At 57.0% G+C, this 57,000-nt stretch carries 53 protein-coding genes, 1 tRNA gene and 1 pseudogene; 32 read left to right on the forward strand and 23 right to left on the reverse strand.

Features of this window, described 5'->3' with window-relative positions:
* Positions 1-106 precede the first annotated feature (106 nt).
* The 4 genes from F0155_RS16850 to F0155_RS16865 form a co-directional block, all read right to left on the reverse strand.
* Entirely contained in the window at positions 107-610 is a 504-nt protein-coding gene (locus F0155_RS16850; protein ID WP_192913831.1) for a hypothetical protein, read from the reverse strand.
* 262 nt (positions 611-872) lie between these two features.
* Positions 873-947: transfer RNA gene (locus tag F0155_RS16855), tRNA-Val, on the reverse strand.
* Between the two features lie 92 nt (positions 948-1,039).
* Complete coding sequence (gene gph, locus F0155_RS16860) at positions 1,040-1,708, reverse strand: phosphoglycolate phosphatase (protein WP_150525720.1); 669 nt, start codon at positions 1,706-1,708, stop codon at positions 1,040-1,042.
* Positions 1,709-1,789: 81 nt separating this feature from the next.
* On the reverse strand, positions 1,790-3,469 hold the full coding sequence (locus F0155_RS16865; RefSeq protein WP_244303534.1) for a methyl-accepting chemotaxis protein: 1,680 nt from the start codon (positions 3,467-3,469) through the stop codon (positions 1,790-1,792).
* A gap of 316 nt (positions 3,470-3,785) precedes the next feature.
* Here F0155_RS16865 and rpiA point away from each other — a divergent pair, with 316 nt between their 5' ends.
* The 3 genes from rpiA to gor all read left to right on the forward strand — a co-directional run bounded on the left by rpiA (position 3,786) and on the right by gor (position 6,586).
* Complete coding sequence (gene rpiA, locus F0155_RS16870) at positions 3,786-4,475, forward strand: ribose-5-phosphate isomerase RpiA (RefSeq protein WP_150525722.1); 690 nt, start codon at positions 3,786-3,788, stop codon at positions 4,473-4,475.
* A gap of 60 nt (positions 4,476-4,535) precedes the next feature.
* A complete protein-coding gene (locus F0155_RS16875; RefSeq protein ID WP_150525723.1) occupies positions 4,536-5,048 on the forward strand; it encodes a DUF2059 domain-containing protein in 513 nt (170 codons plus the stop codon).
* A gap of 161 nt (positions 5,049-5,209) precedes the next feature.
* Positions 5,210-6,586 carry a glutathione-disulfide reductase gene (gene gor, locus F0155_RS16880; protein WP_150525724.1) on the forward strand — a complete coding sequence of 459 codons (1,377 nt, stop codon included), beginning with the start codon at positions 5,210-5,212 and terminating at the stop codon, positions 6,584-6,586.
* 19 nt (positions 6,587-6,605) lie between these two features.
* Here the strand turns inward: gor and F0155_RS16885 are convergent, their stop codons facing one another.
* Together F0155_RS16885 and F0155_RS16890 are read right to left on the reverse strand one after the other, a co-directional pair.
* The gene (locus F0155_RS16885; protein ID WP_150525725.1) at positions 6,606-8,189 is read right to left on the reverse strand and encodes a diguanylate cyclase domain-containing protein; all 1,584 of its coding nucleotides are present in this window, start codon (positions 8,187-8,189) and stop codon (positions 6,606-6,608) included.
* 218 nt (positions 8,190-8,407) lie between these two features.
* Entirely contained in the window at positions 8,408-9,601 is a 1,194-nt protein-coding gene (locus F0155_RS16890; protein WP_150525726.1) for an aminotransferase class V-fold PLP-dependent enzyme, read from the reverse strand.
* A gap of 76 nt (positions 9,602-9,677) precedes the next feature.
* Here F0155_RS16890 and F0155_RS16895 point away from each other — a divergent pair, with 76 nt between their 5' ends.
* Positions 9,678-10,268 (forward strand): gamma-glutamylcyclotransferase, encoded by a 591-nt coding sequence (locus tag F0155_RS16895; protein ID WP_150525727.1) that lies wholly within the window; start codon positions 9,678-9,680, stop codon positions 10,266-10,268.
* A 112-nt stretch (positions 10,269-10,380) separates the two neighbouring features.
* Here F0155_RS16895 and F0155_RS16900 read toward each other — a convergent pair whose 3' ends face one another.
* Positions 10,381-11,115 (reverse strand): VIT1/CCC1 transporter family protein, encoded by a 735-nt coding sequence (locus tag F0155_RS16900; RefSeq protein WP_150525728.1) that lies wholly within the window; start codon positions 11,113-11,115, stop codon positions 10,381-10,383.
* A 325-nt stretch (positions 11,116-11,440) separates the two neighbouring features.
* On the opposite strand from F0155_RS16900, the gene F0155_RS16905 reads away from it, so the two are divergent.
* The 5 genes from F0155_RS16905 (at position 11,441) to gltX (ending at position 17,986) form a co-directional block, all read left to right on the forward strand.
* Positions 11,441-12,823 carry a class II 3-deoxy-7-phosphoheptulonate synthase gene (locus F0155_RS16905; protein WP_150525729.1) on the forward strand — a complete coding sequence of 461 codons (1,383 nt, stop codon included), beginning with the start codon at positions 11,441-11,443 and terminating at the stop codon, positions 12,821-12,823.
* A gap of 139 nt (positions 12,824-12,962) precedes the next feature.
* Complete coding sequence (locus F0155_RS16910) at positions 12,963-13,511, forward strand: response regulator (protein ID WP_150525730.1); 549 nt, start codon at positions 12,963-12,965, stop codon at positions 13,509-13,511.
* Positions 13,512-13,600: 89 nt separating this feature from the next.
* Complete coding sequence (locus tag F0155_RS16915) at positions 13,601-15,268, forward strand: NAD+ synthase (protein WP_150525805.1); 1,668 nt, start codon at positions 13,601-13,603, stop codon at positions 15,266-15,268.
* 84 nt (positions 15,269-15,352) lie between these two features.
* Complete coding sequence (locus F0155_RS16920; protein ID WP_150525731.1) at positions 15,353-16,573, forward strand: MFS transporter; 1,221 nt, start codon at positions 15,353-15,355, stop codon at positions 16,571-16,573.
* A 48-nt stretch (positions 16,574-16,621) separates the two neighbouring features.
* Positions 16,622-17,986 carry a glutamate--tRNA ligase gene (gene gltX / locus F0155_RS16925; RefSeq protein ID WP_150525732.1) on the forward strand — a complete coding sequence of 455 codons (1,365 nt, stop codon included), beginning with the start codon at positions 16,622-16,624 and terminating at the stop codon, positions 17,984-17,986.
* Here gltX and F0155_RS16930 read toward each other — a convergent pair.
* Positions 17,946-19,415, reverse strand: coding sequence for a DUF2865 domain-containing protein (locus tag F0155_RS16930; protein ID WP_150525733.1), 1,470 nt, complete (start codon positions 19,413-19,415; stop codon positions 17,946-17,948). The genes gltX and F0155_RS16930 overlap by 41 nt on opposite strands.
* A gap of 97 nt (positions 19,416-19,512) precedes the next feature.
* Positions 19,513-20,019, reverse strand: coding sequence for a MarR family winged helix-turn-helix transcriptional regulator (locus tag F0155_RS16935; RefSeq protein WP_150525734.1), 507 nt, complete (start codon positions 20,017-20,019; stop codon positions 19,513-19,515).
* A 369-nt stretch (positions 20,020-20,388) separates the two neighbouring features.
* Between F0155_RS16935 and F0155_RS16940 the strand changes: the two are divergent.
* Together F0155_RS16940 and F0155_RS16945 are read left to right on the forward strand one after the other, a co-directional pair.
* A pseudogene (locus F0155_RS16940) lies at positions 20,389-21,333 on the forward strand (MBL fold metallo-hydrolase); the annotation flags it as partial.
* A gap of 415 nt (positions 21,334-21,748) precedes the next feature.
* On the forward strand, positions 21,749-22,255 hold the full coding sequence (locus tag F0155_RS16945; protein ID WP_150525736.1) for a CreA family protein: 507 nt from the start codon (positions 21,749-21,751) through the stop codon (positions 22,253-22,255).
* Between the two features lie 14 nt (positions 22,256-22,269).
* Here the strand turns inward: F0155_RS16945 and F0155_RS16950 are convergent, their stop codons facing one another.
* The 3 genes from F0155_RS16950 to F0155_RS16960 form a co-directional block, all read right to left on the reverse strand.
* Entirely contained in the window at positions 22,270-22,617 is a 348-nt protein-coding gene (locus F0155_RS16950; RefSeq protein WP_150525737.1) for an ArsR/SmtB family transcription factor, read from the reverse strand.
* Positions 22,618-22,670: 53 nt separating this feature from the next.
* Positions 22,671-22,859 carry a sugar transporter gene (locus tag F0155_RS16955; RefSeq protein WP_150525738.1) on the reverse strand — a complete coding sequence of 63 codons (189 nt, stop codon included), beginning with the start codon at positions 22,857-22,859 and terminating at the stop codon, positions 22,671-22,673.
* A 127-nt stretch (positions 22,860-22,986) separates the two neighbouring features.
* Entirely contained in the window at positions 22,987-24,633 is a 1,647-nt protein-coding gene (locus F0155_RS16960) for a L,D-transpeptidase family protein (RefSeq protein WP_150525739.1), read from the reverse strand.
* A 266-nt stretch (positions 24,634-24,899) separates the two neighbouring features.
* On the opposite strand from F0155_RS16960, the gene cysS reads away from it, so the two are divergent.
* The 6 genes from cysS to rarD all read left to right on the forward strand — a co-directional run bounded on the left by cysS (position 24,900) and on the right by rarD (position 30,466).
* Complete coding sequence (gene cysS, locus F0155_RS16965; RefSeq protein ID WP_150525740.1) at positions 24,900-26,327, forward strand: cysteine--tRNA ligase; 1,428 nt, start codon at positions 24,900-24,902, stop codon at positions 26,325-26,327.
* Between the two features lie 220 nt (positions 26,328-26,547).
* Positions 26,548-26,913 carry an endonuclease domain-containing protein gene (locus tag F0155_RS16970; protein ID WP_150525741.1) on the forward strand — a complete coding sequence of 122 codons (366 nt, stop codon included), beginning with the start codon at positions 26,548-26,550 and terminating at the stop codon, positions 26,911-26,913.
* Positions 26,914-26,956: 43 nt separating this feature from the next.
* The gene (locus F0155_RS16975; protein WP_150525742.1) at positions 26,957-27,436 is read left to right on the forward strand and encodes a GFA family protein; all 480 of its coding nucleotides are present in this window, start codon (positions 26,957-26,959) and stop codon (positions 27,434-27,436) included.
* Complete coding sequence (locus F0155_RS16980) at positions 27,433-27,909, forward strand: GFA family protein (RefSeq protein ID WP_150525743.1); 477 nt, start codon at positions 27,433-27,435, stop codon at positions 27,907-27,909. The genes F0155_RS16975 and F0155_RS16980 overlap by 4 nt, the downstream gene beginning before the upstream one ends.
* On the forward strand, positions 27,906-29,501 hold the full coding sequence (gene cimA / locus F0155_RS16985; RefSeq protein ID WP_150525744.1) for a citramalate synthase: 1,596 nt from the start codon (positions 27,906-27,908) through the stop codon (positions 29,499-29,501). The genes F0155_RS16980 and cimA overlap by 4 nt, the downstream gene beginning before the upstream one ends.
* A gap of 26 nt (positions 29,502-29,527) precedes the next feature.
* Entirely contained in the window at positions 29,528-30,466 is a 939-nt protein-coding gene (gene rarD / locus F0155_RS16990; protein WP_150525745.1) for an EamA family transporter RarD, read from the forward strand.
* 24 nt (positions 30,467-30,490) lie between these two features.
* Here the strand turns inward: rarD and F0155_RS16995 are convergent, their stop codons facing one another.
* The gene (locus tag F0155_RS16995) at positions 30,491-31,738 is read right to left on the reverse strand and encodes a GGDEF domain-containing response regulator (RefSeq protein WP_150525746.1); all 1,248 of its coding nucleotides are present in this window, start codon (positions 31,736-31,738) and stop codon (positions 30,491-30,493) included.
* A gap of 126 nt (positions 31,739-31,864) precedes the next feature.
* A complete protein-coding gene (locus tag F0155_RS17000) occupies positions 31,865-32,479 on the reverse strand; it encodes an LOG family protein (RefSeq protein ID WP_150525747.1) in 615 nt (204 codons plus the stop codon).
* 219 nt (positions 32,480-32,698) lie between these two features.
* On the opposite strand from F0155_RS17000, the gene F0155_RS17005 reads away from it, so the two are divergent.
* From F0155_RS17005 to F0155_RS17020, 4 genes are all read left to right on the forward strand, one after another.
* Positions 32,699-34,282 (forward strand): LysM peptidoglycan-binding domain-containing protein, encoded by a 1,584-nt coding sequence (locus F0155_RS17005; RefSeq protein ID WP_150525748.1) that lies wholly within the window; start codon positions 32,699-32,701, stop codon positions 34,280-34,282.
* Between the two features lie 169 nt (positions 34,283-34,451).
* Entirely contained in the window at positions 34,452-34,868 is a 417-nt protein-coding gene (locus F0155_RS17010) for an ArsR/SmtB family transcription factor (RefSeq protein WP_150525749.1), read from the forward strand.
* A complete protein-coding gene (locus F0155_RS17015; protein WP_150525750.1) occupies positions 34,861-36,792 on the forward strand; it encodes an ABCB family ABC transporter ATP-binding protein/permease in 1,932 nt (643 codons plus the stop codon). Before F0155_RS17010 ends, F0155_RS17015 begins: the two co-directional genes overlap by 8 nt.
* A 28-nt stretch (positions 36,793-36,820) precedes the next feature.
* Positions 36,821-37,600, forward strand: a complete 780-nt coding sequence (locus F0155_RS17020; protein ID WP_150525751.1) for an ATP-grasp domain-containing protein — start codon at positions 36,821-36,823, stop codon at positions 37,598-37,600.
* Between the two features lie 101 nt (positions 37,601-37,701).
* Here the strand turns inward: F0155_RS17020 and F0155_RS17025 are convergent, their stop codons facing one another.
* Entirely contained in the window at positions 37,702-37,890 is a 189-nt protein-coding gene (locus F0155_RS17025; protein ID WP_150525752.1) for a hypothetical protein, read from the reverse strand.
* A 95-nt stretch (positions 37,891-37,985) separates the two neighbouring features.
* Between F0155_RS17025 and F0155_RS17030 the strand changes: the two genes are divergently transcribed.
* From F0155_RS17030 to F0155_RS17045, 4 genes are all read left to right on the forward strand, one after another.
* A complete protein-coding gene (locus F0155_RS17030) occupies positions 37,986-38,936 on the forward strand; it encodes a LysR family transcriptional regulator (RefSeq protein WP_150525753.1) in 951 nt (316 codons plus the stop codon).
* A gap of 149 nt (positions 38,937-39,085) precedes the next feature.
* Positions 39,086-39,790, forward strand: coding sequence for a phosphatidylserine decarboxylase (locus tag F0155_RS17035; protein ID WP_150525754.1), 705 nt, complete (start codon positions 39,086-39,088; stop codon positions 39,788-39,790).
* A gap of 10 nt (positions 39,791-39,800) precedes the next feature.
* The gene (locus tag F0155_RS17040; RefSeq protein ID WP_244303535.1) at positions 39,801-40,670 is read left to right on the forward strand and encodes a CDP-alcohol phosphatidyltransferase family protein; all 870 of its coding nucleotides are present in this window, start codon (positions 39,801-39,803) and stop codon (positions 40,668-40,670) included.
* Positions 40,671-40,706: 36 nt separating this feature from the next.
* Positions 40,707-41,231, forward strand: a complete 525-nt coding sequence (locus tag F0155_RS17045) for a GNAT family N-acetyltransferase (protein ID WP_150525755.1) — start codon at positions 40,707-40,709, stop codon at positions 41,229-41,231.
* A gap of 73 nt (positions 41,232-41,304) precedes the next feature.
* Here the strand turns inward: F0155_RS17045 and F0155_RS17050 are convergent, their stop codons facing one another.
* From F0155_RS17050 to F0155_RS17060, 3 genes are read right to left on the reverse strand one after another with little or no spacing between them, the layout of a single operon-like run.
* Positions 41,305-44,895 (reverse strand): efflux RND transporter permease subunit, encoded by a 3,591-nt coding sequence (locus F0155_RS17050; RefSeq protein ID WP_150525756.1) that lies wholly within the window; start codon positions 44,893-44,895, stop codon positions 41,305-41,307.
* On the reverse strand, positions 44,892-45,995 hold the full coding sequence (locus F0155_RS17055; protein ID WP_150525757.1) for an efflux RND transporter periplasmic adaptor subunit: 1,104 nt from the start codon (positions 45,993-45,995) through the stop codon (positions 44,892-44,894). The genes F0155_RS17050 and F0155_RS17055 overlap by 4 nt, the downstream gene beginning before the upstream one ends.
* Before the next feature lie 22 nt (positions 45,996-46,017).
* Positions 46,018-46,572, reverse strand: a complete 555-nt coding sequence (locus F0155_RS17060) for a PadR family transcriptional regulator (RefSeq protein WP_150525758.1) — start codon at positions 46,570-46,572, stop codon at positions 46,018-46,020.
* Between the two features lie 416 nt (positions 46,573-46,988).
* Between F0155_RS17060 and F0155_RS17065 the strand changes: the two genes are divergently transcribed.
* The gene (locus F0155_RS17065; protein ID WP_208999333.1) at positions 46,989-47,327 is read left to right on the forward strand and encodes a hypothetical protein; all 339 of its coding nucleotides are present in this window, start codon (positions 46,989-46,991) and stop codon (positions 47,325-47,327) included.
* On the opposite strand, the gene F0155_RS23445 is transcribed toward F0155_RS17065, so the two are convergent.
* The 3 genes from F0155_RS23445 to F0155_RS17075 form a co-directional block, all read right to left on the reverse strand.
* On the reverse strand, positions 47,321-47,473 hold the full coding sequence (locus F0155_RS23445) for a hypothetical protein (RefSeq protein WP_161599827.1): 153 nt from the start codon (positions 47,471-47,473) through the stop codon (positions 47,321-47,323). The genes F0155_RS17065 and F0155_RS23445 overlap by 7 nt on opposite strands.
* 317 nt (positions 47,474-47,790) lie before the next feature.
* Positions 47,791-48,996: a 3-oxoadipyl-CoA thiolase gene (gene pcaF / locus F0155_RS17070; protein WP_150525760.1), complete on the reverse strand. Its 1,206-nt coding sequence runs from the start codon at positions 48,994-48,996 to the stop codon at positions 47,791-47,793.
* A gap of 161 nt (positions 48,997-49,157) precedes the next feature.
* Positions 49,158-50,549, reverse strand: a complete 1,392-nt coding sequence (locus F0155_RS17075) for a mannose-1-phosphate guanylyltransferase/mannose-6-phosphate isomerase (RefSeq protein WP_150525761.1) — start codon at positions 50,547-50,549, stop codon at positions 49,158-49,160.
* 299 nt (positions 50,550-50,848) lie between these two features.
* Here F0155_RS17075 and F0155_RS17080 point away from each other — a divergent pair, with 299 nt between their 5' ends.
* Genes F0155_RS17080 through F0155_RS17090 form a run of 3 tightly spaced genes read left to right on the forward strand, consistent with a single transcriptional unit; the run spans position 50,849 to position 52,969 of the window.
* Positions 50,849-51,742, forward strand: a complete 894-nt coding sequence (locus tag F0155_RS17080; RefSeq protein ID WP_150525762.1) for an ATP-binding cassette domain-containing protein — start codon at positions 50,849-50,851, stop codon at positions 51,740-51,742.
* The gene (locus F0155_RS17085) at positions 51,732-52,535 is read left to right on the forward strand and encodes a metal ABC transporter permease (protein WP_150525763.1); all 804 of its coding nucleotides are present in this window, start codon (positions 51,732-51,734) and stop codon (positions 52,533-52,535) included. Before F0155_RS17080 ends, F0155_RS17085 begins: the two co-directional genes overlap by 11 nt.
* 20 nt (positions 52,536-52,555) lie before the next feature.
* Entirely contained in the window at positions 52,556-52,969 is a 414-nt protein-coding gene (locus F0155_RS17090; RefSeq protein WP_244303536.1) for a Fur family transcriptional regulator, read from the forward strand.
* 16 nt (positions 52,970-52,985) lie between these two features.
* Here F0155_RS17090 and F0155_RS17095 read toward each other — a convergent pair whose 3' ends face one another.
* Both F0155_RS17095 and F0155_RS17100 read right to left on the reverse strand, forming a co-directional pair.
* Positions 52,986-53,483, reverse strand: a complete 498-nt coding sequence (locus F0155_RS17095) for a DUF3429 domain-containing protein (RefSeq protein WP_150525765.1) — start codon at positions 53,481-53,483, stop codon at positions 52,986-52,988.
* Positions 53,484-53,522: 39 nt separating this feature from the next.
* Complete coding sequence (locus F0155_RS17100) at positions 53,523-54,146, reverse strand: glutathione peroxidase (protein WP_208999334.1); 624 nt, start codon at positions 54,144-54,146, stop codon at positions 53,523-53,525.
* A 161-nt stretch (positions 54,147-54,307) separates the two neighbouring features.
* Between F0155_RS17100 and F0155_RS17105 the strand changes: the two genes are divergently transcribed.
* The 3 genes from F0155_RS17105 to F0155_RS17115 all read left to right on the forward strand — a co-directional run bounded on the left by F0155_RS17105 (position 54,308) and on the right by F0155_RS17115 (position 56,928).
* Positions 54,308-55,060, forward strand: a complete 753-nt coding sequence (locus tag F0155_RS17105) for a sugar phosphate isomerase/epimerase family protein (protein WP_150525766.1) — start codon at positions 54,308-54,310, stop codon at positions 55,058-55,060.
* 11 nt (positions 55,061-55,071) lie between these two features.
* Complete coding sequence (locus tag F0155_RS17110; protein ID WP_150525767.1) at positions 55,072-56,208, forward strand: Gfo/Idh/MocA family protein; 1,137 nt, start codon at positions 55,072-55,074, stop codon at positions 56,206-56,208.
* Between the two features lie 138 nt (positions 56,209-56,346).
* Entirely contained in the window at positions 56,347-56,928 is a 582-nt protein-coding gene (locus F0155_RS17115; protein WP_150525768.1) for an NnrU family protein, read from the forward strand.
* Positions 56,929-57,000 lie beyond the last annotated feature (72 nt).

Here is a 57,000-nt window from a genome sequence, read left to right on the forward strand (position 1 = left end):
TCTGATCCTCCGTTTCCTAACTATAGGGGCGGACCAATTCAAAGGGGGAGGATCAATAGTCGGGAAGCAGGGTGAAGAGCGAACAGAAGAGAACTTCCAACATGACTTATTGTTCCCCTTGCTTGGCTGGCGCGCTGACTGGTGCTTCGGGAGCGGCTTGCGCTTCGGCAACATCAGTGTGGGAACCGGTATTGTGGGCATCTGCTGTCGGTTCAGGTTCAGGTTCCGGCAGTCCTGCAAGCTTGCGAAGGGACATAGCAATCGAAGCGAGCGGCGAAGCGACATCGGGAATGCGAATGAAAGCCAGCAAAAGCGCAGCGACCCAAAAGAAATTGTTATGGGTGAAAAGAGCGAGAAGGCAGAGAACGGCCACCAGCTCCAGATGAGGGGCTTCCTTGCCATGAGCCAGTCGTTCTGGAAGCGAGTGAAGATGCAGGTAGAAGGTGCCTGCCAGCACAACAAGCACAAGCAGCCCGATCAGGACCGAGGTCATCAGCGTGTCGCTACCATCTGCACCGGGCAGAAAGCCTGGCAGATGATGAGGCGCAAGTGGATGTATCGTTCCGGACACCAAGGCATCCGTTGCAGCTGAAGCAGCTGTGTCTGTCATTAGCGTCCCCCAAAACGGAAAGGATTCGGTTCAGGTCAAACCGGATTGCAGTATTTACAGAGGCTCTACCGCGGGTAAAGACGTCATTTCAACGGAGGGCGGAAAGTCTGTGGCGGCGGCGGACAAGCCATCCGCGCTATAGCACGAACAGGCAGATTTTCCGGTTTCTAGATGTATCTTGTTCTGTGCAGACGGTGCCGGTTCCCAGCTTCAAATTCGACGGCGAAGGCGTCTGGAAATTTCCAATAAGCTATTGAGAAAATGGTGGGCGATACTGGGATTGAACCAGTGACCCCTCCCGTGTGAAGGGAGTGCTCTCCCGCTGAGCTAATCGCCCCAACCAGCTGGTGAAGCGGTGTCTAACGGACTGGTCATGTTAGGACAATAGGCTTTTTTTCGGCCCGCTCGATTTTCCAGAGGATGATTGTTTCAGTTGGCCGGAACAAGCTCTTCGATCGCGCTGCGAAGGTCATTGAAATGGGAAATGATGCGATCAGGTCCAAAGCCCGCCACGGGCTCTGGAGAATAGCCGAAGTCCACGACGACGACCGGTACGCCTGCTGCTCTTGCCGCATCAATGTCGGTTGCCGTGTCGCCAACCATCACGCTGCCAGCTGTGGTGCCGCCTGCGCGCTCAATTGCGCCAAGAAGAGGTTCGGCATGTGGTTTGGCTTTTGAGAACGTGTCGCCTGCGACGACAGACGAGAACAGGGACGAGATCCCCAGTTGCTCGAGAAGAGGCAGTGTCAGGCGGGTTGACTTGTTGGTGCAGACCGAGAGGGACCAGCCGTCAGCCTTAAGACTTTCCATCGCCTCCAGCGCGCCGTCGAAAAGGCGCGTGTGAACCGCCATGTTGGCTTCGTAATGGTCGAGAAAGCGGGGCAGGAGGGCATCGAGTTGGTCTGCTGTCTTGGTTATTCCATGTGACTGGAATCCCTTGTCCATCAACCGTTTGGCACCAAAGCCAACCCATTTCCTGAACGGGGAAATGTCAACTGGCGCAAGGCCTTCGCTCTTCAGGATGGCATTCAGGGTCGCGATAAGATCCTCGGCGGACGAAACGAGTGTTCCGTCAAGGTCGAAAACGGCAACCGGCATGTTTGAACTCCATCCTGCAGTGGCTCGTACTGAGCCTTTGCCGAGGATGTAGCGTTATTTGGCGCACCCGCCAAGGTCCGCCTACATCTTGTACGCTGTCCTGAAGCCTCCCCAGTGGCGACCGTTCACGAGGATAGGGGCGTCGACTTCAGTCATCCAGACAACAGTTCCGTTGCCCATGTCGCGGGCATAGGTCTGGATGAGGAAGGGGCGGGTGTTGCGCCCGGCGCTCAAACCGGCGCGATCATCAAATATGCGCTTGTTCCTGCAATTGGCTGCGTTCCAGACAGGATCTTCCGGGTTCTGGGGCTTGGAGTAGATCTTGTTGTGAACCGGCAGATAACCGTTGCGATCGACGGCGGCGCAGAAGGTCATGTTTGCAGCGGATGCTAGGATTTCCTCCTGAATGGTTGGCAGGACGCCTTCAAGTTCGCGGACATATCGTGTGTCCAGTTGCTGCGGGTTGGTGCCGGATATCGGGTTGTAGTTCGTGTCAAACAGGGCTTCGGTGGTCAGCCGCTTGGTTTCGATCAGTCTTTCCATCGATGCGGAAATACGTTCGGCTCCGGTTTGGGCTCGCTGAACCAACTCGTCATAGCTCGCCCTGATGTCTTTAAGCTTCTGATCCAAGCGGCTTGCAAATGTGTCACCCGGAGCCAGGAAGGCGCAGTGCAGACCGGCATCGGATTGCCCCACCACCTTTGCCTCAACGGATCCAAGGTGGTCCAGAATGAGGGATATTGTCTGGTTTGGCCGGATGTTCAGCGGGTCGCGACTGGTGATGAGCGCGCCGCCTGCAGAAAGGTCTCTGGTTTCGATGCTGGACGAGCCGGAAGCCGTCTTGATATTGCCGCGCAGCTTGACCGGAAAACGGTCGCTCTTGCGGCGGTCACCCTGCGCGCTTTGGCGCAGGAGCATGGTAAACCGGTTCCCGAGCGCCGCTACATCGTTGTCCAGTTTGTCGGCAGATTGCCGGGCCCGTTGACCGCCTTCAGCAGCTTGCCTTGCTGCGGTGTCGATCGTGTTGACCCGTGATGTGACTTCGCCCACAAAGGCGGCTGTTTCACCTGCCATCTTGCTGAGCTCGGTCGTGGTCGATGTTTGCCTGTGAACGGCTTCCTCAACAGCGGCGAAACTTGGCTTGATGTTGCCGATGACCTCGATGATCCGGTTGACCGATGTAATGCTGGTTTCGGACGAGGCTTGAAGTCTTTCAATATTGGCCGAGATCCGGTCTGTCGCGTTCTGGGTCTCCACAGCCAGAGACTTGACCTCACTCGCGACGATCGCGAACCCGCGCCCGGCATCGCCGGCACGTGCAGCTTCGATGGTGGCATTCAGCGCCAGAAGGTTTGTCTGACTGGCGATGTCGGAGATCAGTCGCACGACTTCCGCAATGTCTGATATTGCGGATTTCAGCTCGCCCACGCCTTGGTTCACATCGTCCGCGACGCCCATCGCTTCTTCAGCGAGAATGGTGGAATGATTGACCTGAGTGCCGATCTCGGTGCTAGAGGAAGTCAGGTTCTCGATCGAATTTGCCAACTCGGCAGCATTTCGGCTTGCCTGTGCCGCCTGATCTTTCAGTTGGGCACTATCGGTACCAATTTGCTCCAGAAGGGCAAACTGCTCGTTGATAGCCGTTGTCACCTCGGAAGATGAGGTTTTCAGGGCTCTCGCTGAGACCTGTAGATCATCCTCAATGGCGTCAAGCGAAAATGCCGTTACGTCATCTGCTTCGGTATTGCCCAAAGAATTCATGGAGATAGTTTCCATGTCTTCATTTGCAGGTTTATCTTCCGGCGCGGAGTTGAAGTTATCGCTCTCGCTGTTTTTTCGACTAAATATTCGACTCAGCATGGATTTCTTCTTCAGATGACTATGTTGGATACACGTTTTCACTTGAAAATGAAGACTGGGTTAAATTTTCACAATGATAAAATGAGCGGTCCGGTGCGATAGTCGCGCAGGCCTCTTCAACCGCGCTCTTTTGCTGGACCGGGCCTCGTTTCACGTGCTAAGCACCCCACGAAATGTGGATTCCTGATGGCTTTATCGCCCGGGGACGGAGGTTGGCATGAGCGCCACACAAAAACAAAAAGCGGCTGAACGTGCCGCCGAGGACGTTGTGTCCGGCATGAAGCTTGGGATCGGAACCGGTTCGACCGCCGAGTTCTTCGTAAAGGCACTTGGTCAAAGGGTTCGTGCCGGGCTTGACGTTGTTGGAGTCCCGACATCAGAGCGGACTCGCGAGCTGGCCGAGGAAGAGGGCATTCCGCTTTCAACGCTGGATGAGTTGGGAACACTGGACCTGACCGTTGACGGTGCCGATGAAATCGGACCCGAGCTTGCCCTCATCAAGGGTGGCGGCGGAGCGTTGTTGCGCGAAAAGATCGTCGCAGCTGCATCCAAACGGATGATCGTTATTGCCGACGAGAGCAAGACGGTTGAAACCCTTGGGGCTTTTCCGCTTCCCATCGAAGTCAATCCGTTTGGTCTTGGTGCAACACGTATTGCCGTTGAAGGCGTTTTGAGGGACCTTGGTTTGCCCACTGATATTCGTCTGAGGGGCGGGGATGAACATCCTTTCGTCACAGATGGGGGGCATTACATCCTCGACGCCCATCTTAAAGCAATTCCGGATCCTTCCGGCCTGGCTGAAAAGCTGGTGGCGATTCCGGGAGTTGTTGAACACGGCCTGTTCATCGGTCTTGCGCAAAAGGCTTATGTTGCGACCAGTGACAGTGTAAAGACACTCGACAAATAAGAAGAGTATTTAGTCTAGGCTCCGGAATAGGGTATCTGGAGCCGGGAATGGAGTTTGGATATGAACCTTAAGTCCCTCATCCCGCTCGGCAGCGCGTTTGCCGCAGTCATGATGGCAACCAGCCACATGCCCGCGTTTGCCCAGGAAGAGTTTACCGAGAGCCATCTGAACGCAGCGCGTGACGTTGTGACGGAAACCAAGGCTCTGGCAACGTTTGACGACATCCTGCCGCTTCTTGCGGAGCAGACCCGGACGCTGTTCATTCAGGCAGATCCGTCGCGCACTCAGGAAGTCATCGACGTGAGCACCGAAGTGGCCTTGAGCCTTGCTGCAAAGCGCAAGGAGCTGAACAAGACGATCTATGAAGTCTGGGCGCGCCGCTTCACCGAGGAAGAGCTGGTCCAACTGGCCGACTTCTACAAGACGCCGCTTGGCAAGAAACTGACCGAAAACGGCCCGACCCTGACTGCACTGTCCATTGGTGCTGCGCGTCAGTGGCAGGATGCCATTTCCACTGAAATGGTGTCACTTGTCCGTGAAGAGTTGGACAAGCGTGCTGCTTCTGCAAACTAAGTCCGGCCTGAAATACAGCCGCTTAGCTTGATATGAGTGAAATCAGGACCGCAACTTGCGGTCTTGTTTTTTTGTGGCGGATTACGATATGGCCACAATGGGTTGCCGACGACCGTTCAACGGAGAGAGGTCGCGACCAAGGGAATGAAAGGCGAGGTTTCATGAGCCAGTTCGATTACGATCTTTTTGTCATTGGCGGTGGATCTGGCGGCGTACGTGCCGGCCGGATTGCAGCGACTCATGGAGCCAAGGTGGGGCTGGCCGAAGAGTATCGGTATGGCGGAACCTGTGTCATTCGCGGCTGCGTGCCCAAGAAGCTGTTTGTCTATGCGTCCAAATTCTCTGAAGAGTTTGAGGATGCGGAAGGCTTTGGCTGGAGCGTTGGCGAGCGAAACTTCTCGTGGCAGAAGCTGATCGAGGCGAAGGATCAGGAAATCACCCGCCTGGAAGGCCTGTACCGCCGCAATCTCGAGCGCAGCGGCGTGGAAATGCATGACAGCAGGGCGGTGATCGAAGGCCCGAACACGGTTCGCCTTCTGTCCACTGGCCAGACGATTACGGCGAAGTACATTCTGGTGGCCGTTGGCGCGACGCCGAACGTGGATGCCGGTCTTGTTGGGGGCGAACATGTGATTACCTCCAACGAGGCGTTCCATCTCTCTGAATTGCCTTCCAAGATTGTTGTGGTTGGCGGTGGATATATCGCAGTCGAGTTTGCCGGCATTTTCAACGGTCTCGGTGTCGAGACAACGCTTCTCTATCGCGGGGAAGAAATTCTTCGCGGCTTCGACACGGATTTCCGTAAGGCAGTCCATGAGGAAATGGAGAAGAAGGGCATTCGCGTCATTTGCGAGGATACGTTCACATCCATCGAAAAGCTGGCAGACGGTACCCTTGTCGGTCACACCAAGAAGGGCGAACGCCTTGAGGCCGGTCAGATCATGTCTGCCATTGGTCGCAAGCCGAATACGCGTGACCTTGGCCTGGAGACTGCAGGCGTTGAAACGGAAGTGGACGGCACCATCAAGGTGGATGCCCAGTCCCGCACCTCCGTTCCGTCCATCTATGCCGTTGGTGACGTGACAAACCGGGCGAATCTCACGCCGGTCGCGATCCGCGAAGGACATGCCTTTGCCGACACGATCTTTGGCAACAAGCCGTGGACCGTCGACCACAGCCTCATTGCCACGGCAGTATTCTCCCAGCCGGAGCTCGGCACAGTCGGCCTTTCGCAGGAAGACGCGCTGAAGAAGACCAAGAACCTCGATATCTTCAAGTCCTCCTTCCGTCCGATGAAGCACACGCTTTCAGGGCGCGACGAAAAGATGCTGATGAAGATCATCGTCGATGCGGATACGGACAAGGTTCTGGGTGTGCATATTCTGGGCCCTGATGCGGGCGAACTTGCACAGGTTCTGGGTATCACGCTGGAAATGGGTGCAACAAAAGCGGACTTCGACCGTACCATCGCTGTTCACCCGACAGCCGCCGAAGAACTGGTCACCATGCGCGAGCCGACAGAGCGTCTACGCGGCTAACCGCAGTGAATTGAAACAATCAGGCCGCGTCGCTTGCCTTCGATCCGGAGGATTGCGCTGCGGCCTTTTTCTTTGCTTCCGGCGGTTCGTGGACGTAGTCGTCCTCAAAGAAGGCGGCGCGGCCTCGACCGGCGCCCTTGGAGCGGTAAAGGGCAGCGTCAGACGCGGCGATGATCTGTTCGGTGCGTTTGCCGTCCGTTGGAGCAATCGCGATACCAACGCTGAGTCCGACGGAAGCGACATGCGTTTCGTCCAGATCAACAGGTTTGCTGACGGCCGTTATCATATCCAGGGCCAGGTTCAACAGCGTGGTCCGGTTGATCGTGCGGGTATAAAGCACGACGAATTCGTCGCCGCCGATCCGGCCGACTAGTCCGTGCTCCCCGACTACGTCCCGTAGCCGCTCTGCCACAGCCTTGATGACCGTGTCTCCGGCCGCGTGGCCATAGGTGTCGTTGACGGCCTTGAACCTGTCGAGGTCGCAATGCATGAGCACGAATGGACGTTCTGAAAGGTTTGCGACAGCCGCTTCCAATGCGCTGGAAAACTGCAGGCGGTTCGCCAGTCCGGTCAGGGTGTCATGATGGGCCAGATAGCGGCTACGGGTTTCGCTTTCCTGAAGCGAGTTCGTCAGATTGCCGATCCGCCAGGCGATACCGAAGGCGAGGAAGGAGAGGGCGAGGCTAAGTAGCAGGATAACCGGAATGACGGTCGGCCAAATGGAAGCCCCCTGCGATTTACTGGTCCATTCAAATGCGCCGATTTCCTCGCCGGACAGGCTCTTGACTGCCCATGTTGGCAAGTCGTCCGCAACTGCGCCATTTGCCTTGAAGGTGAGCCCATCAAGGGCAAGCGAACCACCGAGGCCCGTGAGAACCTTCTGTCCTTGACCTGACAGCTCGCCGTTGAGGTCTTTCAAAAGCCCCCCGTCAACGAAGATTGCCGAGATCAGAATTGTCGGTTCCGGATCGGGGAGTGCGACCCTGTGATCTCCCGGCATCAGGGGCACCGCAGAGACCATCGCGACGCGGCCATCCAGCACGGCAAAGCCTGCAGTCGCATAATCCTCCGTCTCCAGACCGAGAAGGGAGCGATGACCATAACCGCCGGGGACCCGTACGCGATTGGTTTCAAAGAGTGCGCGGGTGCGAGCGACGAGCGGTACAAGGGCAGGGGAATCCGCCAAATCGGTATTGGTGATATGAGTGTAGTCTTCAAAGACCTCCACCCGAATGCGATCATCCGGGCTGATGACGAAGGCCCGGTTGTGCCCATAGTCGTTCCAGAGGCGGCTGCCACGTTCCTGAATGAAGTGCACATTAAAGTTGCGCACCAGTTCCTTGATTGTCACGTCCGACCGCGCCACGGACAGCTGTTCCTTCACGAACATGTTGAGCCGGTTTGTAATGGCGCTTTGAAGGCGGGCCTTTTCGTTCTGGATGGTCTGGTACTTCGATGCGGTGGATGCAACCTGGCCCACAAACAGCAGGGAAGTGGCGCAGACTGCAATCAGCAGGCCCGCAAGCATGAATGCCAATCGGGAAATCGATTGCTTGGAAGATTTTATGGAGGGCCCACCGGAGGCATCAATGGTTTTCTGCACGTTGCTCGCCCACACCCGTTTGAGTCAACTGATGACTAAAGGTCAGAACTATTCCTGATGAATAGTTAAAATCAAACCCGCCCGCCAAACATGAAACTATGTAATCAGCCCGAGCGAAAGCTGTCAGTTTTACAGTCGCAGTATTTGGTAAAATTATCATTGATGCAGTGCCGGAGTGTGGCGACATCTCCGGCATGCAATTGCAGTTGTAGGCGTGTTCAGTTGGCTGAAACGTTCCGCACCATTGTTTCGATCTCGTCCTCCGTGTTGAAGGCATGCACAGAAGCCCTCACCAGAGCATCAAGGTTTCGCATCGGCAGGTCAATTTGTGCAGATGTGGCGCCCGACACGGAGACGTTGATGTTCAGGTCCCGGAGCCGGGCCTTTGTCTCAGCCGGTGTCTCTCCCTCCTTCAGGAAGGTGACGATGCCGCCCTTTTTGAGGCCCTTGTCGTGAACGGTCACGCCCCTGAGTTTCGACAATTCCGTTCGTAACAGCGCAGCAAGGGCACAGATGCGGTTCGAGATCCGGTCCATGCCGAAGTGCATCGCGTAGTCTGCGGCGACGCCAAGCCCGATCTGCCCGGCGACATATCGCTCCCAGTTTTCAAAACGGATCGCGTCCGGTTTCAGGACGTATGTATCCGGCCCGGTCCATCTTGCGGCTTCCAGATCGATGAAGGCGGGTTCCAGCTGGTCGAGAATGCTGGTTTTGACATAGAGGAAGCCTGTTCCACGCGGCCCGCGGAGGTACTTTCGGCCTGTTCCGGACAGCATGTGACAGCCGATGGCATCCACATCCAAAGGCACATGCCCGACTGACTGGCAGGCGTCGAGCAGATAGAGGATGCCGTGCCGTTTCGCAATTGCGCCGACCTCCTCGGCTGGATTGATCAAGCCACCGAAGGTTGGGATATGGGTGAGGGCAATCAATCGCGTTTTAGGGGTAATTGCGGCCTCAAGCGCCTTCACATCAATTTGCCCGTGCGCGTCATCCTCGATCAGGTCGATCTCGATGCCCTTCTTCGCTTTCATTTGCAAAAGGGCGACGTAGTTGGAGACATATTCTGCTCGCCCGGTAATCACCCGGTCTCCGGGTTGAAAATCGATCGAGTAGAATGCCATGTCCCAGGCACGCGTCGCGTTTTCGACATAGGCGATCTCATCGCGGCGGGCACCGATCAGGCGTGCCACGTTGTCGTAGAACTCGGCATAGGCTTCAGATGCCGCATCCAGCGCCTCGTAGCCGCCTATTTCCGCTTCCAGATCAAGATGCGCCTTCACGGCATTCAGAACTGGCGTGGAGATCAGGCCCGTGCCTGCGTTGTTGAAATGAATACGGGTACGCGTTCCCGGAGTATCAGCCCGCAGGCGTGAAATTTCATCTTGCGTCAGGCTGAGGGAAGAGGGCATGGCATTTTTCCGGAATCGGTCAAAGGGACAATGGTACCAACTTTACGCCGATCACGGAGCGGATTAGAACCCTGTCATGACCATTTCCTATTTCGGCTACGGCTCCCTCGTAAACATAAACACCCTTCCGGCCAGCGCTCATGTAGTGCCGGGAAAGATGTCTGGCTGGGTGCGCGAATGGCGCATCTGGGGGACAACACAGCTGGGTCGACCGGTGTGCGGCCTGTCCGTTTCACAAAAGGACGGGTCCGTCATTCGCGGCGTGATGGCACGAGAGCCGAAGGAACGGCTGGCGGAACTTGACAGGCGCGAGGCGAAGTACCACCGGGTGTCTGGTGTTGGTTCATCCTTCACATGCGATGCGACCGGAGAGGCTGGCCCGAAGGACATGTTCCTCTATCGCTCGAAGCCCGAGCACTATGGCTGGGGAAGTGAGGACTATCCGATCCTTCAGAGTTATCTGGATTGCGTGTTGCAGGGATTTCATGCCTTTTGGGGGCTTTCCGGAGTGGATCATTTTCTGGAGACGACGGATGGCTGGCATGTGCCGATTCTGAAAGATCGGGACGCTCCGATCTATCCCCGCGCGCAGCAGGTCCCGGCTGAGTTGCTGGCCGAATTTGATGCCCGTTTGAACGCCTTGGGTGTTCGGTTTATTGAACTCTAGAGCACGTCTCGCATTCACTGAATCACTCGACGTGCTCTAAATATTTGATTTGGCGCATTTCCTGACGGCGAACCGGTATCCACTTCGCCTGGAAATGCTCTAGGCTCCAATCCTAGCCGGTCAGGCCGCGCAACAAATATCCGACCAGATAGGCGATGCCTGCGGCTGACATTCCGATGAACGTTGTTTCAAGCCCGGACCAGACCCAGTGCTGGGTTGACCATTTGGCTTTCGTGGAGCCGATCAGGAAGAAGGCAAGGCCGGTCAGGAGAATGGCGGCCTGTGTCGTTGCCGAAAGGCCCATAACAAACGGGACGAGGGGAAGGCTGCCGCAGATCACGAAGGCGGCAAAGGTGGAAAGGGCTGCCTTCATCGGGGAGCGTGTCGCGCTGGCGAGACCGTATTCCTCCTGCATCATCGTTTCTATCCAGGCAGAGCGCCGCGAAGTGAGGATGGAGACGAGGGTTTCCAGTTCCTCGCCCTCATAGCCCTTGTTGCGATAGATCTGCCGGACCTCCTCGCGCTCTCCTTCCGGATCAAGGCGAATGTGCTTCTCCTCGATCTGTCGCAGGCGATTGAAATCGTCATTTTCCGACTTGCTGCCGGAATAATTGGCCGCTGCCATGGAAAAGCCGTCTGCAAGCAGGTTCGCCAGCCCCAGAACCAGCACGATGGTTGCGGACAGGTTTGCACCCACGGCTCCAGCCACGATGGCAAAGGTCGTTACAGCTCCATCTATGCCGCCATAGACCCAGTCCCGGAGATAGCTGATCTTTGGCCCGTCATTGAGCCTTCGTTTGATCTCTGCAGGTTCGTGGCTGTGCTCGAGAGATGGCCGGGAACTCATGGGGAGCCTGCCTTCGGTTCTGTTAGACGTATAGGTAGTTTAGATTTGTTCTAATTATTGGCATTGATCTTGAGCAAGTCCGGTACGATCTTTGAGAAATGCTGCGGGTTAATCACGCCAGACTGCCGTTGCGTTTGTGCCACGGTGCAAAGAAACAGGACGGATCGGCACATCAAGCGGTTTCTATTGTGGTTTTCCCGGAGGCATGTGTGTATAAGGCCGCACGTTTCTCTCGTTTGAGAGAGGGTTTGCGAAAGAAAAGTACTGCGGGTCAGGAGACTGCAAATCGTGGGACTGCCCGATCCCAAGCTTAGGAGTTGGTAAAATGGCGGAGAAGTGGACACCGGATAGCTGGAGATCGAAACCGATCTTGCAGGTTCCGGATTATCCCGACATGCAGGCAGTAGCGGACGTTGAGCAGCGTCTGTCGACCTATCCGCCGCTGGTTTTTGCAGGTGAAGCGCGGGACCTGAAGCGCCAGCTGGCCAATGTGGCGGCCGGTCGCGGTTTCCTGCTTCAGGGCGGCGACTGCGCGGAAAGCTTTGCAGAGCACCATCCTGACCATATTCGCGATTTCTTCCGCGTTTTCCTTCAGATGTCGGTCGTGCTGACCTATGCTGCCAGCCAACCGGTTGTGAAGGTTGGCCGTATCGCTGGTCAGTTTGCCAAGCCACGTTCGTCAAACACCGAGAAGGTGGACGGCGTCGAGCTTCCGAGCTACCGCGGTGACATCATCAACGATATCGCCTTCACGGAAGAAGGGCGTATCCCTGATCCTGCGCGCATGGCCATGGCTTACCGCCAATCCGCAGCGTCGCTGAACCTGCTGCGTGCCTTTGCGCAAGGTGGTTTTGCCGATCTTGATCAGGTGCACAAGTGGATGCTCGGCTTCATTTCCGACAGCCCGCAAGGTCATCGTTACAAGGAACTGGCCGACCGCATCACCGAGTCGCTGAGCTTCATGCGGGCCTGTGGTATCGACAGCTCGTCTGTGCCGCAGCTTCGCTCCACCGGGTTCTTCACCAGTCACGAAGCGCTGTTGCTCGGCTATGAGCAGGCCTTTACGCGTGTCGATTCCACGTCTGGCGACTGGTACGCAACATCCGGTCACATGATCTGGATCGGCGATCGGACCCGTCAGCCGGATCATGCGCATGTGGAGTTCTTCCGCGGCATCAAGAACCCGATTGGCCTGAAGTGTGGTCCGTCCCTGTCACCCGATGGGTTGCTGGAGCTGATCGACATCCTGAACCCGGAGAACGAGCCGGGCCGGTTGACCCTGATCGCACGGTTTGGTGCGGACAAGGTGTTCGATCATCTGCCGCAGCTCGTTCGCGCGGTCGAGCGGGAAGGCAAGACGGTGGTCTGGTCCTGTGACCCGATGCATGGCAACACCATCACCGCCAACGGCTACAAGACACGCCCGTTCGAGCGTATTCTGAAGGAAGTGGAAGCGTTCTTCGCGGTTCACCGCGCCGAGGGCACCCATGCGGGTGGCGTTCACATCGAGATGACCGGTCGCAACGTGACCGAGTGCACGGGCGGTGCCCACGCACTGACGGCCGAGCAACTCGGCGATCGCTACCACACGCATTGCGATCCGCGCCTCAACGCTGATCAGGCGATCGAGCTGGCCTTCCTTATCGCGGAAAACCTGAAAAAGGAGCGCGATGGACGCCGGCACGAACCGGTTGCGGTCAACGGCTGATCAATCAGACAGTAGATGTAAAAAAGGGCGAATTTATTCGCCCTTTTTTCATGTGTATCTGGCTAAATGTCCAATACGGTAAATCTCCCTTAACGGCATCCGTTATATTTACAGGTCGCGTTTATATCTGGAGCGGGTTGTGGAAGTCATTAAGAGGGACCTGTCCCAAACATCCTTTCTGGTTGTGGAGGACAATGTGCACATGCGCAGCATCCTGCGCTCGATCTTGACCGGATATGGTGTTCGGCAGGTTTTCGAAGCGTCGGAAGGCGCAGACGGGCTGGAAATTGCCCTGGAAAGAGTTCCTGACATCATTCTGCTCGACTGGAACATGTCGCCCGTGTCCGGCTCCGACTTTTTGCGGGTGCTGCGCGATGACCGGGATCCGATCCTGAGCACCACGCCCGTTCTGATGATCAGTGCCTATTGTCAACGGGCAACGGTGATTGAGGCCCTGAAACGTGGAATCCACGGGTTTATCGCCAAACCGGTGTCGCCGGTCATTCTGTATCGGCATGTTATCGACATCCTTGTCCGACAGGAACGGGATGGGCGCAGCAAGGGGCTGACGGTCAAGATCGGAGCCAAGAAAGATCAGCCGCGCTCAAAACTCGCTGCTCCGTCAATAGCAAACCTGAAGCCGAAGCCGGAAGAGCCGCAGGATGATTCCATGATGGCTCTGCTTTAGATCCCGCATTCCCGTGGAGCATTCGTGCATTGCAACAAGGATGGGTTGGGCTATACAGATGAGCCATGTCCACCAAACTGCGATCTTCCATGATTTCCGAACGAATTAGAATTGCCGTTGCCCAGCTGAACCCGACTGTTGGCGACGTATCTGCAAATGCGGAAAGTGTGCGGGCTGCACGCAAGGAAGCCGCCAAGCTGTCTGCTGATCTGGTTCTTTATCCTGAACTGACCCTTGCGGGGTATCCGCCGGAAGATCTCGTGTTGAAGCGCGCCTTTGTCGAGCGCTGCATGGCGACCGCAAGAGAACTGGCATCGGAAACTGCAGATGGTGGTCCGGGTATCCTCATCGGCCTGCCATGGTCGGAAAACGGCAAGCTTTACAATGCCGTTGTTCTGGCGGACGGGGGCGAGATCAAGACCGTTCGCTTCAAATATGTTCTGCCAAACTACAGCGTGTTTGATGAAAAGCGCGTGTTCAATGCCGGTCCGCTGCCGGGGCCGATGGATTTTCGCGGTGTTCGCATCGGCGTGCCGATCTGCGAGGACATCTGGAATGACGAGGTTTGCGAGTGTCTGGCAGAGACGGGCGCTGAAATCCTGCTTGTGCCCAATGGCTCGCCTTACTGGCAGAACCGCGCCGAACAGCGGCTGCAGGTGGTCGTGGCGCGCGTTGTGGAGAGCGGGCTGCCGCTGGTCTATTGCAATCAGGTCTGCGGACAGGATGAACTCGTCTTTGACGGTGGGTCCTTTGGCCTTCAGGCTGACCGCACGCTGGCGTTTCAGATGCCGCAGTTCAAGACAGATCTTGCGGTCACAGAGTGGGTGAAGGGCGAGGACGAAATCTGGGTCTGCGAAAGCGGTCCGAGAGCGAGCCTGCCGGATCTCGACACGGCCAATTGGCAGGCCTGTGTGCTCGGGCTGCGTGATTATGTGACGAAAAACGGTTTTCCGGGCGTGGTCCTCGGGTTGTCCGGCGGTATCGATAGTGCAATCTGCGCGGCGATGGCCGTGGATGCTCTTGGTGCGGACAAGGTGCATGCGATCATGCTGCCCTTTCGCTACACGTCCGAGGAAAGCATCAAGGATGCGGCGGAATGTGCGGCTGCGCTCGGCATCCGCTATGACACCGTACCGATCGAGGACCCGGTGCTTGGGTTCACCAATGTCCTGAGCGGCCTTTTTGCCGGAACGAAAAGCGACACGACCGAGGAAAACCTCCAGTCGCGCGCGCGCGGCGTCATCCTGATGGCGGTGTCCAACAAGTTCGGGCACATGGTGGTGACCACCGGCAACAAGTCGGAAATGTCCGTAGGATATGCCACGCTCTATGGCGACATGAATGGCGGCTACAATCCGATCAAGGACCTTTACAAGACGCAGGTCTATCATCTTGCCGAATGGCGAAATGCCAACCGGCCAGACGGTATGCTTGGTCCCGAGGGCGAAGTGATCCCCGTCAACATCATCACCAAGGTGCCGACGGCGGAGCTTCGCGAGAACCAGACGGATCAGGATTCCCTGCCGCCCTATGACGTGCTGGACGATATCCTGAACTGCCTCGTTGAAGAGGAAATGTCCGTTCGGGAAATCGAGGCGAGGGGGCATGACAGGGCTCTTGTTCACAAGGTGGAACATCTGCTCTACATTGCCGAGTACAAGCGGCGTCAGGCGCCTCCGGGCGTGAAGATCACCCGGCGCAATTTCGGCAAGGACCGCCGCTATCCAATTACCAACCGGTTCCGCGACCGTAGCTGATACTGCCGACGCGTTCGGGGCCGGTTTTCGTTATATTGCCGTAGCCGGGGTCTCGGCTGCGGACCTCCTGAACTGGACCGTCTGGTGTCGTATCTGTCGTTTTTGAAGGCGAATGGTCGCTGGCTGCTGGCGGCCTACTTGCTGACCCTGTTTTCGGGTTTCGGCCAGACGTTCTTCATTTCCCTGTTTGCCGGAAATTTCCGCGAAGAGTTCGGGCTGTCGCATGGCGATGTTGGCAGCATCTACATGTTTGCGACACTGTGCAGTGCTCTCGTACTGCCCTGGCTGGGCAAGACGGTAGATGACTACCCGACCCAACTGGTGGCCGGCGGGGTGATGATTGGGCTTGCACTTGCCTGCCTCGGCATGGCACTGGTTCCCGGTGTCTGGACCTTGTGTGTCGTCATCTTTGCCTTGCGCCTGTTCGGTCAGGGCATGATGACCCACACGTCCCTGACGGCGATCAGCAAGTGGTTTTCGGCCCAACGCGGACGGGCGATGTCGATTGCGATCCTTGGATATCCAAGCGGCGAGGCGGTTGGGCCTATTGCCTTTGTTGCGCTGTCACTCGCGTTTGGTTGGCGCACAAGCTGGGTTGTAGCAGCCGCCATGATGGCCTTGTTCGCATTGCCTCTCGTTCTGTTTCTTTTGTCCCGCGAACGCATCCCTAGTGATGACGACAACCGCGCCCGCGTTGCCGAAGGCAGGCAATGGACCCGTGCGGAGGTGATGCGCGATCCTGTTTTCTGGATCGTGTGTGCGGGCATTCTGGCGCCACCCTGTTTTGGCACGGCGATCATGTTCCATCAGGCCTATCTGATTGAGCTCAATGGCTGGACACAGGAGCTTTTCGCCAGTTCCTTCATCGCACTTGCGGTCTTTGCAGTGGCCAGTTCGTTGACTGCGGGTGTGCTGGTGGATCGCTTTACAGCTCGAAAACTCATCGCCTTCACGCTTCTTCCGTTGGCAGTTGGGTGTATTTCGTTGGCCACGTTCTCCGCGCCTTGGGTCGCATTTGTTTACATGGCCCTGTTGGGCATAGGAAACGGCTTCGCCACAACTCTTGTCGGCGCGCTGTGGCCGGAAATCTACGGAACACGCCATGTCGGTGCCATCCGCTCGGTCGCCTTTGCGCTGATGGTGTTTGCTTCGGCGGCCGGGCCGGGGCTGATGGGGTGGCTTATTGATGCAGGCGTGCCTTATCGCCAGCAGGTGACAGGCATGAGCATCTATTGCCTGTTGATGGTTCTTGGGCTGTGGCATGCGTCCCGGATCATGAGAAAACGCGCCGACAGCGGGGTATAATCACCAAAGGGGCTTGCTCCGATTCAATCCTCAAGCTACCTGATTGCCATGACTGTTACCGTACGTTTTGCACCGTCTCCGACGGGCCACATCCACATCGGCAATCTTCGGCCGGCACTGTTCAACTGGCTGTTTGCCAAGAAGCAGGGCGGAAAGTTCATCCTGCGCTACGACGACACCGACGTTGAGCGCTCAAAGGAAGAATATGCCCGTTCCATTGCACAGGATCTGGCGTGGATCGGCATTCAGCCGGATCTGGTTGAAAAGCAATCGGATCGTTTTGCATCCTACGATGCTGCAGCTGCCAAGCTGAAGGAAGCCGGGCTGCTTTATCCGTGTTACGAGACGCCGGAAGAGCTGGAGCGTCGCCGCTCGCGTGCGCGCGCCCTCGGTCGTCCGCCGGTCTATGACCGGGCAGGCCTGAAGCTGACGGATGAGGAACGCTCTGCATTCGAAGCCGAAGGCCGCCAGCCGCACTGGCGCTTCATGCTGCCGAACCATGAAGGCAATCCGTTTGAGACAAAGCGGACCGAAGTCACATGGAATGATCTGGTCCGCGGTGAGCAGTCGGTTGATCTTGCCTCGCTATCCGATCCGGTGCTCATCCGCGCGGACGGCACCTATCTCTACACGTTGCCGTCGATCGTTGATGATATCGACATGGGCATCACTCATGTGATCCGTGGTGAAGACCACGTCGCCAATACCGGCGTCCAGATCGCAATCTTCGAGGCGCTGGGGGCTACCCCGCCGGTCTTCGGCCATCATAACCTGCTGACCACGCATGACGGGGAAGGCCTTTCCAAGCGCAAGGGTTCCTTGTCCATAGCCTCTCTGCGGGAAGATGGTCTGGAGGCCATGTCCGTGGCGTGCGTTGCCGTGCTGACAGGCAGCAGCCATGCGGTTGAACCGTATGACAATCTCGACACGCTCGCCAATGTGTTTGACCTTGGATCGGTGTCGCGTTCATCGGCCAAGTTTGATCCGTCTGAAATTGGCGGTCTCAATGCGCGGATTGTGCATGAGCTGTCCTATGATGCGGTCAAGGATCGTCTGGCCGGTCTTGGCGTTTCGGGAGGCGAAGAGTTCTGGAATGTTATCCGTGGCAACTGTGCCAAGGTTCAGGACGCCGTTGGCTACTGGCAGATCATCAACGGCGAGATTGAAGCTCAGGCCGAAGCCGAAGATCTGGATTTCCTGAAGGCTGCGCGGCGCTTGTTCCCTGATGGGGATGTGACTGCGGAGACCTGGGGGGCGTGGACGAACGCTGTGAAAGCCGAGACTGGCCGCAAGGGGCGGGGGCTATTCATGCCGCTCCGCCGTGCATTGACCGGGCTCGACCACGGCCCGGACATGAAGGACTTCCTACCCTTTATTGGGAGACAAAATAGTCTGGCCCGACTACCCGAATAGAGGCGCGCTCCTTTTCCGTCTGGATAACGGGAGCCTTCTTGTCGAGGGATGAGAAAACCGGCGCGATTTCTTCCGCCGGTTTTTTTGCGTCTGGCGTTGTCGGCGATGAAAAATCGGATGCCGGGATTGTGGCCTTTGTGGATGTTCGCAGGGTCACATTGCCAAGCACAGGCAGGGACTTGGCCGAGCCGCCGAGAGCGCCTGAGCCTTCGCTGTCAGAAGCTGAGGCCACCAGTCGGCGCGCAGGCAGCGGTGCTGCGGCATTGAAGCCCCACTTGTAGTCTTCCCGTGTGGCAGGATCAGAACGAGCAGGAATGTGCTCTGCCGGAAGGGCATTGACCGCGAGCGGATTGAGAGCACCAAGCGGACCTGAACTGCGGTCGTCGGAGCCAGCTGACCCGGAGGTGCCGATTTCTGCGTAACGGGCCGAGCCGGATTGTCCGATTTCGGCCATCCTATCGCGAGGCAGGCTCATGTTGGCTGAACGGCAGCTGCAGCCCTCGACCACTTCCTTGCGGAAACGATAGGCATTGGACATCTGAACGTAAGGGTCGCCTGCCATGGAGGTCATGTCTTCCGGCAGGCCGCCGGGATTGGGATAGGCAAAGAGCTCGGTGCGCGCTGTCGGACACATTTCGGCGCAGCGCATGGAGTCTTCTGCAAAATGCTTCTTGCGAGTGGAGAAGCTGACCGGAAAATAGAAGCCGTCGCAGGTACGAACGCACATGGTTCGGTAGGTTTCTCCGCCACCAACCTCCACCTTGCTGCGGATTTCGTCGCCGTCATTGGAGAGACGCAAGCGGGCTCGCTGAACGGTGAGTGCCGTTTCGGACACCTCCGGTGCGGGGGTGATGACAGGGTTGCTATTGACCGCAACCACAATGCCATTGCCCAGAGTTCTGTATTTGGGAGTGGTGGGTTCGACCACCTTCTGGTTCTGCGAAAACAGTTTTTGCAGGAAGCCATTGTCGGAGTTGGAGGCTTCACGTGCAGGGGCTGCCGACTGTCCGCATTTCATGCGCGCATATTGAGCGCGTATCTGCTGGACCTTGGCTGCAACATTTCCGCCGCCGCGTTCCGCCTTCTGGATCTGCCGCTCGATTGCGCCAAGGTTCTTGCGCATCTTCTGGATCTTGGAATTCAGGCCACGACACTTGGCCGAGTTCGCCTGCACATCACACTGAAAGTAGCGGGCGTCTCGCTCTGCGCCGGTCATGGCTGCATCTTGTCGCCTCCATGCCTCTTCCCACTTGGCAACTTCGGCGGATTTGCTGTTGCTGGAAAGGCGGTTCAGTTCCTTTTGCAGTCCGGCGCATGTGGCGGCATCGGCAATGTCAGGCGTCAAAATCACAAGGGCAAGGCCAGGCAGCATGAGGTATCGTGCCAGCCCTTTGAGCATCTTTGGAATGTGCAGACCGATCGAATGCATGTTGCCCTGACGTTTAATCCGATATCGAAAGGGACAAAAATCCCGAACTCTTTATGACCAATTTGGATCAATTTATCCAGAAAACTGCTAGGCAAGGTTAACGTAGGGGCTTTAATGGCTTGCCGCTGCGGCGAAAGTCTCGCGAGGCTTGATGCAGTTTGGAGAAGATGCCCTCCAGCGTTTCCTGCTCTTCTTGGGAGAGGGCGGATTTCAGCAGGGCGTTGAAGGCAAAGGCCTGCGGAACAAGGTCACGATACATCGCCTTTCCGCTTTCGCTGAGCTCGATGAAGCTTTCTCGCAAATCGACCGAATTGGGGCTGCGGACGATAAACTGCCGCTTCTCCAACGCTGCGACAGCTCGGCTGACCTTGGTCTTGTGCATGGTGCTGCGTTCGCCGATGGTTTTTGCTGTAACAGGACCAGACTGACCCAGGATCGCCACGACACGCCATTCGGGAATACTGATCCCGAACTGGTCTGCATAAATGCGCGAGAACGAGCGACTGACTTCTTCTGCAAGAAAGTTCAATTGGTAAGGGAGAAACCGGTCAAGGGTGAGGATCGGGTCATCGCCTATGTCCTGATCTTTCGATGTATCGCTCATGGGAGTGTCTTCCGCCCGCCGGTTGCGTTTGTCTCGTCCATTTGAGCCTGTATGCATGGTGGATGTGCCTGCGTCCAGTGGCGTTGCCGGGAATTATGTGACGCATGGAGAGGTGCTGATTGATCAGATGTCGCGGCAGCGAACTGTTCGGTTTTTCGCAACTTGATAAACACAACAACTGGTGTGTCGCCGTATTTAGGTGAACTTATTGTTGAAAAAATCAAATGAGAGCAGTAGCGGCGCCCAATCGATTTGCGAATCAAGCCGAATGCCTGACACGATCCAAGTATATATCCGCGAGCCTTTTATCGCGGAACTGGTCTTCGGTCGACTTGGCTGTGCAGGTCAATAACGCGGGTGGGAAGCATCATGACAAAACACTTCGCCTCTATCGCAGATACGGATGAAAAAGCTGTATCCTTTCGTGAAGTAGGTGCGGGTTGCTACGCCTTTACTGCTTCGGGAGATCCCAATTCCGGCGTGGTCATCGGCGACAAGGCGGTGCTTGTTGTGGACGCGCAGGCGACACCTGCGACAGCCAAGAAGGTTCTGGCCCATATCAAGGGGATCACTGACAAGCCGGTCAAATATGTGGCGCTCACGCACTACCATTCGGTCCGCACCCTTGGTGCCAGTGCTTACGGGGCAAGTGACATCATCACATCGGATCTCACCCGCAGGCTGATCGTTGACCGCGGCGAAGCAGACTGGGTCGCTCAAAAGGAACGGTTCCCGAGACTGTTCGAGGATGGCGACAACATTCCGGGGCTGACGCAGCCGACCATGAGCTTTGCCTCCTCCTTGTCCATTAATCTTGGAAACAAGGAAGTGCGGCTGATGCATCTTGGCCGCGGACATACGATGGGCGACGTGGTCGTCTGGGTGCCGGATGCTGCAGTACTGTTTGCCGGAGACCTCGTTGAGAACAAGGTGGCCTGCTATTGCGGTGATGCCCATCTGGATGACTGGCCACGGGCGCTTGAGCGGATCAGTGCATTCCGCCCGAAGGCATTGGTGCCCGGACGAGGCGAAGCCTTGCTCAATGTTCAGGAGGTCAAAAGGGCGCTTGATGATACGCGGGACTTTGTCGAAACCCTGCGCGACAGCGCGCGTACGTCCGTTCGAATGGGCAGGGGTCTGAAGGCAACTTACAATGCCGTCCGCGAGGCAATGGACCCGCGCTTCGGCAGCTTTGCCATCTACGACCATTGCATGCCGTTCAATGTTGCTCGTGCCTATGACGAAGCTCTTGGGATCGAGGCGCCGCAAGTCTGGACCCGTGAACGGGATCAGGACCTGTGGGATGCCCTGAAAGAAGCGGAAGTCGCCCAGAACGAGCCGGAAGTCGATCTCGGTCAGCCTCTGCAGCCCGTGCCGGATGAAGAGGTCGCAGTGTCTTCCGACGAGGAGACGCTGGACCTGTCGATGCTGGACATTTCCGAAGAGTTCGCTGACGAGGTGCGCAAGGAGCGTGGTTCCGCAAGTGAGTCCAAGCTGATGTCAGCCTGATATCCGGCCAACCAGAACTGTGAAGAGCGGCCTTTCGGGCCGCTTTTTTCGTGTTTGGGCAATTGAGGGTGGACGTCAGCGACAAGAACTCCCACATGTGGAGTGAACGGGAGCTGCCTCTGGGGAGGTTTGCCGTCTGTCGTTTTGATTGGCCGCGTTTCCTTTCCATCTCCAGGTGGTTCAGGGGTTCGCTGGTTTGCCGAATGAAGGAAGAGTGTCGATGCGCCTGCTCGCTGCCACGATTGTTGCATTTGGATTGGGTTTGGTTCCGGCGCTGGCCGCAGATGAACCTGATCTGATCTTCAAGAAGTCGACAGTGTGGAAGCTGCTGACGCCGGATCACAAGTTGGCGACTTACGCTGTGGACGATCCAATGATCGAAGGCGTGGCCTGCCACTTTACGGTTCCCGAAAAGGGCGGAATATCCGGCTGGATTGGCGTTGCGGAGGAAGTCTCCGATGTATCGCTGGCCTGCCGTCAGGTCGGGCCGGTCGTTTTCAAGGGCAAGGCAGAACAGGGTGAGGAGATGTTCCGTCAGCGCCGCTCTTTGTTCTTCAAGAAAATGCAGATTGTTCGGGGCTGTGACGCCAAGCGAAATGTGCTGGTCTATCTGGTCTATTCGGACAAGCTGATCGAAGGCAGCCCGAAGAATTCCACTTCCACGGTTCCGATCATGCCATGGGGCAATCAGGAACCGCCCAAATGCGGTGATTACATCAGCGATTGAGAGACGAGGCGGCGTTAGTCCGCTTCGGAAACAAGCTCAAGTCTGGCGTCTTGGGCTTGTTTGTCGTGGCCGGCGCAGAAAGTCTCATAGAGAACTGCCATGATCTCCTGCGCGGGCTTGCTGGCCAGCTTGTAGTAGATCGTTGTGCCGTCGCGCCGCGTTTCCACCAGCCCCTGCGTGCGCAACAAAGAGAGCTGCTGCGAGACCGTGGGCAATCGCATGCCGGTCTTTTCGGCAAGGTCGCCGACGCTGCATTCCTGCTCGGCCATATGACACATGAGAAGAAGCCTGGGTGCTGAAGCCAGCATCTTCAGGAACTGTGCGGCATTTTCCGCGTTTTCTTCAAGGGCTTTCGTATCCATGTCGCGAGCTTGCCAAAAAAGTGGGAGCGCCGCAAGCAGACGAGAGTATTGCATTACATGCGTCCCAGGGCCGGAAGGATCACATGTCCGGAACCACAGCCAACGCCGGTTGACAGGCAGATGGACTTTTTCTGGATCGCACCGATCGACATGTTGGCGCTGCCTGCAACGTAGAAAGCGCTGATAAACGGTCCGCCGAAGAGAACGAGAATGAACATGACTGCAAACAAACGGTTCAACATTTTTCGGTTTCCCATTGGTGGGTGCCTCGTGATTGAACCCACTTTAGAAAACCGGCCTTGAACCGAAGCTGAGATCAGCATTCAGCTTCGGTTCAGGATCGTAAACTTCACGTATGTATTTGAAAAATCAAAGATTTTCAGTCATGACTGTGCGAAGGGTATTGAGCAACGCAGCGTCTCGACCGTAGATGTCCTTGCGAAAATGTGTGGATCCGTCCTTGTTCATCCACGCCGTGAGATACGTCAGATGAACCTTGATGGGTTCCTTCAGCGAGATGACGGTTCTTTGTTCGCTGTCTCGAATCGATTCCAGCCTGGCCCGGTCATAGCCCTGCGAGGACAAGAGGACATCTCCGAGCGCGAAGGGGTCGGATACTCGAATACAACCGTGGCTGAAGTCCCGCTGTGACCGCTGGAAAAGGGATTTGCCCGGTGTGTCGTGAATGTAGATGTTGAACTTGTTCGGGAACATGAACTTGATCCTGCCAAGCGCATTTCCTTCTCCCGGGTCTTGTCGCAGTTCGAAGGGGAAGGTTTCCCGCGAATAGGCAGACCAGTTGATACTGGTTGGCGAGACTTCGTTGGTCCCACGCAGCACACGGATGCCCTTGCCGGAAAGCGCCGACGAGTTCTGCTGAAGTTTCGGGAGATACTCGGCGGTCGCGATTGAACGCGGGATGTTCCAGTAGGGATTGACCTCGACATAGGTCATCTGGTCGGAAAAGACCGGAGTGGCATGGTAGGGCTTGCCGACAATTACCGGGGCAGTGTGGACAGTCCGCTCGTTCTTGACCACCTTGAGGGCCTGATCGGCGAGGTTCACGAACACATAGGTCGACCCGAGGTCGTCCGGCATCCACCGCCGCCGTTCCATGTTCAGTTCCATCTGGATAAGGCGGTCATTGATGGGCACGTTCAGTTCGCCCAGTGTTCCTGCACCCACAACGCCGTCTGTTTCCAGCCCGTGATAGGACTGGAATTCCTTTACTGCGTCGACAAGCGCACCGTCATAAGTGCTGCCTGCGTGCATTTCAGAGATGAGATAGTCTTCCTCGATCAACCGTTTGCGCAAGGCGGTCACGCGGGGGTCGCTCATGCCGGGCTTCAGAACAGGGCCGCTGGGAACAGGGGTGAAGCCGCCATTGGCTGCCTTCTCCCTGTATTCGCCCATACGAATCTGGAGCCGCAGGTAATTCGGGCTTTGCGGGGCGAGACCTTCCAGAAAGGCGCTGAAATCTTCCGTTTTCTCGGCATTCGCAAACAGCTCTTCCGCCTTTGGTCGGTCGGGGAAGATGTTGAGCGCCTTGTTGACCTTGTTGGGCTGCACGCGGCCAGAAGAAAGATGCGTGGCATAACGCAGAAACTGGATGCTGAGATCAATGTCGATGGCGGCCCAGTCTTCGACGCTTTTTGCCGACTGCGCCCGTTCCAGAAACCTCAGGGGCTCGTAGTTGTCCGGGTTCAATGCGTGAATATTGGCTGACGAAAATGCCTCAAGAACAAAGAAGGCATTCTCTGTTGCCCCGGAAGGCGTAATCCATACCGGCTCGAAATTCCGGGAATTGTAGACTTGGCGAAGTCCGGGGTCCAGGTTGCTCGGCAGGCTGTTGCGGATTGCACGTGCGATTGGCGTTGTCGGTTCGGCGGACTGGACGCTCGTTCGCTCAGGAGCAGCTCTTGGCGTAGGAACAGGAGATTGCGCCTGAACCGCCCCGGACAGGATTGCAAGCGAGATGCTGCACAGCGTGATTATGGTTTTCCGGATTTGTGTCATCCGTTCATGCCCCCGCAAGATTCGGTTGTAGGGGCAGGGTAACGCAAGCGACCGCAGTGTCCAGTAAAGACAAAAGGAGTAAAAACGGACCTTGACGCCCAAAAGGAAACCGGGTCATAAGGTTGCCCATGATGACGGCCACTTGGAACATCATTTCGATCACCATTATTTGCAGCTAGCGACACCGCTGGCTGTGGCCGATCCCCTTTTGGCATTTTTCCCTTAAGACGGACCGCCCCGGCCAGCCGGCCAGGAGACGGTTTGACATGAGCGCCGCAGGACATGCGACATCAGATGCTGACACGGGCACCTTCAAGGGCTTGCGGGTAACCAATACCCTGAGCCGCGCCAAGGAAGACTTCGTTCCGATTTCCGACGAAAATGTCCGCATGTATGTCTGTGGGCCGACTGTCTATGACTTTGCCCATATCGGCAATGCGCGGCCTGTCATCGTGTTTGATGTGCTGTTCCGCTTGCTGCGCCATCTCTATGGCACTGATCACGTCACCTATGCCCGCAACATCACGGACGTGGATGACAAGATCAACGCCCGGGCCTTGCGCGATCATCCGGATCTGCCGCTGAACGAGGCCATTGCCAAAGTCACGGAAAAGACCACTAACCAGTTCCACGCCGATATCGCGCGGCTCGGCTGCCTTGAGCCGACCCATGAGCCGCGGGCAACAGCCCATATCGGCGGTATGGTCGCAATGATCGAGATCCTGATCGACAAGGGCAATGCCTATGTGGCAGGCGGCGAGGTGCTGTTCGATACAACATCCATGACGGATTACGGATGCCTTTCGAAGCGCAATCTCGATGAGCAGAAGGCGGGAGCCCGCATCGCGGTCGAGGCGCACAAGAAAAATCCGGGTGACTTTGTTCTCTGGAAACTCTCCTCGGACGAAGAGCCGGGTTGGGAGAGCCCATGGGGCAGGGGACGTCCGGGCTGGCACATCGAGTGCTCGGTCATGAGTGAGCACCATCTGGGCAAGGTATTCGACATTCATGGTGGCGGTCTGGATCTGATTTTCCCGCATCATGAAAACGAGATCGCCCAGTCCTGCTGCGCGCACGGGACGCAGAAGATGTCCAACTACTGGATGCATAACGGCTTTCTTCAGGTTGAAGGCCGCAAGATGTCCAAGTCGGAGGGCAACTTCTTCACCATCCACGAACTGCTGGACAGCGAAAACTTCGGCGGCCGCAAATGGCCGGGCGAAGTGTTGCGCCTTGCCATGCTGATGACCCATTACCGCGAGCCGATCGATTTCTCGATCAAGCGACTGGAAGAGGCGGAGCGTCTGCTGGCGAAGTGGCCGGAACCGGTTGCAACTGACGCAGCGCCGTCAGAAGCCTTCCTGGAAGCCCTCAATGATGACTTGAATACGGTTGCTGCCGTTCAAGTCCTGCATCAACTGGCTGGCGAGGCCGCGCAGTCTGCGGACAAGCTCGCGGTCTATTCCGCGTCCGCTGCAGTGTTGGGCGTTCGTCCTGTTACGGCAGACATGAGCGCGCTGGATATAGCATCGATCGATGCACGTGTTGCAGAACGACTTGAGCAGCTGAAGGCAAAGAACTGGGCCGAAGCCGACCGCATCCGCGATTCACTCGCTGCCGAGGGCATCGTGCTGAAGGACGGCAAGGATGCGCAGACCGGGGAACGTGTCACGACCTGGGAGGTCAAACGATAAGGATACCTGGAATGGGTTACCCCCACCCCTAACCCCTCCCCACAAGGGGGAGGGGCAATACTCCATCGAGTTTGTCGACGGGTTCGGCAGCTCGATCTGGGTGATCTCGTAATTTGAATTGGCGGGATGGTTCATTTCCCCTCCCCCTTGTGGGGAGGGGTTAGGGGTGGGGGTACTAGGCTGGTATCGCCAATGGGCTGACGGAGGCAGTGGATCTGAGATGTCGCCAACAAGGATCACAGGGAAAACGCGTCAGACAGCAAAGCAACTGCGGCGTGAGCAAAGCTACCCTGAAAAACTGTTATGGCGGCAGCTGAGAGAGTTGAAGACAAAAGGCGTTCATATTCGTCGGCAAGCGCCGATCGGGCCTTACGTTGCTGATTTTGTGGCCTTTAGCCGCAAGGTGGTGATTGAAGTGGATGGCGACTTTCATGGTTTGGATGACGTCAGATTGAGAGACGAACAGCGCGACAAGTGGCTTGCAGGTGAAGGCTTCGAAGTTTGGAGATTTCCGGCGGTGGATGTGATTGGAAATCTTGAAGGAGTGATGGAAGTCATCCTCAAGCGGTTTGGCGTTTGGGACTGAGTTGGGTGCGGTGATTGACTTTTGCCGGGTGAGGGAGAGCGTAATGAGTGAGTTGCGATCCGGAGGGTGTCAGTGTGGAGCTGTCCGGTTCAAGGTGGACGGGGCGCTGGGGGAGGCGTCTGTTTGCCATTGCCGCATGTGCCAGAAGGCCTTCGGGTCCTTTTATGCGCCGCTGGTGTCTGTATCCGAGGATCGCCTTGAGTGGACCCGCGGGCAGCGGGCACAGTTTCAGAGCTCCAATCATGCCACGCGCGGGTTCTGCCGCGACTGCGGTACGCCGCTGACCTATGAAGCGCCGGACGGAATTGCTCTGGCCATCGGTGCATTTGATGATCCGCGCGAAATTGCACCTGTTGTGGCTTTCGGAGTGGAGGGAAAGCTTCCCTATGCTGACGGAGTTTCGACCCTGCCCAACCGGGTGACGGAAGACGATATGGAAGCAGCTCCGTTTCTGGCCAGCCTCGTCTCCCTGCAGCATCCGGATCATGACACCGCCGAGTGGCCGCCAAAGGAGCGCTCATGACTGTAAATGCGAGGCTTTCCGGGGGATGTCAGTGTGGCGCCGTGCGGTACACCGTGTCCGAATTTGGTCGTTCGTCACTATGCCACTGTCGCATGTGCCAGAAGGCCTTGGGCGGACCCTTTGCCGTGTTGGTGACGGCGAAGGATCTGGAATACACACGCGGAAATCCGACCTACTTTCAAAGTTCAAACAAGGTTCGTCGCGGGTTTTGCAAGGACTGTGGATCGCCGCTGACCTTTGAATTTGAAGGCTGGCAGCCGGACATCACCGTGACGAGCCTTGATGATCCAACCGTTGCCCCGCCGATTATCCAGCTTGGGACGGAAAGCCGACTGCCCTGGTGCGAAGGCCTATTCGACTTGCCTTCCGATCAAGGAAACCCCGATGGGCAAGGGCCCATATCCTATCAACATCCTGACCACGACACGACACACTGGCCGTCAGACAAGACCGAGGACGGAAAATACGCATGAGCAAGGAACGACTGTATCTCTTCGATACCACTCTTCGCGACGGGGCCCAGACCAGCGGGATCGATTTCTCCGTGACCGAGAAGGTTGTGGTCGCAGAGCTGCTTGAGCGCCTCGGGGTCGATTATGTCGAAGGCGGGTATCCGGGGGCCAATCCTACGGATACCGAATTCTTCTCCGAGAAACGCACCCAGAAGGCAACCTTCACAGCGTTCGGGATGACGAAACGACCGGGACGGTCTGCCTCAAATGATCCGGGTCTCAACCAGATCCTTTCTTCCCATTCGGACGCATGCTGCTTTGTCGCCAAGACATGGGATTACCACGTCGATGTGGCGCTCGGCTGCACGAACGAGGAGAACCTTGAAAGCATCTCCGATACGGTGAAGGCCGCCGTTGCTGCCGGCAAGGAAGCAATGATCGATTGCGAGCATTTCTTCGACGGCTACAAGGCCAATCCGGACTATGCGCTGTCCTGCGCCAAGGCCGCTTATGAGGCTGGAGCACGGTGGGTGGTGCTGTGCGACACCAATGGCGGCACCTTGCCGGGAGAAGTCACCGAGATCGTGAAGGCGGTGCAGGCGGTTGTCCCCGGCGATCATCTTGGCATTCACACTCATGACGACACCGGTCATGCGGTGGCCAACACTCTTGCGGCGATTGATGCCGGTGTGCGCCAGATTCAGGGTACGATCAACGGGATTGGCGAACGATGTGGCAATGCCAACCTGATCACGCTCATCCCGACTCTCATGCTCAAGGGCACTTATCCGGAGCGTTTTGAGGTGGGGGTTTCGGGAGATCAGCTGGCCGATATCACGTCTATCTCCCACGCCTTTGACGAAATTCTGAACCGCTCGCCGAACCGGCATGCACCCTATGTCGGACAGTCGGCCTTTGCGACGAAGGCGGGCATTCATGCGTCCGCCATCCTGAAGGATCCGAAGACCTACGAGCATGTCCAGCCCGAGGAGGTTGGCAATCGCAGGCGGGTGCTCGTTTCGGATCAGGCAGGCAAGAGCAATCTGCTTGGGGAGCTGAACAGGCTTGGCGTGACGGTCGACAAGGCCGATCCCCGCCTTGATCGGCTCCTGGCTGATGTGAAGGAACGGGAGTCGCAAGGATATTCCTATGAGGCGGCAGATGCGTCCTTCGAACTGCTTGCCCGCAAGTCGCTTGGCGAAGTGCCAAGCTTCTTTGATGTGGAATCCTTCCGTGTGATGGTTGAGCGCCGCTTCAACGCCATCGGAGAGCTTCTAACGGTTTCCGAAGCCGTTGTGAAAATAAGTATCGATGGTGAAACCCGGATGTCGGTCGCCGAAGGAAACGGCCCGATAAATGCGCTCGACATGGCGCTGCGCAAGGATCTGGGAAAATACCAATCGGCCATCGACGGACTTGAGCTGATCGACTACAAGGTTCGCATTCTCAACGGTGGTACAGGTGCCGTGACGCGCGTTCTCATTGAAAGTCAGGACGTGAGAACACACCGGCGTTGGTTCACCATCGGCGTTTCCAGCAATATCGTAGACGCCTCCTTCCAGGCGCTGATCGATTCCATCACCTATGCCCTGATGAAGGCGGAGGCCGCCTGAGCCGGGATATCTGAAAGTCACGGTTCATGAGTGAGGTCACCGGCACTGGCAAGAGCGCACCTGCGGCAGAAGACGAAACACGTACCGGTCTTCTGCTTGCGCTCGCGGCCTATGGCATGTGGGGGTTCTTTCCGGCCTATTACAAGCTGACTGAGACTGTTGCGCCGGATGTGGTGGTTGCTCACCGGATCGTGTGGTCCGTTCTGTTCGTCGGTCTCTATCTGTTGCTCCGCAAGCGCGGCGGAGAGATCCGGGAGGCCTTGACGACACCGGCGATCGTGTATCGTCTGTGCGTTTCTGCCGCTCTCATCTGCGTCAACTGGCTGGTCTTTGTCTGGGCGATCTCCAACTCGAAGGTTCTGGATGTCTCGCTCGGATATTTCATCAATCCGCTGGTGAGCATCCTGATCGGGCTGGTTGTCCTGCACGAGAAACTGTCTCCGCTGCAAATGGTGGCTGTCGGACTTGCGTCCCTTGCTGTTGCTATTCAGGCCGTTTGGACCGGCGGTCTGCCATGGGTGTCGCTGGTGCTTGCCTTTTCCTTCGCGGGATATGGATATGTGCGCAAGGTAACCCCGGTGCGGCCGACGCCCGGCCTGCTGGCGGAATCAGCGCTTCTGGTGCCGCTGGCTGCCGGCTATCTGCTGCTGACCATCAGTTGGGGTCAGGATTCCCTGTCGTTGAACAACATTCCGGTGCTGGTGGCACTGGCGGGAACGGGCATTATCACGGCCTTGCCGTTGATCGCATTTTCCGGAGCAGCCCGGCGCTTACCTCTGGTGATGATCGGGATCATGCAATACATCGCGCCATCGCTGCATTTCCTGATGGCTGTCTATGTCTGGAACGAGCCTCTGGATCAGACCAAGCTGCTGACATTCGGTATCATCTGGGCGGCGCTGGTCATCTTCACCTTCGACAGCTATCGCCGCTACAAGAAGTCCCGCCGCAAGGCAGCTGCCTGATACACAACAGCAACGGCGCCGGTGTCAGCAGGCGATGAGCTTGTCCCGGCCGCCGTCCTTGGCCCGGTAAAGGCACATGTCGGCCATATCAAGTGCGCCGGTAATGTCGCCATTTTCCACATGCGCGATACCGACGCTGGCTGTGACGTTGATATTACCCTGTTCCAGCTTGACGCCGGTCAGGCGCAGCTTGTCGAGGAATGTCTGCATCTTGAGGGCCGCCTGATCCTTGCTTTCGCAGCTCAGCAAGGCACAGAATTCATCCCCGCCCAGTCGCAACATGAAGTCGGAAGGGCCTGCCAAAGCCTGCAGGGATCTGGCGATGGTCAGCAGTGCCGTGTCGCCAGCAACGTGCCCATAGGTGTCGTTGATGCTCTTGAACTTGTCGATATCTACCAGACAGACCCAGTAAGACCGGTTCTCGGCTTCCGCGTTCTTGATGTGCGCTTCGGCTTGAGAAAAGAGGAAACGGCGATTGTAGAGCCCGGTCAGGGGATCGCGTATTGCGCGGTCTCTCAGCTCCGTGATCCTGTCGATCATCTTGAGGTTCTGAGCGACCCGCAAAAGAATCTCCTCGGACGAACAGTTCTTCTGAATAAAGTCGTTCGCACCATATTTCAGGAAGCGGACACGGTTTTCCCCGTCGTCCACCCCGGAGAGGCCAAGAATGGCGAGATCATCGCGGCTGTAATTCCGGCGAATGGCTTTCAGGAAGGCGAATCCGTCTTCACCGGGCATCACATAGTCGAGCAGCAGAAGCTTGATTTGCGGGTTCTTCTCCAGAACCTTCTGGCCTTCCACGGCCGAAGAGGCTTCAAAGACCTGATAGCGGTGTTGCTTCAGCACGTTGACGATCTTCTCGCGTGCCGGACGGGAATCGTCGATCACAAGCACGCCGGTTTCCGGATTGCGGCGCAGCTGCAGGATAAGTTCGCTCAGGTAGTCAAGGCTGCTTGGGCTGTCCTTGACGACATAGTCCATGACGCCCTTGCTGTAGACGGACTTGCGTATATGCGCGGCCCAGCGGCTGGTGAACACAATCGTCGGGATCTCATGTGTCTTTGTCAGGTCGACAATTTGTCCATCCCGCGCGTCCGGCAGGGTCAGGTCCACAAGTGCCAGATCAGGCTTTTCTCTCGGGGATTTGAGTAATTCTTCGGCTTCCTTGTAGGAGCGCGCAACGTATACATTGCATTCTTCAATGTTTCGAAGTGTCATAAGGACAGCTTTTTCGAAGAAGGATGCATCTTCTACAAGGAGGATACTTTGCATGCCGTAACAGGTCCGTGTTTCGAAAATCGAACGCAACGGTATCGCAAATAGTAAAACAAAATCTTATTAAAAATCGCGATGGCGCAGACTTGCCGCGCCGCCGTCAAATGAGGATTTTTGACAGGATCACATCCGCTCGACAGGAATCGCCGAAGGAGATGCTTCCGGGCATTCCAGGCAGGCTTTTTCCAGTTTCGGAATTGCGTCCTCGATGCTGTCAGCTACCAGATAGGGGACTTCCGTTTCCGGTCGAATAAACCCCTGTGCCCGCATGTGATTCAGCAACTCGAGTAGAGGCGACCAGAATCGATTGGTGTTGGCGAGAAGCACCGGCTTCCTGTGTTGACCGAGCTGTGCCCAGGTCATCATTTCCACAACTTCTTCCAGAGTGCCGATGCCGCCGGGAAGGGCGATGAAGGCATCCGAGCGCTGGAACATCAGCATCTTCCGCTCATGCATATTCTCGGTGACGATGAGATCGTCGACCGACTTGAGCATGACTTCCCGCTCTTCGAGAAAGCGCGGAATGATTCCGGTGACCGATCCGCCGGCATCAAGTGTTGCCGCAGCCACAAGTCCCATAAGCCCAACCGAACCGCCGCCATAGATCAATCGGATGTTCTGTTCGGCAAGGATTTGGCCGAGGCGAATGGCAGTCGCCTCGTAAACCGGATCGACGCCCTTGCTGGAACCGCAATAGACGCAAATGCTTGAGAGCTGTCTTGGTGTGTTTTCTTTCATGCAACCTGTGTGGCACCGGGCGCGGCGACGGTCAAGGTGCATCAGCGGTTGGTGACGGCGGCTGTTTCCTTGCTCAGGGTTTAAAAGGGGTTTATTGATTTGAAGAGTTTTGGGAACCGTTGGCCAAATGATGGCGACTGGTGCCATCCAGGAACACAAGAGGAGGAGTGAACCGGTCCCGGCTGAGACGGGAGTTTGGCTTCACTGGGAAACTTCATTATGAGGCAAAACGTAGTCTGGGCCCTGATCGCCGCCTTTGTTGTTGGAGCTGGTGCCCTTGGCGTTGGATACTTCCAGCTTAAAAAGGGTGAGGGATCGGAAATTGCCCTCAAGGACGACAAGGCATCGAACGCAGTCTCCAAGAGCGCGAGCGAAACCGCATCGGGTGGTGAAACAGCTGAGAATGCTGGTGGGGCAACAGACCCTGTTGCGACCGGACAGGGCGACGCCTCGCAGACCGCTGAAAGCGGTGCAGGCGATGCGACCAAACCCGAAGAGAGCCTTTCCTTTGACGTCGTTGGCGTTGAGCCGACCGGCGAGGGGGTCATTGCCGGACGTTCGGATGCGGGCGCGATCATTGCGCTGAGGGCTAATGGGCAGGTTGTCGGCAAGGGTGTGGCCAACAGCGCAGGCGAATGGACCATCATTCTCGACAAACCACTTGAACCCGGCGACTACGACATGGCGCTGGAAGTGCAGGGTGAAGACGGGAAGGTCGTATCTGAATCGTCCCAGCGCCTCGCGGTTTCCATTCCCGAAGGGGGCAATGGACAGCCGCTCGTCGTGCTGAACACGCCGGATGCGCCGTCCAACATTCTGCAAAAGCCTGAAGAGACCGTAGTGGCAGCAGCTGCTCCTGTTGAGGACGCAAAGCCGGAGGCCGGTGCAGCTCCTGAGGTGGCCGCGTCTGCAGAAGCAACCACAACGGCCGGCCAACTTGCAACTGCGGTCGAAACGGCTGTCTCCGGTGTTGCGAGCGAGACTGCCAAGGCTGTTGGTGAAGCTGTCGATGCCGGGTCTGTAACTGTTGCTGCCGCTGAAAAGACCGCAGAAACGGTGGTTGAAGGCGTTGCCGAGGCCGGGCAGGCCGCGATTTCCGCAAGTGGGCAGATTGTTGCCAATGTGACAGAGGAAGTTGCCACTCTTGCAGGTTCCTCTGCGTCGGCTGATATGCCTGTCGATGCATCTGCGACCTCTGGCACCGAGACAGCCGCTGACGCTGCACCTGCTGCTGACGCAGCCGGAGCGCCGAAGGTGACGGTGGAAGCTGTGGAATCGGAAGAAGGCAAGGTCTTCGTTGCCGGTACCGGGGAACCGGGGTCTTCCGTGCGGGTCTATGTGGACGACAAGTTTGCAGGCGAGGCTCCGGTGTCTGGAACAGGTCGCTGGTTGCTTGAGGGCAAGGAAAATATCTCGGAAGGCAATGTCGAAGTTCGTGCCGATCTGGTTGAGCAGGGCGCCGACAAGGTCGAAGCCCGTGCTGCCGTAACCTTTGAGAAGGAAGCGCCCCAGCAGATCGTTCTGACGAAGGTCGTTGCGACCGGCGAAGCCTCTGCTGACGGATCCGCAGGCGCGACTGTCACCAAGGCGCTGCCGAACGTCATCATCCGCAAGGGCGACAATCTGTGGCGGATTTCCCGCCGCCTCTACGGCGACGGTTTCCGCTACACGACAATCTATCAGGCGAACAAGGTTCAGATTCGCAATCCGGATCTCATCTATCCCGGACAGGTGTTCCTGACGCCGGAAAACGATGTTCGCTGGGATAACGAAGCAAAGAATGAGGGCGTGGCCGTTCAGTAGGAACTGGCCGGATCATCTGTCCGATCTGAATGCAGAGAAAGCGCACGATTTTCGTGCGCTTTTTTCGTGCGCCTGCCCCGAATGTTGCCCTTGTGACCTTGCCTTTACGGAAACCCATCGCATATTTACGATCAATGGGTTGTTGCTTTGCAAACGGGAGAGGAGCGGCATGGGCCAACAGGTGAATGACGATGATGTTCCCGCGTGCCTCAATACCGGCGAATTTGAAGACCTTGCGCAGATCTACCGCGCGTTGGGGCATCCGGTTCGCCTCGCGATCCTGAGCGATTTGCGCCGTGTTGAAGTGGCCTGTTGCGGCGAGATCGTGAACCGTCTGCCGCTTGCCCAGTCGACGGTCTCTCAACATCTGCAGGTTCTGAAGGATACGGGTCTGGTTGTTTGCGAAAGCACCGGGCGCTCGTGTCAGTATCGCATCAATGTCGACCGCCTTGAGCAGGCGGCCGAGCAATCTGCCTCCTATTTGTCCAGGGTTCAAAGCGCACCGGAAAACGACGCCTCGGCACAGGCGTCTGCCTGCACAAAAGGGCCGGGTCGCGGCGAAGAAAAGGAAACGGCTTTTGACTGATAGAACCGCGTCTGCCCGTGACGGCGAAAACGCAAAACCTGCGGCAAAAGCTGCGCAGACCCAAAAAGCCGTGAGTGCGGATGAGGGCACAACGTACCAGACGCTTGTAAACCTTTGGCCCTATATCTGGCCGGAAAACAGACCTGACCTGAAAGCACGCGTGCTGTTGGCGATCTTTGCGCTGGTGATTGCAAAGATCGTGACGGTTCTGTCTCCCTATTTCTTTGCCTGGGCATCGGATGCGCTGACGGGTGAAACTTCCAACTTGCCGGCCTTTCTTGTCGCCCCGGTCATGCTCGTGCTGGCTTATAATGTGGCCCGCGTACTGGCCGTTGCCTTCAATCAGTTGCGAGATGCGCTCTTTGCCCAGGTCGGGCAGCATGCGGTGCGCCAGCTGGCCATCATCACCTTTCGCCATCTTCACCGGCTCTCGTTGCGGTTTCATCTGGCACGGCGCACGGGTGGTCTCAGCCGGGTAATCGAGCGCGGGGTGAAGGGGATTGAGGCGATTGTCCGTTTCACGATCCTCAACGGCATCCCGACAATCCTCGAATTTGCCATCATGGCAGCTGTGATCTCGATCCAGTTCGGCATGAGCTACCTCACCATCGTGGCGATCATGATCGTTGCCTATGTGTGGTTCACCATCAAGGCGTCGAACTGGCGCATCGCCATTCGCCGGGAGATGAACCAGAGCGATACGGAGGCCAATTCCAAGGCCATCGATAGCCTGCTGAATTTCGAGACGGTCAAATATTTCGGCAACGAGAACATGGAAGCCGCGCGCTTTGATGTCTCCATGGAACGCTATGAGGCAGCCGCCACACGCACATGGACGTCGCTTGCCTGGCTGAACTTCGGGCAGACGGTGATCCTCGGCGTGGGGATGGCAGCCTGCATGGTTCTTTCCGCGCAGGCGGTGATGGCGGGTGAGCAAACGATTGGCGAGTTCGTTCTCATCAACGCCCTGTTGATGCAGATTTCCATTCCGCTCAATTTCATCGGCTTCATCTACCGCGAAATCCGTCAGGGTCTTGCCGATATTGAATCGATGTTTGATCTGCTCGGCGCGCCGACGGAAATCGAGGACAAACCGGGAGCGGGGCCACTGAGGGCGGTTGAAGGTCGCATCGAATTTCGGGATGTGCATTTTCACTATGATGCGGACCGCAAGATTCTGAAAGGTATCGACTTTGACGTGCCCGCGGGCAAGACGATTGCCATCGTTGGCCCGTCCGGCGCAGGGAAATCAACGATCTCCCGTCTCTTGTTCCGCTTCTACGATGTAACGGGCGGTGCAGTGACCATTGACGGTCAGGATGTTCGGGACGTCACGCAAGAGAGTGTTCGCATGGCCATCGGCATGGTGCCGCAGGACACGGTGCTCTTCAACGACACGATCGCCTACAACATCCGCTATGGCCGTCCGGATGCATCCGACGAGGAAATTCGTCAGGCCGCACGAATGGCGCAGATCCACGAGTTCATTGAAGGACTGCCGCAAGGCTATGACACGGAGGTCGGTGAGCGCGGGCTGAAACTGTCAGGCGGGGAGAAACAGCGTGTGGCCATTGCCCGTACGATCCTCAAGTCGCCGCCCATCCTCATTCTGGACGAGGCGACTTCGGCACTCGACACCCACACGGAGCGGGAAATTCAGACCGCGCTGGATCAGGTCTCGAAAAACCGCACGACGCTTGTCATCGCGCACCGGCTTTCGACAGTCGTCAATGCGGACAAGATCATCGTGCTGGAGGCCGGGCGGATTGCCGAATGCGGAACCCACTCGGGCCTGCTGGAGGCAAATGGCCTTTATGCATCCATGTGGGCACGCCAGCGCGAGGCAAGCGAGGCTGAAGAGCGCCTTCGGGCCGCTCAGGAGGCCGATGATATGGGCATCGTGACCCGAGGCCCGAAGGCGTAGGTGTTAACGGGTAGCTGAAAGTAGATCGATGCAGTGGATCCTTCAAAAATTTGAGGATACGGAAAATCTAGTACCAATCCTTGAGCGTTTGGGCGCTAGATGGTCTTGGCACAAGGTTGTTCCATTCGTGGGAGACCTTTTTCCGGAACCTGTTGTTGAAGATCCAAGCGCTGTTGTCATGTTTGGTTCTTATTCACTGAGGTTCTTTTCCGAGCGGCGAGGTTATCGACCTGGAGTGTTCGTAATCAGACCATTTGTCCATCAGGAGGCCTGGTACCCATTTTTGTTGAATGGTCGCAATGCTCAGTTTCTGACTGTCAGGGATATACCTGCACATCTTCCAGATGACGGAAAAGACTGGTTCTTCCGTCCTGTTGATGACAGCAAGGCTGAACCAGGAAGTGTCATGTCAGCAAGGGATATCATTAGCCTTGCTGAGCAGGTGCTGCGTCTGAAGGAAGATGAAACTCCAGTTGGTTCGTTACGCCACGATACTGAGTTGATGTTGAGTGAGCCGAAACGCATCCTAAAGGAGTGGCGCCTTTGGATCGTTGGTGCGCAGATTGTCACGTACTCCCTTTATAGGGATGGAAGTCGTGTTGTGTACCGCCATGAAATTGATGAAGACGCCTTGGAATTTGCCAAGACAATGGTTTCCCTACATCCAGATTATTCGCCAGCCTACGTGATGGATGTGTGCCGGACAGAAGAAGGCCTTTTTATCGTCGAAACTAACTGCCTAAATGCAGCTGGATTTTATGCGGCAGACTTGGAAAAACTTGTGAATGCTATCGAGGAGATCGGTTAGGGTGAGTTGTATTGTCTCCCCGCCTTCGGGCAGCTCAGGAGGCCGATGATATGGGCATCGTGACCCGAGGCCCGAAGGCGGATGCGCCTGACTGATCAAGGTCAGGCGGCAAGCTTGCGGGAAAGTTGAACCTCGCAGTCGTTCGACGGAGTTTCGTGCTGTCTTGCGAGGGTCTCTTTCGTGGTAAAGGGGCGCCAATTGATGAGTGACCAAAAGGCGTTGCTTCGGATCTTGCGGGCGCGGGCATCGTAGTGGCGCAGCAGCTCCGGTGTCAGTGTGATGTGTGTCATGATCAGTCTCCTGTCGTGTTGAAACGAATATGGCGCCTTCGATCAGTTGGTAGAATTGACTTTGCTTTGAAGGTACTTTTCGATATTTTCGAATAATGAGACTGGATGACCTAAGCTTCTTTGCCCGTGTTGCCGAATTGGGCAGCTTGTCCGCAGCCGGACGCGAATTCGGCCTGTCGCCGTCGGCGGCAAGCAGCCGGCTGACCAATCTTGAAAGGGATCTCGGCACACAGCTCGTGGCCCGCACAACCCGCCAGGTCAACCTGACCGAGGCGGGCAAGATCATGCTGGACCATGCTCGTGCAGCTCTGGGCGAGATTGCTCAGGCGAGAGCGTCGATTGATGCGGCTCAGGACGCGCCGCGCGGCATTTTGAAACTGTCTTCGAACGTGTTTTTCGGGCGCAAGCATATCCTGCCGTATCTGGCAGAGTTTCGGCAGCTCTATCCGGACCTGCGGCTGGAAGTGGACATGTCCGACCGGCTGGTCGATCTGGTTGCGGATGGCTATGACGTTGCCATTCGTGGCGCGCCGCTGCCAGATTCCAGTTTGCTTGCCCGCAAGCTGGGCGGCAATCCGCGTGTCCTTTGTGCCAGTCCCGACTACATTGCACGGAAAGGCGAACCGCGAAATCCGGAAGAACTGTGCAATCACGACTATATCGGATTTGACCCGATGCCGGTCTGGTACTTCGCCGGGCCGGAGGGGGAGGTTGCCTTTCCGCTGAAAGACCCTGTCATTTGTGGAGATAGCGGTGATTTTGCCTATGATGCTGCGCTCTATGGCTTGGGATTGACGGTCAAGTCCATTGCCCATGTCTGGGAGGATTTGCGTGACGGACGGCTTGTTGAAGTCATGACCGATTATCCGGTGACGCGAACCGGCAATATTTATGCAGTCTATCCGCCAAACAGGTTCGTGCCGCCGAAGGTGTCCGCATTTGTCGATTTTCTGATCTCCAAATACGGGAGACCACCCTATTGGGAGACCGACTACAGGCTCGCTCGCGGGGACAGTTCTGTTAAGAGCGGCACGAAAACAGCCTGAGACCTGCAAAAAGTGTTCTCAGCCAAGGCAAAAGCCACTAGAAGCGAGGCATGGGCCTTGGCAGTAACTTGCCATTGGCCATCTGATTTGTCTTTTGGCGGCATGACCCGACTATTGGTCCGGGGGAGCTGCCCTAGCTGGAAACTGATATGTCGATCGTTGACTCCATAACCAAGGCCTTTGTTCCGATCCATCGGGAAGGTTGGCCTTTCATTGCCATTGCTTTTGTCTCTGCCATCGTGGTGGGGTGGTTCTTCGATCCGCTGTTCTGGATCGGCCTCTTGCTCACGGGTTGGGTCTGCTATTTCTTCCGTGATCCGCCGCGCGTGACGCCCGTCCGCGAAGGTCTGATCATTTCACCTGCCGACGGTGTTGTGAGCCATTGTGGTCCGGTGTTGCCGCCCAAGGAACTGGAACTTGGCGACCAGCCGATGATGCGCGTCTCTATTTTCATGAACGTTTTCAACGTCCATGTGAACCGCGCACCGATGGATGGCAAGGTGACCCGGGTTGCCTATATCGCCGGCAAGTTCCTGAATGCCGAGTTGGACAAGGCGAGTGAACACAATGAGCGCAACGGTCTTGTGATCGAAAATGGCGACCAGAAAATTGGTGTTGTGCAGATTGCGGGTCTCGTGGCCCGCCGCATCGTTTGCTTCGTGCGCGAAGGTGAGACGCTTTCTGCCGGCGAGCGCTTTGGCCTGATCCGCTTCGGGTCTCGACTTGATGTCTATTTTCCGGAAAATGTGAAGCCGAAGGTTATGCTGGGACAGACCATGATAGCCGGTGAAACGATTCTGGCGGATCTGACGGAAACGCCGTCTGATCAACCCATCCTGACCCGAGTTGGCTGAGGAACAGCACGTGACAGCAACCGACGATCAGGGCAAACAGAAAAAGCGCCGGTTTGGCCGCGTACCGATCCGGGTGATCCTGCCCAACATGGTGACCCTTCTGGCGCTTTGTTCCGGTTTGACCGCCATCCGCATGGCTTTTGAGGGGCGTTGGGAATTCGCGGTCGGGGCGGTGCTTCTGGCTGCCGTTCTTGACGCGGTCGACGGGCGAGTCGCGCGACTTCTGAAAGGAACCTCGCGCTTTGGTGCGGAGCTTGACAGTCTCGCGGACTTTGTCAATTTCGGCGTTACGCCTGCCATTATGCTCTATGTCTGGATTTTGCATGAGATGGGCAATCTCGGCTGGATTGCTGCTCTGGTTTTTGCGATTTCCATGGCATTGCGCCTTGCTCGTTTCAACGTCGCACTGGACGATCCAAACAAGCCTGCCTGGGCAGTAAACTTCTTTACCGGAGTGCCGGCGCCTGCCGCGGCGCTCACGGTATTGGTGCCGCTGTATCTTTCCTTTCTTGGCTTCTTGCCCCAATGGCCGGAGTTTGCCGGGCCGATTGCCATTTATGTGCTTCTGATCGGCTTCCTGATGGTGAGCCGCATTCCGACCTTTTCCGGCAAGACACTCGGCACCCGCATCCGCCGGGATCTGGTTCTGCCGCTGATCGTCGTGACTGTTCTGGTCGTGGCGCTGACGGTGAGTTACCCGTTCAAGGTGCTGGCTGTCTGCTCCATGCTGTATCTTGCGTCCATACCCTTCGCATGGCGCGCGCATCGCAAATGTCTGCGGGGCGAGGACTGCGAAGTTTTCGAGTCGGACGATGATGACGACGACGAGGATGTCGATCTGGATGAAATCCAGAAGCAGGATGCGCGTTCGGGTCAGTAAGAAGCCCGATAAGATATTAGCGAAGGAGATGCCGAGATGGCCGAACCGACCATTCGTGCTGCTCTGCCTTCAGATTTGGCAGACATTCTGGACCTCTATCCGAAGGCCTTTCCGGACGAGGATCTGGTGCCGCTGGTCCGTGAGCTCCTGGAAGGCGAGGTGGACTTGCTTTCCCTTGTTGCGACAAGGGGCGAGGCCATTGTGGGCCATGTAATCTTCACGGCCTGCAAGGTTGAGGAGACAGGGGAGCCTGTTGCGCTTCTTGGTCCGCTCTGCGTTTCACCCGACTGCCAAAGACAAGGCATTGGATCCCGGCTGATCGCGGCCGGTGTCGCGGAGTTCGCTCGTCGCGAGGTCAGGGAAGTTTTGGTGCTGGGTGATCCAGCCTATTATTCGCGAGCCGGGTTCAAGCCAAGGGCGGCTCTGAAGACCCCGTGTCCAATTCCGCGGGAATGGGCCGAGGCCTGGCAAACCATGCCGCTGCAGCCGGGTTCACAGCCGCTTACGGGGCAGCTATGGGTGCCGGGTCCATGGCAGGCGAAAGCGCTCTGGTCAGCTTGAAGACATCAAAACTGCAAGAACAATAAAATAACCGCCGGAAAACTCCGGCGGTTTTTGTCTGTTGTGTTTGCCGTTACTCGGCTGCCTGCGGCAAGTCCTGTTGGGCTTCCGTCGGCCGGTCCTTTTTCGGCATGGCAACGATTTGGGCGGCGGGGCGTTGTTCCTGCTGTGCGGGAACTGCTTCCTCGTTGCCCGTATCGGCACCAGCGCCTGCATTTGTCGTCGCAGTCTGGAGTGCCAGATTGCGACGGGTCGCGCGGCGATCCATGATCCGGTGCCACGACTTCACCCATACGCTCGGCGCGGCGATCATCACCGGAATGATCAGCAACGTTAGGATGGTGGAGAAGGCGAGGCCGGCAATGACGGCGGTCGACAACTGCACCCACCAAACAGCGGTGATGCCACCAACCGCAGTGACCTGGTTGAAGAAGTCGAAGTTCACCTTGGTTGCCATCGGGATCAGGCCCGCAATGGTGGTGATGGTGGTCAGCAGGATCGGGCGGATACGCTGGGCCGATGTTTTCAGGATTGCATCCAGCGGCTCAAGTCCGTCCTCGCGGAAGCGGTTATAGGTGTCGATCAGAACAATTGCGTTGTTAACGACGATGCCTGCAAGCGCAACCACCCCGGTCCCGGTCATGATGATCGAGAACTTCTGCCCGGTGATCATCATCCCCAGCAGCACACCGAAGACCGACAGGACCACCGTGGAGAGGGTCAGGAAGGTCTGGTAGAACGAGTTGAACTGGGTGAGCAGGATCAGGAACATCAGGAAGAGCGACGCGATCATCGCCTTCATGAGGAACTCGCCGGACTCCTTCTGGTCCTCGTCCGCGCCACGGAACTGCAGGAACACGTTTGACGGCCAGGTTTCTGTCTCCAGCCAGTCCTCGATTTCCTTGACCTTCTCGTCGACCGTTGCGCCTGTCGTCTTGTCCACGCTGGCTTTCACCATCATGGAATAGAAGCCGTCGCGACGCACGATTTCCGAGACTTTCTGGGCCGGCTGGCGGTCCACGAAGTTGGCGAGCGGAACCAGACCAAGAGGGGTCTGCAGGCGCAGCTGGTCCATGCGGTCGACGGTTCGCTCGGATTCTGGAAGACGAACGCGAATGTCGATTTCGTCTTCGGAATCTGTCGGACGGTAGGTACCGATCAGAACGCCATTGGTGACCAGCTGGATCATCTTGCCAACGGATGCAATATCCGCCTTGAAGCGAGCCGCCTGTTCGCGGTCAATGGCAACACGCCATTCGATACCGGGCAGGGAGCGATCGTCTTCCTGATCCATCAGGTCGTCAATTCCATCCAGATGGGCGCGCACTTTGGCGACATTCTCCACCATGGCGGCGTAATCGGTCGACCGCACTTCAAGCTGGATATCCTTGCCCGTAGGTGGCCCCCCCTCGATCTTGCGCGGCTCGACCTTGATGCCTGGCAGGTCTGCGGTCAGGTTGCGGATATCGGCAGCAATCTGCTTGTATTCCCGGCGGCAGCAATAGTCTGCCAGTTCCAGCTGCAATTCGCCGATCACGTCATTGGGTTTGTCGGAAACACCGCCAATGGACGGTCCACCACCGCCGCCGCCACCCGGTGCTTTTGCAACGGTGATGACGTTCTTGATGCCCGGAATGGCGAGAATGATAGCCTCGATGTCCTTGACGATGGCAAGGGATTCGGCTGCAGAGATGTTGCCGCGCCCGGAGACGAGCACCACAGCCTGTTCGGGTTCCTCATCGACGAAGAACTCCACACCGGTCGGGTTCGCAGAGAAGCTTGCCACGATTGCAAAACACCCGCCGACCAGCAGAAGAACCGCTGCGATGTTGCCAATCGGATTGCCTGCAAAGAGGCGCAGGAGACGGACATATGCGCCCGTCATGCCGCTCACCTTCTTGACGTCAAAGGCTTCGGTTCCTGAAAGAGCGGCTGCCTGCTGTTGTTCCAGTTGAGCGCGCTTTGCAGCCCGCTCCTGCGACCAGCGTACGAAGGGACGCAGGATGCGATAGGAGACATAACCGACGACAAAGAAGGCAAGGATCGCGGCACCAGTCTGTAGCAGGGCTGCCTGGTTTGCAGCGTCCTCAATGGCGCCAACCTGACCACCGAGCGGAATGTTCGCGACGATGAGGGCGACCAGAAGAGCGACGGTACCTGCACTGAGCAGCGCAGCATAGCGGCTGATCCAGCGGGAGACCTGAGCCAGAATGCCGCCGGTGACAGGCAGGAACACCATTGCCGTGACCAGCGAAGCTGTCAGGACGATGATCACCATGATCGGCAGGTAGCTCATGAACTCGCCTGCAACGCCGGGCCACAGGAGCATGGGCAGGAAGGCGACAAGTGTTGTCGCAGTGGACGAAACAATCGGCCAGAACATCAGCTTGGCGGCGCGGATATAGGCCTCGCGGTCCTCCATGCCTTCCTGAATCTTCCGGTCCGCATATTCGGTCATCACGATGGCGCCGTCGACCAGAAGGCCGACCGTCAGCACAAGGCCGAACATCACCATGATGTTGACCGTGTAGCCGATGCCGCCAAGGATCAGGAAGCCGACCATGAACGAGGCCGGGATCGACAGACCAACCAGGAGGGCCGAACGCAGGCCGAGGGCGGCCAGAACCAGCACCATCACGAGGAAGATAGCGGTCAGGATCGACGATTGCAGCGAGCCGAGGATTTCGAAGATGTTGGACGATGAATCCAGCATCATGTTGACCTTGATCGTCTCGGGCCAATCGGCAGAGGCGGCTTGCACGACAGCGCGGACGGCACTGTTGTTCTCGATGATGTTGGTGCCGATCCGCTTGGTGACTTCAAGGGCAATGGCAGGCTGGCCGTTCACACGGGTGTAGGAGCTTGCATCCTTGAAGGTTCGGCGGATTTCGGCAATGTCGGACAGAGTGACGACACCTTCGCCGCTTTGCTTGATCGGCAGGGAGTAGATGTCCTTCGCTGTCTCGACGAGGCCCGGAACCTTGACGTTGAAACGGCCATGACCACCATCAATGAACCCCGCGGGTACGAGCTGGTTGTTGGCCGTCAGCGTCTGGAACAATTCGGCTTGCGAGATCGAATAGGCTTCGAGTTTCTGGGAATCGATCAGGACTTCCAGCATTTCTTCCCGGTGACCGGAAAGCTCTGCTGAACGAACTGTATCGATTGCCTCGATCTGGTCCTTCAGGCGGCGCGCATGCTGATACAGAGTGCGCTCCGGTACGTCGCCGGAAAGCGTGACCCACATGACGGGAATGAGCGCGAAATTTGTTTCCGATATCGTCGGCTCTTCGGCCGCATCCGGCAGTTCGCCCTTGGCCTGATCGACCTTGTCACGAACATCGGCAAGCGCTTCGTCCTTGTTGAAGGAAATATCGAATTCCAGAACGATACCGGCATGGCCCTCGGAGGCGATCGCGGTGATTTCCTTCAGTCCGTCCAGTCCGCGCAGTTCGGTTTCCATCGGGCGAACGAGCAAGCGCTCGGCATCCTCCGGCGAAATTCCCTGCTGGGCAATGGAGACATAGAACACCGGAACATCGATGTCCGGGTCACTTTCCTTCGGGATCGAAATGTAGGTGGCGATACCGGCCGCAACCAGCGCCAGCATCAGCACGAATACGGTCTTGGGGCGACGCAGTATGTCTTCAAGCATGGAGATCATTGTGCAACCTCGGCCGTTTCAAATACCGGCTCGACCAGCTGGCCGTCCTTGACGTAATCCTGTCCCACCACAATCGCGGTCACTTCTTCCGGCAAACCGCCAATCCACATGCCGTCCTGCTCGCCGCCCAATACTTTCACGGGGTGAAAGACCGTATGGTCGGTGTCATCAACCGCGCGGATACCGACCTGGCCAGCATCGTTGAGGGTAAGGATTGCCGGAGAGATCTTGTGGGCGCGCTCCTTGGGCAGAGGCAGGCGGGTGAGGGCGGTCACACCGTCCCGGGCCGCGCCATCCTTGTTTTCAAGCTCGACCTCGATGCGGAATGTACGGGTATCCGGATCGGAGGCGGGAGAAACGTATCGCACCTTGCCGGAGAGACGGTCGCCCGTGATCAGTTCAACATCGGCGGGCATGCCCACAGAGATCAGTCCGATATTGATCTCGGATACCTGACCGGTGGCTATGATCGGGTCGGTGTTGACGACGGTGGCGCAAATATCGCCGTTCTGCAGGAAGTCGCCGACATTGGCCATGGAACTTTGAACAACGCCATCGATGGGTGCGCGAATGACGGTCCGGTTCAGCTCCAGCTCGGCTTCCTTGAGGCGTGCCTTGGCGGCGTCAAGAAGGGCCTTTACGGCTGCCACCCGTGTCTGGGCGGTGAAACCCTTGGTAACGAGCTGTTCGGCGGCTTCGTGATCGAGGACCGCCTGTGCGAGATTGGCCCGCGCCTCCAACAGCTTGGCTTCGCGGTTGCTCGTCTCCAGACGGCACAGGACGTCACCTGCCTTGACCTGCTGACCTTCATGAGCGGCCCGCTCAATCACCTTGTCATTCGTTTCAGAGCGAACGGCAACCTTTGCTTCGGCTTCGGTGCGGCCCCTGATGTCCAGAACCGCCTGACGGTCTTCGGCAACGAGTTTCTGGACCTTCACGCGGAAGAGGTCCTTCTTCTCGCTTTTCAGTCTTTCTGCTGGCGGGGGCGTCGCATTCGCGCCGTCACCGGTTCCGCCCTCAACAATCGTGCCGTTGTACATCCAGGCACCAATGCCTGCGGCAAGTCCGACGGCCAGAATATAGGAAAATTTCAAACGCATGAGTAACTCCGGGATCTCGTGATTATTCGGCAGCTTGCTGGGGATGTTGCGGCTCGTCCCTGGCGATACGGACGAGGTCATCTCCATGCTTGTCGAGATAATCGAGAGTGAAATTCATATAGGCGAGACCGTAGTCCCGGATCCACTTGGACCCTTGGTGTTGATGGCAGTCTTCTGCGCTGCCTTCGATTTGCTTGAGTTCCGCGATCACTTGATCCCGGCGCCGGTTCAGGGCGCGGCGAATGACATCCGGCCCGAGCTCCTCGGCATAAAGGGCGATCAGAAGGAAAGGGGACTTGAATGTATCTGGTGCCTGCGGCTCGCAGAGAGACGCGATGAATTCGCTGCGGCCCTTGTCTGTTATCGAGTAGACCTTGCGCGCCGGTTTGCCCTGCTGCTGTTCCTCGCGAACCGTGACCATGCCTTCGGCTTCCAGCCGCGCCAAGGCAGGATAGATCGATCCGAACGACGCATCGTCAAAATAGCTGAACCGACCCTCGGTCGATTCCTTTCGGATTTCGTATCCGGTGGCATCGCCAAATGCGAGAATGGCGAGGCAGAGTGAACGGACGCTCAAATTATGTCTCCTCCGCAATGCGCGTGCCCGCTGAAGCCTGGCACGTGGCAGCGAATTCCGATTTTCCAATCAGCCTGGACACCGCAATTCCGATCAGGTGGAGACCACGAGAAACACTGCTTCTGAGCGGCCTGACACCGATTCAGGTATTCATGGCTGATATATATCGTATCTATATATTGGTTCGATATATGGCAAGGGGGTCGCTAGGAAAAGCATCAAAGGTGCATGGATCGGATAACGAAACCAAAAGATGTGTTGGATAAGATGAAACAATACCGGGAAGGGCTCTGGTTCCCTGTGGCGGGCGCACTAGACTTCCCTGTGTTGGGGTTCCAACTCTGTACGGGTCGGGAGACTGTGAAATGAGTGTGCGTGGATCCAAAGTGCGGACAATCTTTAAAGGCAGCCTTCTCATGAGAGATCCGCTGTTGAGACTGCTCTTCCTGAATGGACTGACCGGGCTTGTGATTTCCGGCGTGGTGCTGGCCGGCCTGTTTGCAACAAATGTCGGGCAGTTGCGCTACCTGATCCTGAAAGCAGAGGATCCCGTTTTGCCGATAGTCATGCTGGCCATGGGGCTTTTCGTCACGCTCGGGTCAGTTGTCATGGGCACCGCAATCATGATGCTCCGGGATGACGATCGTGCCAAAGGCAGTGGCGGGCGTGGGAGAGGGAATGGGAAGCCGGGGCGTGATGCCCGCTTTTCTGGTGACCTCCAACCCATCCGGGTCGAGGTCCGCTCCCGTCAGTGAACCAAACGTTCCATCGGGCCAACAGCTACAGGCTTTGCCCGGCTGTGTTCGGCGTCACCTGCTGCAGACGGTTGTGCCAGGGCGGCCGTCAGAACAAGACCTGCTGACAGCATGAGGCAGATGATTCCAGCCGATGAAAGACGCATGGTGTGTTCCCTTTGTTTCTTGTTGTGGGAACTTGATACCAAGCAAGTTCTAAATGCAGGAAAAGCGACTTTCTAAAATTTGATCTTTCTTCCGCGTTTCGGTCCAGAAGAAGAAACTCGATCGCGATGCGCCGACAAACCTGACGCCTTGCTATAATTGCTGGCGAAACTGAATAGTGAAATAACTACATATGTTTGGTTATATATCTTGAAGTGACGAATCCGCTCAAAAACCACATCAGAGCGGGACTTTACGGTCTGTTTACGACGAGAAAACATGACCCTTTTTCAGGGCCATGTTTTTGGTCACGGGGCGATTAGACGGCTTCCAGCGCGATGGAAATGCCCTGTCCGACGCCGATGCACATGGTTGCAAGGGCAAGCTTGCCGCCGCGATCCTTTAGTTCCAGTGCTGCGGAGCCGGTGATCCGGGCTCCGGACGCGCCAAGGGGATGGCCAAGGGCAATGGCACCACCATTGGGATTGATGTGGTCGCCATCTTCCGGCAGTCCGAGATCTCTGAGAACGGCAATGCCTTGAGCTGCAAAAGCTTCGTTCAATTCGATCACGTCAAAGTCTGACGGCTTGATGCCGAGGCGGGCGCAGAGCTTGCGTGTTGCGGGAGCCGGGCCGATGCCCATGATGCGCGGTGGCACACCAGCGGTCGCACCACCGACGATACGGGCAATCGGGGTAAGGCCGTATTTCTTTACTGCGGCTTCCGAGGCAATCAGCAGTGCGGCTGAGCCATCATTGACACCTGATGCATTGCCTGCGGTCACCGATCCGTTTTCCCGGAAAGGCGCGCGCAGCTTGGCAAGATTATCTATTGTCGTTTCGGGGCGGGGATGCTCGTCCGTGTCGATGATTGTGGGCTCGCCCTTGCGCTGGGGAATGGTCACCGGCACGATTTCGCGAGCAAAACGGCCATTTGCCATTGCGGCGCCGGCACGTTGCTGGCTGCGCAGCGCGAAGGCGTCCTGATCCTCGCGCGAAATCTTGAACTCTTCGGCGACGTTTTCTGCAGTCTCCGGCATGGAATCAATGCCGTATTGCCGCTTCATCAGGGGATTCACGAAGCGCCAGCCAATTGTTGTGTCGTGAATTTCGCTGGAGCGGCTGAATGCAGTTTCTGCCTTCGGCATGACAAACGGCGCGCGGGACATGCTTTCGACGCCGCCTGCGATTGCGATCTCCATTTCGCCGGCGATGATGCCGCGAGCTGCGAGAATGACCGCGTCCATGCCCGAGCCGCATAGCCGGTTGATCGTTGTGCCGGGGACAGTGTCGGGAAGACCTGCCAGAAGCGCGGACATGCGGGCAACGTTGCGATTGTCTTCACCGGCCTGGTTGGCGCAGCCGTAGTAAAGTTCGTCGAGAACTTCCCAGTTTACGCCGGAATTTCGCTCCATCAGGGCTTCGATCGGGATGGCCCCGAGATCGTCGGCACGAACTGAAGACAGATTTCCGCCGAAGCGGCCAATTGGAGTTCGAACAAAGTCGCAAATGAATGCGTGACGCATGGTCATGTCTCCCCATCAAACGTCTGCGCCGGCAAACCGGCCTGACCGGTATCATCCACTGGTCAGCGGCGCGCGCCATCTCTGACCGGAAAGGATTTATCCTCCTTTCCGTGAACGACGTTTGACGGGAAGTCAAGTATCATCGACCGATCGGTCGATTTTTAATCGTGACGGATAATGTCATCCTCACCGAGATAGGTGCCGGACTGAACCTCGATCATCCGCACCGGTATTCTGCCGCGATTGTGCAGCCGGTGGACGGCGCCAAGCGGGACATAGGCCGACTGGTTTTCGGTCAACAGTCGGGCTTGTCCGTTGATGGTAACCTCGACTGTTCCTTCCACCACGACCCAATGCTCGGCGCGGTGCATGTGGCTTTGAAGGGTAAGCTGCTGGTTCGGCTTGATCAGCATGGACTGAACGGAGAACCGGTCTCCGGCGTTGATCCGTTCCGTATAGCCCCACGGCTTGTAGGATCGCAGATGGGCATCCACCTCGCTGCGTCCTTCCTGCTTCAGGCTGTCGACGATCTTCTTGACGTCCTGCGCCTTGTCCTTGTGCGCAACAAGTACGCTGTCACGCGTTGCCACCACGAGAACATCCTGCAGCCCGATGACAGAGACTAGCCCGTCATCGGCATAGGCAAGGCAATTTGAACTGTTCAGGAAGCGCGTGTCGCCAAGACCGCTGTTGCCGTCGGCGTCCTTTTCCAGCACGTCCCAGATTGCAGACCAAGACCCAAGGTCGTTCCAGTTGGGGGCGATGGGGACACAGGAAATCCGATCCGCCTTTTCCATGATGGCGTAGTCGATTGAAATGTCTTCCAACTTTTCGAACTCTGTCTGGTCGAGCCGGGTAAAATCGAGATCGACTGACCGGGTCGCAAGAACTGCGCGCACCTGTTTGAGAAGGTCGGGTTGGAATTTCCCAAAAGCTTCCACCATGGCCTTGGCCGAATAAAGGAAAATTCCGGCATTCCAGACATAGTTTCCTTGCGCCAGAAAGGCTTCCGCCTTCTCAAGGCTTGGCTTTTCGACAAAGGCATCGACCTGGCGAACCTTTTGGTCTCCTGCTTTCAACCGGATGTATCCGTAGCCCGTATTGGGTTCGGTCGGCTGAATCCCGAATGTCACGATCTCTCCGGAGGCTGCTGTCGGGACGGCTGTATGCACGGCGTCGAGAAAAATATCTTCCTTCCCGATCAGGTGATCTGAAGGAGCAAGGAGAACAAGCGCTTCCGGATCCTGTTCCAATGCAACCAGTGCGGCAAGGGCTGCGGGCGGAGCCGTGTTTCGGCCAACCGGTTCCAGAACGATGGAAGCGGCGCGCACGCTGATTTCTTCTAGTTGCTCACCGATCAGGAACCGATGTGAGTTGTTGCCGATGACAATAGGAGCCTGAAACCCGTTTCCCACAAAACGCTTGCATGTTTTCTGAAACAGGCTTTCCCCCTGAAAGATCGGCAGGAACTGCTTTGGCCGATCCTGACGTGACAGTGGCCAGAGGCGGGAACCAACGCCGCCGGAGAGGATGCAGGGGAAAATGGATGTCATTTAATGATCCTGATGCTGTACGTGCACTCAACCAAGATTAGGTGGTCCGGTCCTGACAAACTGTAAAGTTTCACGGTGAAGATTGTCTCTCCGAAATCCGTTGCTATCGGTTTTTGTTGAATGCCTTCGCAGGGATCACTATACAAGATGTAACTATGTAACACTGATGGGCGTTTCCTGACGAAGTGGATACCGGTTCACCGTCTGGGAATGCGCCAAACCAAACATCTGGAACACGTTGAGCGATTCTGTGAATGCGAGACGTGCTCTGGTTCAGACAATCCCGAAAGCCGCTTGAAATGGTAGTTAGCCAAAGTCCGCTTGTTGAATTGAAGGGCGCAGGCATTCAGCGATCAGGCGCGTGGCTTGTGCGGGGAGTGGACCTCACGGTCTCTCCGAAGGAAATTGTGACGCTGATCGGTCCGAATGGATCCGGCAAGTCGACAAGCGCCAAGATGGCCCTTGGTATCCTGAAGCCGAGTGAGGGAACCGCGGCCCGTCGCTCGGGCTTGAAAATCGGCTATGTCCCACAAAAACTGATGATCGACTGGACGCTGCCGCTCTCCGTCGAACGTTTCATGCGGTTGACCGCCAAGCCGGGGCAAAGACAGGTTGATGAGGCGCTTGACTGCACCGGTGTTGCCCATCTGCGTGCGTCCGAAGTGCGGCATCTGTCCGGCGGACAAATGCAACGGGTCATGCTGGCAAGAGCCATTGCCATGCAGCCGGATTTGCTGGTTCTTGATGAGCCCGTGCAGGGGGTCGATTATTCCGGTGAGATCGCGATCTACGATTTGATTGCCCGTATCCGCTCGGACCTTGGCTGCGGCATCTTGATGATTTCCCACGATTTGCATGTTGTGATGGCGGCAACAGACCGTGTCGTCTGCCTCAACGGTCACGTTTGTTGTCAGGGCACGCCACGCGATGTTTCCGAGAGCGAGGCGTTCAAGACCTTGTTTGGCGCTCGTGCCAGCGGAGCATTGGCGGTTTACGAACACCATCACGATCACGTTCACTTGCCAGACGGGCGGGTTCAGCATTCCGACGGGTCGATCCACCAGAATTGCTGCGATCACGTTCATGGACCGCAGGATCATGCTCATGAGCACCATGGCAAGGGCCATGAAGCGCATGATCATTCCCATGACCACAGCCATAGCCACGTAGCGGGAGACCATCATGCTCGATGATTTCTTCGTGCGTGCAGTTCTGGCCGGAGTCGGTGTTGCAATCGTTGCCGGTCCGCTTGGATGCTTCATCGTCTGGAGGCGAATGGCCTATTTCGGTGATACGCTGGCACATGCGGCGCTTTTGGGCGTGGCGTTGTCCCTGTTGATCGAAGTGAACACAACGGTCGCCGTATTTGCGGTCAGTGTCGCCGTCGCCATGGCGATGCTTGCCCTCAGGCGGACGGACACATTGTCTACGGACGCCTTGTTGGGGCTCCTGTCACATTCCGCGCTGGCGCTAGGCCTGGTTTGCCTTGCCTTCATGACATGGGTGAGGGTGGATCTAACCGGATTGTTGTTTGGCGATATTCTGGCCGTATCAAAATTTGATGTGCTGACCATCTACGCAGGTGGGGCCTTGGTGATCGGCGTCTTGTGCCTTGTCTGGAAGAGGCTTTTTGCAGCGACGGTCAACCCGGACCTTGCAGCGGCCGAAGGCATGGACCCCGATAAGGTCAATATCATTTTCATGTTGTTGATGGCTGCCGTCATCTCGATTGCGATCAAGGTCGTCGGCGTACTGCTCATCACCGCGCTTTTGATCATCCCGGCCGCTGCTGCCCGTCGTTTGTCTGCAAGTCCTGAGCAAATGGCGTTTTTTGCAGCGGGTCTCGGGATCGTGTCGGTGCTTGCGGGGCTGTTCAGCTCGCTGAATTTCGATACTCCTGCCGGCCCGAGCATCGTGGTTGCCGGGACAGCGATCTTTATCCTGTCCATCTTGCCATGGCCGGGGTCGAAGGGCATATCAGGATAAGACAGGGAGACGGACGGATCGTGGGCACGCATTCTCACCCGGAATTGACAAAGAACCAGTCACTGGTCTTTGGGACGTTGAACAGGGCAGATGGCCCTCTGACGGCCTATGCCATTCTCGACCTGCTGCGCGATGAGGGGTTCCGCGCGCCGCTACAGGTTTACCGGGCACTCGAGAAATTGCTGGATTTTGGACTGGTGCACAGACTGGAAAGTCTCAATGCGTTTGTAGCCTGCTCGCATCCTGGCTGTTCTCAGCATCACGCAGTTGCCTTTGCGATCTGCGAGACCTGCGGCAACGTTCTGGAATTCACTCCAGACGCGGCGTTGAAGGATTTGTCCAAATGGGCTGGTGACTGCGGTTTCAGTCCGGCCAAGACGACAATCGAGCTTCGCGGCACCTGCCGGGGCTGCGGACAAGCTGCGACAAACTGATTGCCGATCTCTGTCTTTAAAAGGCGTTCGGCACCAAAAGAGCAACAAGTACGGCCAGTGTGACCGGTATGCGAAGTTTCGGATACCAGTCCGGGACGCGGCCGGTCTTCTTGCAACGCAGGTCATAGGTCAAAATCAGCAAAAAACCGATGCCAAGCCCTACTGAATGAAAAGGGTGTGGCAGTGCAAGACTTGCCCACGCGATCAATGAGGGAGCGGTGCTGATTGCAAGTGCCAAGAGATTCGGCGGACTGCCGGATTGCGCTCCATGTGCCATTTCCACGCCCCAGTGAATTCCTCCGAGAAAGGAGAGAATGATCGCGCCGTAAAGAAGCAGCGCTATCCCGATTTGGGGCTGAAACGGCGCGGGAGCCAGCAGACTTGCCAAGGATAAGATCGCAAAGGGAATGTATCCGCTAGCGGTGAGCCATAAGGCAGATTGAGGAATTGTGGTCGATGGGGCGGCAAGGTCCGATGGGGCCGGAATGTCTTCAGAAGGAACGAGGGGTTTCATTTTCTTTTGTCCGTCTCAAGTCATGCTTCAAGAGCAATGTCAGTTGCTCATGCCTTGCTCGTGCATTCGATTCAGTTGGTCCTCAATTGCTTTTCTGACGTCTTTTGAAGTCGGCCGCGTCGGCGTTGAAAACCAGGTTGCGAGCTGACCATCGGGACCTATGAGATATTTGTGAAAGTTCCAGTAGGGACGAGCCGTGACGCCGTATTGTTCGGTTGCCCACTTGTAGAATGGGTGCGCTTCCTTTCCTTTCACATGGGTCTCGGAGGTGATCGTATAGGTCGCGCCGTATTGGGCCTGACAATAGCCTGTCAGTTCCTCTTCCGAGCGGGGTTCCTGACCGCCAAAATCGTTCGAGGGGACGGCCAGAATAACCAGTCCGCGCTCGCCGTAATCTGCCTGTAGGGCTTGCAGGTCGCCGAGCTGGGCCTTGAACCCGCATTCGGACGCCGTGTTGACGATCAGGATCGGCCTTCCGCGAAATTCGGCAAGCGGGAGGTCTTCGCCATTCGGGAGAGAAAAGACAAAGTCATGAGCCGAAAAACTGCTGTCGACATTGGGCTGCGCCATACCAGCTCCACCTGTCCAGACAGAGATGAGAGTGGCGGGGAGGAGGCGGTTCAGGAATGACAGCATCTCGATGGGCCTGACTTCGTACAGCACTTGTTACTTCTCTACGCGTGTAGTGTTGTTTGGTTCACTACCAGACTGAAAAACTTTCAGAAAAGCATGGGGAATTTGACCTCGGTTGGGGTTCGGCCCTGTATTTCGCGCAAAAAACATGTTTGACGTATCGTCAGTTCGATTTCTTGTCAGGGTTTCCGATGACCGCAATCTCGTTTCAGCTCTACAGTGCCCGTAATGCTGCCAAATTTTCAGATCTGCTGAAGCTTCTCTCCGGTGTGGGCTATGCGCATGTCGAAGGTTATGGAGCGCAATACGACGTCCCCGAGGAAACTGTTGAGGCGCTGCAGGCCGCCGGATTGACCATGCCATCGGGGCATTTCTCCTTGCAGATGCTGGAAGACGAGACGGATCGGGCAATCAATGTTGCCAAGACGCTTGGAATGAGCCGGATCTATTGTCCCTATCTGGATGAGAGCGAACGCCCGAAAAACACGCAAGGCTGGCAAGAACTGGGACAACGACTTCAGGCCATTTGGGAACAGGTGACAGCGGCTGGCTTTGTCTTCGGCTGGCACAATCATGACTTCGAGTTTCACCGGTTGCCGGATGGTCGTATTCCCATGGATGTGCTGCTTGAAGCCGCGCCATCCATTTCCTGGGAAGCCGACATCGCGTGGATCGTGCGCGGTGGAGAGGATCCGTTTGAATGGATCGGCAAGTATCAGGGTCGTCTGTCGGCGGCTCATGTGAAAGACATTGCGCCGGCCGGGGAGTGTATTGACGAAGATGGCTGGGCTGATGTTGGCCATGGCATCATGGACTGGCAGGGGCTGGTCAATCGCTTGAAGGACACGCCGGTTGATCTGTTGATCGTCGAGCACGACAACCCCAAGGACATTGAGCGCTTTGCCCGACGTGCCTTCGCAAGCCTCAGCAAATTCATCGGATAAGGACAAGAATTATGTCTGACGTACTGGGTGTCGGCATCATCGGATGCGGCAATATTTCAAAGACCTATTTTGACCTTGCCCCCTTGTTCAAGGGGCTCGAAATTCGTTTCTGCGCAGACCGTTATGCAGATGTGGCGCGCCAGCGTGCTGCTGAATACGGCGTGTCCGGTGGCACCGTGGACATGCTGCTCGCCTCTGATGATGTGGATGTGGTTGTGAACCTGACCGTTCCTGACGCCCATTGGCCAGTTTCGCGGGATATTCTCTCTGCAGGGAAGCATGTCTATTCGGAAAAGCCGCTGGTTCTGACACTCGAAGACGGTTTGGCGATGAAGGCTTTGGCCGAGGAAAAGGGGCTGAAGGTCGGGTCTGCTCCGGACACGTTTTTGGGCGGCGCGCATCAGGCGGCGCGTGCGGCAATTGACGAAGGACGTGTTGGCCGCATCACATCCGGCACCTGTCAGGTCATGAGCCACGGTATGGAAAGCTGGCACCCCAATCCTGACTTCTTTTTCCAGCCGGGAGGCGGTCCGATGCTGGATATGGGGCCGTATTACATCGCCAACCTGATCAACCTGATCGGACCGGTGAAGCGGGTCGCAGCCTTGACCTCCATGGCGACACCGACGCGGACCATCTCCAGCGCACCGCGCGCTGGCGAGGAAATTCCGGTTGGCACGCCGACAAACATTCAGGCGCTGCTTGAATTCCACAGCGGGGCAACGATCACCTTCCTTGCCAGCTGGGACGTCTGGGCTCACCGCCATCATCCGATGGAACTGTATGGCACGGAGGGATCGCTTTATGTGCCGGATCCCAACTTCTTTGGTGGCGAGGTAACTGCCGTGGACCGGGAAGGGCGTGCCGAGGCGCTTGATTTCTCCGATCACCCGTTGGGCAACGCCAACCAGACCCATGGCGAGAACCGCTTTGCAAACTATCGCACTGCGGGTCTGGCCGATATGGTGCAGGGCATTCTTGAAGGGCGGGACTATCGCTGTTCCTTTGATCGCGCGATTCATGCAGTCGATGTCATGACATCTATCCTGAAGTCCGGCGAAACAGGCTCCTTTGTAGATATCGGGACAACCTGCAGCCGTCCGGCGGCGCTGGGCGCGGCCGAGGCACGGGCGTTGCTCAAGGCATAAGGTTGGCTCCGACACGATTTGTCTTCGTCTAGCAACTTGTTGCAACAGGACAAATGTCTTGACTGGCAAGCTCCGCTTCACCACTCTCCGCACCGGAGAGTGGACCGGCTTCTTCGCCGGAATAGCAAGGCGGGACGTATGACTATCTTGATTGCGGGGTTGGCCCTTTTCTTCGGGCTGCATTTCCTACCCATGGCCAGCGGCCTGAGAGCGTCCTTTGTCGACCGCCTTGGAGCAATGCCCTATCGGGGTCTTTATTCGATCCTGTCGATCATAGGGCTGGTGCTGATTGTGTATGGATATGGTGAAGCGCGCATCGGCGATAATCCCGTTCTCTACACTCCGCCCCACTGGACGCGCCACTTGACCATGCTGCTCATGGTGCCGGTGTTTATCCTGTTGATTGCTGCCTATGTTCAAGGGCGCATCAAGGCACGGTTCCGTCACCCGATGCTGCTGGCCGTCAAGATCTGGGCATTCGCGCATCTTCTGGTCCGCGGCGACCTTGCCTCGGTGCTGCTTTTCGGCAGCTTTCTGGCCTGGGCGGTGATTGATCGCATTTCCCTGAAGCGGCGGACGGATGGAGAACCTTCCGTTGCAATTCACCTGTCGGAGAAGCGTCGTTTTGGCGATGTCGGGATCATCCTGGCGGGTCTTGCCATCTTTGTCTGGTTCGTCCTGCAGGGCCACGTGCTTGTCATTGGCGTTCCATTGTCCTAATCACGTGCATCGGAGATCCGGTTTCCGTCTTTGGTGTGCCGGATTGCCTCACTTGCGCCACTTTGGCGTTGA

Source organism: Roseibium sediminis (genome assembly GCF_008711325.1).
Classification (GTDB): domain Bacteria; phylum Pseudomonadota; class Alphaproteobacteria; order Rhizobiales; family Stappiaceae; genus Roseibium; species Roseibium sediminis.

Excerpts from the sequence above, each read along its gene's own strand:
- F0155_RS17045 (WP_150525755.1), top strand. The coding sequence starts at position 40,707 with ATGGCCGAACCGACCATTCGTGCTGCTCTGCCTTCAGATTTGGCAGAC.
- F0155_RS17110 (WP_150525767.1), top strand. The coding sequence starts at position 55,072 with ATGTCTGACGTACTGGGTGTCGGCATCATCGGATGCGGCAATATTTCA.
- F0155_RS16980 (WP_150525743.1), top strand. The coding sequence starts at position 27,433 with ATGACTGTAAATGCGAGGCTTTCCGGGGGATGTCAGTGTGGCGCCGTG.
- F0155_RS17050 (WP_150525756.1), bottom strand. The coding sequence starts at position 44,895 with ATGATCTCCATGCTTGAAGACATACTGCGTCGCCCCAAGACCGTATTC.
- F0155_RS17035 (WP_150525754.1), top strand. The coding sequence starts at position 39,086 with ATGTCGATCGTTGACTCCATAACCAAGGCCTTTGTTCCGATCCATCGG.
- gltX (WP_150525732.1), top strand. The coding sequence starts at position 16,622 with ATGACTGTTACCGTACGTTTTGCACCGTCTCCGACGGGCCACATCCAC.
- rarD (WP_150525745.1), top strand. The coding sequence starts at position 29,528 with ATGAGTGAGGTCACCGGCACTGGCAAGAGCGCACCTGCGGCAGAAGAC.
- F0155_RS16995 (WP_150525746.1), bottom strand. The coding sequence starts at position 31,738 with ATGCAAAGTATCCTCCTTGTAGAAGATGCATCCTTCTTCGAAAAAGCT.
- gph (WP_150525720.1), bottom strand. The coding sequence starts at position 1,708 with ATGCCGGTTGCCGTTTTCGACCTTGACGGAACACTCGTTTCGTCCGCC.
- gor (WP_150525724.1), top strand. The coding sequence starts at position 5,210 with ATGAGCCAGTTCGATTACGATCTTTTTGTCATTGGCGGTGGATCTGGC.
- F0155_RS16930 (WP_150525733.1), bottom strand. The coding sequence starts at position 19,415 with ATGCATTCGATCGGTCTGCACATTCCAAAGATGCTCAAAGGGCTGGCA.
- F0155_RS17030 (WP_150525753.1), top strand. The coding sequence starts at position 37,986 with ATGAGACTGGATGACCTAAGCTTCTTTGCCCGTGTTGCCGAATTGGGC.
- F0155_RS17075 (WP_150525761.1), bottom strand. The coding sequence starts at position 50,549 with ATGACATCCATTTTCCCCTGCATCCTCTCCGGCGGCGTTGGTTCCCGC.
- F0155_RS17010 (WP_150525749.1), top strand. The coding sequence starts at position 34,452 with ATGGGCCAACAGGTGAATGACGATGATGTTCCCGCGTGCCTCAATACC.
- F0155_RS16850 (WP_192913831.1), bottom strand. The coding sequence starts at position 610 with ATGACAGACACAGCTGCTTCAGCTGCAACGGATGCCTTGGTGTCCGGA.
- F0155_RS16905 (WP_150525729.1), top strand. The coding sequence starts at position 11,441 with ATGGCGGAGAAGTGGACACCGGATAGCTGGAGATCGAAACCGATCTTG.
- F0155_RS16875 (WP_150525723.1), top strand. The coding sequence starts at position 4,536 with ATGAACCTTAAGTCCCTCATCCCGCTCGGCAGCGCGTTTGCCGCAGTC.
- cimA (WP_150525744.1), top strand. The coding sequence starts at position 27,906 with ATGAGCAAGGAACGACTGTATCTCTTCGATACCACTCTTCGCGACGGG.
- pcaF (WP_150525760.1), bottom strand. The coding sequence starts at position 48,996 with ATGCGTCACGCATTCATTTGCGACTTTGTTCGAACTCCAATTGGCCGC.
- F0155_RS17065 (WP_208999333.1), top strand. The coding sequence starts at position 46,989 with ATGAGAGATCCGCTGTTGAGACTGCTCTTCCTGAATGGACTGACCGGG.
- F0155_RS16915 (WP_150525805.1), top strand. The coding sequence starts at position 13,601 with ATGATTTCCGAACGAATTAGAATTGCCGTTGCCCAGCTGAACCCGACT.
- F0155_RS17025 (WP_150525752.1), bottom strand. The coding sequence starts at position 37,890 with ATGACACACATCACACTGACACCGGAGCTGCTGCGCCACTACGATGCC.
- F0155_RS17115 (WP_150525768.1), top strand. The coding sequence starts at position 56,347 with ATGACTATCTTGATTGCGGGGTTGGCCCTTTTCTTCGGGCTGCATTTC.
- F0155_RS17105 (WP_150525766.1), top strand. The coding sequence starts at position 54,308 with ATGACCGCAATCTCGTTTCAGCTCTACAGTGCCCGTAATGCTGCCAAA.
- cysS (WP_150525740.1), top strand. The coding sequence starts at position 24,900 with ATGAGCGCCGCAGGACATGCGACATCAGATGCTGACACGGGCACCTTC.
- F0155_RS16960 (WP_150525739.1), bottom strand. The coding sequence starts at position 24,633 with ATGACACAAATCCGGAAAACCATAATCACGCTGTGCAGCATCTCGCTT.
- F0155_RS16970 (WP_150525741.1), top strand. The coding sequence starts at position 26,548 with ATGTCGCCAACAAGGATCACAGGGAAAACGCGTCAGACAGCAAAGCAA.
- F0155_RS17005 (WP_150525748.1), top strand. The coding sequence starts at position 32,699 with ATGAGGCAAAACGTAGTCTGGGCCCTGATCGCCGCCTTTGTTGTTGGA.
- F0155_RS16935 (WP_150525734.1), bottom strand. The coding sequence starts at position 20,019 with ATGAGCGATACATCGAAAGATCAGGACATAGGCGATGACCCGATCCTC.
- F0155_RS16890 (WP_150525726.1), bottom strand. The coding sequence starts at position 9,601 with ATGCCCTCTTCCCTCAGCCTGACGCAAGATGAAATTTCACGCCTGCGG.
- F0155_RS16950 (WP_150525737.1), bottom strand. The coding sequence starts at position 22,617 with ATGGATACGAAAGCCCTTGAAGAAAACGCGGAAAATGCCGCACAGTTC.
- F0155_RS17000 (WP_150525747.1), bottom strand. The coding sequence starts at position 32,479 with ATGAAAGAAAACACACCAAGACAGCTCTCAAGCATTTGCGTCTATTGC.
- F0155_RS16945 (WP_150525736.1), top strand. The coding sequence starts at position 21,749 with ATGCGCCTGCTCGCTGCCACGATTGTTGCATTTGGATTGGGTTTGGTT.
- rpiA (WP_150525722.1), top strand. The coding sequence starts at position 3,786 with ATGAGCGCCACACAAAAACAAAAAGCGGCTGAACGTGCCGCCGAGGAC.
- F0155_RS17085 (WP_150525763.1), top strand. The coding sequence starts at position 51,732 with ATGCTCGATGATTTCTTCGTGCGTGCAGTTCTGGCCGGAGTCGGTGTT.
- F0155_RS17020 (WP_150525751.1), top strand. The coding sequence starts at position 36,821 with ATGCAGTGGATCCTTCAAAAATTTGAGGATACGGAAAATCTAGTACCA.
- F0155_RS16865 (WP_244303534.1), bottom strand. The coding sequence starts at position 3,469 with ATGAATTCTTTGGGCAATACCGAAGCAGATGACGTAACGGCATTTTCG.
- F0155_RS16955 (WP_150525738.1), bottom strand. The coding sequence starts at position 22,859 with ATGTTGAACCGTTTGTTTGCAGTCATGTTCATTCTCGTTCTCTTCGGC.
- F0155_RS17095 (WP_150525765.1), bottom strand. The coding sequence starts at position 53,483 with ATGAAACCCCTCGTTCCTTCTGAAGACATTCCGGCCCCATCGGACCTT.
- F0155_RS23445 (WP_161599827.1), bottom strand. The coding sequence starts at position 47,473 with ATGCGTCTTTCATCGGCTGGAATCATCTGCCTCATGCTGTCAGCAGGT.
- F0155_RS16975 (WP_150525742.1), top strand. The coding sequence starts at position 26,957 with ATGAGTGAGTTGCGATCCGGAGGGTGTCAGTGTGGAGCTGTCCGGTTC.
- F0155_RS17055 (WP_150525757.1), bottom strand. The coding sequence starts at position 45,995 with ATGCGTTTGAAATTTTCCTATATTCTGGCCGTCGGACTTGCCGCAGGC.
- F0155_RS17080 (WP_150525762.1), top strand. The coding sequence starts at position 50,849 with ATGGTAGTTAGCCAAAGTCCGCTTGTTGAATTGAAGGGCGCAGGCATT.
- F0155_RS16900 (WP_150525728.1), bottom strand. The coding sequence starts at position 11,115 with ATGAGTTCCCGGCCATCTCTCGAGCACAGCCACGAACCTGCAGAGATC.
- F0155_RS16895 (WP_150525727.1), top strand. The coding sequence starts at position 9,678 with ATGACCATTTCCTATTTCGGCTACGGCTCCCTCGTAAACATAAACACC.